A 57,671-nucleotide genomic window follows, 5' to 3' on the forward strand; every position below is an offset into this window, starting at 1 on the left:
CGAGGGGCTGGTGGTTATCTGCTCAATGGCAATAACGAGCGCTTTATGGGTAACTATGATGCTCGCAATGAAAGAGCTACGCGAGATATTGTTTCTCGATCGATCAATTCAGAAATTCGTGCTGGGCGTGCAACTCCAAATGGCGGGGTTTATATTCAAATGAGCCATTTAGGTCCAGAGAATGTCCGCAAACTATTTAAAGGTATGGTTGAGCGTTGTGCTGATAGCGGTTTTGATCTTGCAAATGATTTAGTTGAGGTTGTGCCAACCGCGCACTACATGATGGGTGGTTTAGTTTTTAAGAAAGATTGCAGCACGGATCTTCCTGGACTTTTTGCGGCAGGTGAAGATACGGGAGGTGTACATGGTGCGAATCGTTTAGGCGGCAATGGGGTAGCTAATTCAACTGTGTTCGGTGGTATCGCAGGAGAATCAATGGCGCAATGGGTTGCTTCTCAGCAATTAAGTGAATGCAATATGGATGAAGTGATGGCGAGTATCAACGAGCATGAAGCGCCCTTGAAAAAGACACCTGGCGATATTGAATTCATTCGAGATGCTCTAGCAGAGTGTATGTGGGATGACGTAGGTATCTCAAGAAATCGTGAAAGTTTAATGCGTGCAAGTCAAACCTTAAAAGAGTTGGCTTCACAATTGAAGCAAATGGGTGTCGGCGATATTCAGCGGGAATATAGCAATACTTGGCAAGACTGGATGAATTTACAAAATCTCATTCTAGTAAGCCAGTCAGTAACTGAAGCAGCGATTGCTCGAGAAAATTCACGGGGCGCTCACTATCGTGAGGATTTTCCTGAGCCAGGATCGCTTGAAGACTCGTATTACACGGCCACCTACTTTAAGAACCAAGAGTTGAAGATTGAAAATCGTCCAGTGCAATTTACGATGATTCAGCCTGGGAAAACCATCTTGGTTGAGGCTTAATCATTTTTGATTTAGTAGATCCTATCCATTTTGGATTGGCAACCTTAATTATTTTTGGTGCCTACTTTATATTTGGTATTTCAGGATTTGGCTCATCAATCATTTCAGTGCCATTACTAGTCCAGATGTATCCGTTGAAATCAGTAGTCCCCATGATGGTCATTATTGATATTTGCGGGTCTTTATACGTCGGTAGAAAGTCTTCTCAAGATGCTAATCTCAAAGAGCTTAAATGGCTCTTTCCATTCACTCTACTCGGAATGATTTTGGGAATTGTGTTGCTGATCAAAGCGCCAAGTGAGCCACTACTAATTATTTTGGGTTGTTTTGCTGCTCTCAATGGTGCTCGTGTACTGTGGCAAAGAAATTCAGAAATGCGCGAGCCTATTAATAAGTGGTGGGCTGCACCATTTGGTTTTTTTGGCGGCACCTTCACTGCCTTGTTTGCCACTGGAGGGCCAATCTATGTCTCCTATCTAGGCTTGAGAATCAATGACCCCAGGGCATTACGTGCCACGATGGCATTTGCAATATTGATGTTGACCCTTTTGCGCTTGACTTTGATGTTGGTTACTGGATTGATTCTGAGTTGGCCGGTCATTGGATTAGCAGTCTGCCTTATGCCAGCAACCTTTTTTGGGATTTGGCTAGGAACCCATGTTCATGCAAAGTTAAGTAATGCAGCAATGAGAGTAGCCTATGGATCGATTCTGTTTTTTGCTGGAACGATGCTGCTCATTCGTCAACTCTAATAATAAAAAAAGCGAAGACTTTATCTTCGCTTTTAGGTTGATACAGCGCTTTACTGAGCGCTAATATTTCTACCTTTAATCACTTTTTCCCAAACAACTGATTCTGCTTTGACCTGAGATTCAAATTCTTTCTGGTTATTGACTACCGCAGTGAGTCCATTTAAATCTAAGCTGGCTCGTAATGCCTCAGAGTTCACAGCCTTAACCGTTGCTGCATAAATTTTATCGGTGATGACCTTGGGTGTATTTGCTGGAGCAACGAGTCCAAACCAGCCAGTCGATTCAAAACCAGGAATGCCTGACTCAGCAACAGTAGGAACATCAGGCAATTGTTTGGAGCGTTTTAAGCTGGTCACTGCTAACGGTTTTATTTGACCGGCTTTAGCAAAACCTGTCGCTGCGGTGAGGTTGCCCACCATAAAGTCAATTTGACCTGCTACTAAATCATTGATTGCTGCAGATTCACCTTTATAGGGAACATGAGTTGCCGGAATATTTGCCGAATAAGTGAAGTTCTCAGCTGCCATATGCACCTGACTTCCAATGCCAGCTGAGCCAAAGTTTAAATCTTTTGTTTTTGCATAAGCAATAAACTCGGCGATATTTTTTACAGGAATCTTATTGCTTACAGATAGAAGCATCGGTCCAGTTGCTACATTGGTAATGTATACAAAGTCCTTGGCGTAATTGACGGGTAATTTTTTATAGAGATTGGGATTGACGGTGAGCATACTTCCAGAGGCGAGCATGATGGTGTAACCATCGGCAGGGGATTGCGCTACAAACTCAGCAGCGATATTGCCGCCAGCACCAGGCTTGTTTTCAACAACAACGTTTTGTCCTAAATCTTTAGATAGTTGTTGCGCTAAAAGGCGTCCCAAAATATCAGTAGTACCGCCCGCGGCAAATGGAATGATGAGTTTGATTGGCTTAGTTGGCCAGTTTTGGGCATTTGTAATTGGCGATGCAATAAATAGCAAAGCTCCCGCAATCAACACAATTTTCTTTCCTAGCTTGCTGATATGTTGCTTAATCATGCTTACTTTCTCCGATGGTCATTTGATCCAAATATCTTATCTGCATTTGTATCTAAAAATTCGTACTACCCCTATTTATTAGTTATAAGCTTATGTATTACTAGTGTCGCCCTCAGCGATTGTTTAGTCCAATCATTAGGGTATTGCAGGATATCTAAATCATCTATATGATCTAGATATGTCATCTATTTTGATCTCCGAGTTCATCACAAGTCAAGCCCTAGAAACCCTGCGTTCTCAGCATGAAGTAGCCTATGAGCCAGAGTTATATAAGAACCGCCCAGCTTTGATTGCTGCTTTGCAAAATATTGAGGGTCTTATTGTTCGGAACCTGACCCAAGTTAATGAAGAGATCTTGGCCGGGGCCCCCAAATTAAAGGTGGTAGGTCGACTTGGGGTTGGGCTTGAAAATATTGAATTGCCTGCTTGCGCTAAACGCAATATCAAAGTCATTCCTGCTACAGGTGCAAATGCTGAGTCTGTTGCTGAGTATGTCGTTGGTGCTGCAGTTGCTTTGACTAGGGGATTTATTCCTGCAACGATTTCCAGCTTAAAGGGTGAATGGCCTCGCCCACGTTTCTCTGCTTACCATGAGTTTTTAGGCAAGAACATTGGCATTGCTGGTTTTGGCAGTATCGGTAGAGTAGTAGCAAAAAAAGCGCATGCTTTTGGTTTGCAGTGTCTGGCTTATGACCCAATGCTGTCGGGAAACTCTGTGGAGCTTGATGGATTTTCGGTGCCATTACTTTCGTTAAGTGATTTACTTGGAAAAAGCGATGCGCTGACTTTGCACCTCCCATTTCTTCCAGAAACAAAGAATCTATTTAATGCTGCCACGCTTGATCAAATGAAGCCTGGTGCTTGTCTGATTAATACAGCTCGTGGTGGCATCGTCGATGAGAGGGCGCTGGCAGAGCGCTTGGGCTCTGGACGTTTAGGCGGTGCAGCTATTGATGTGTTTGAGAGTGAGCCAGCCAAAGATTTGAGTCACTTTGCGGGCATTGAGAATCTCATTCTGACTCCGCACGTTGCAGGAGTGACACATGAAAGCAATGAGCGCGTTAGTCAAATGATCGCCGATGAAGTGAATCGGTTTCTAGGAGCTTAAGATGAATTTATCCTATCAAAAGATGGTTGATTTAGCATCATCTGGTTTGCAAGCAGCAGGCATTGGTCAGAAAGCGGCTCATGAAACCGCTCAATTTTTAGCACTTGCTGAGCTCGATGGATTGGCTTCTCATGGATTGGCGCGGGTATCTCAATATGCAGGCCATGCTAAAAATGGTCGGATTGAATTGTCGCCAAAAATTAAAGTCCGCCCATTTAAAACATCTGCTGCATTAGTTGATGCTTGTGATGGGCTAGCATTTCCAGCATTGCGGTTTGCTACGGATTTATCTGTGAATCTCGCATCCAAGACAGGCGTTGGCCTGGTCGCAGTTACTAATAGCCATCACTTTGGAGTTGCCGGACATTTTGCTGAAGCGGCAGCGCGTGCCGGTTACATCTCTTTATTATTTGGTAATACGCCAGCAGCCATGCCGATGGTTGGTGGTAGCAAGGCCTTATTTGGTACCAACCCGCTAGCCGCAGCATTTCCGGTTGCTAATTGCGATCCGATGGTGATTGATATGTCACTCTCTGCTGTCGCTAGAGGTAAGTTGCTGGTTGCAGCAAAAAAGGGCGAGTCTATTCCAGAGGGATGGGCATTAACTGCTGAAGGCAAACCAACTACTGATCCTAACGAGGGTCTCAAAGGATTGATGGTGCCGTTAGGTGGAGATAAAGGCGCTTTGCTTGCCTTGATCGTTGAATTGTTGGTTGTTGGCTTATCGGGAAGTCGTTTTTCCTATGCAGCAGATTCTTTTTTTGATGCCAAGGGAAATCGTCCGCGTATTGGACAACTGTTATTAACGATTGACCCTGGATTGGCAGGTAGCCAAATGTTTGCAAGCAAGATGCAAGAGTTCTTAAAAATCTTGGCATCTGATTCCGGAACCCGCGTTCCTGGTCAAAGACGTTTTAAACAGCGTGCCTCAGGCTTTCAAGAAGGCGTCAACGTTTCTGATGTAGTTATAGAAGAAATTCAGACTGGTATCAGTCAGTCATGGAGTTAGTAGTCAATTAACAGGATTAAAGAGGAGAAGATCATGATCCATTTTGTCGTGCATGAGCCAGGAGATGGCGTAGGTGTGGTAGTAGTTGAAGGCGTAAAAGCTGGAGATAATTTGATTGGCTGGGTTATGGATGGAGATTTAACGCTCAATATGAAGTCTGAGAGCGACATTCCCATTGGCCACAAAATTTCATTAAATGAATTTAAACCCGGCGATACGGTGATGAAGTATGGCGTAGACATCGGCAAGGTTGTTGCTCCCATTAAAAAAGGTGAACACCTCCATGTCCAAAACGTAAAAACGAAGCGCTGGTAATCCAGGCTCTTATTCACCCATTCATTGAGAAAGAAAACAAGATGATTAATTTGAAAGACGCGAGCTTCATGGGTTACCGCCGTGAAAATGGCCGCATGGGAGTTCGTAATCACGTATTAATTCTGCCTTTAGATGATTTGTCCAATGCAGCTTGCGAAGCTGTGGCAAATAACATTAAAGGAACTCAGGCAATTCCTCACTCATACGGTCGTTTGCAATTTGGCGCCGACTTAGATCTACACTTCCGTACCTTGATTGGAACTGGCTGTAATCCAAACGTAGCTGCTGTAGTGGTTATTGGTATTGAGCCGCAGTGGACTAAAGTTGTGGTTGATGGCATCAAGGCTTCTGGTAAGCCAGTAGAGGGTTTCTGGATTGAAGGTAATGGCGATATCGCCACGATCGCTTCAGCCAGCAAAGCTGCTTACAAGATGATGAAACATGCCTCAAAGCAGCAACGGGTTAAGGCACCTTTATCTGAACTGTGGGTATCTACTAAATGTGGTGAGTCTGATACCACCTCTGGTTGCGGCGCAAATCCAACAGTAGGCGATGCTTTTGACAAACTCTATGGCATTGGCTCCACTCTCGTATTTGGTGAAACAACCGAGTTAACAGGTGGCGAGCATTTGGTAGAAGCGCGTTGCCGTACACCAGAAGTAAAGAAAAAGTTCCGTGAAATGTTTGATCGCTATCAGGATGTGATTGAGCGCCATAAGACAAGCGACTTGTCTGACTCACAGCCAACGAAAGGCAATATTGCCGGTGGTTTAACTACGATTGAAGAAAAAGCCTTAGGCAATATTCAGAAAATCGGTAAGAAATGTATCGTCGATAGCGTTTTGGATAAGGGTGAAGAGCCTAAGATCCCAGGCTTGCACTTCATGGATTCCTCTTCGGCTGCTGCTGAGATGGTGACCTTATGTGCTGCTGCTGGATTTGCTGCTCACTTCTTCCCAACAGGGCAGGGTAATGTGATCGGTAATGCAATTCTTCCAGTCATCAAGATTTGCGCTAATCCAAAAACAGTACGCACCATGGGTGAGCACATTGACGTTGATGTGTCTGGACTTTTGCGTCGCGAAGAGAACATGGATCAAGCTGGTGATAAGTTATTAGAGTGTCTCTTGCGCACTGCTGATGGCGAATTGACTGCTTCTGAAATTCTTGGTCACCGTGAGTTCGTATTAACTCGTTTATACGAATCAGCGTAAGTCTTAAAGCATGAAATCCCTGACCGCTTATCAAGAGGTAAAGCAAAAGATCACCGATGATCTGGTCAGGGGTCGTTATCCGATGGGGCAGGCTTTGCCTGCCGAAAAGGATTTATCAAAAGAATTAGACGTATCTATAGGAACCCTGCGCAAAGCGGTAGACGAGTTAGTTGCTGAAGGTATTGTGGTTCGTCGCCAAGGCAGGGGCACCTATGTTGCTGAGCATGATCTCAAGCGTTTGCTCTATTACTTTTTCCACGTTGTAAAACATGATGCCGACAAAAAGGTTAACCCAAGGGTTGATTTGATTTCTTTGGTCAGCGCTGTTGCAAATAAGGAAGAGGCTAGTAAGCTCCAGATTAAAGAAGGTGCAGATGTATGGCGTCTCGTGAATTGCCTTTATCTAGACGATAAATGTGTGATGATTGATCAGATTACACTAGATAAAAAGCGCTTTCAAAAGCTCACACGAACCGATTACATAAATCGCGAAGGTAGCATCTATCAGTTATATCAAATGAAATACGGGCAAACCGTAGTCCGCAGTAGTGAGCGTTTAAGGGCAGGCCTTGCCAGTAAGCAGCATGCAGAATGGCTCGGCTTAAAGCCAGATGCACCAGTCCTGATGATTAGAAGGGTTGCACTTGGGATTCAGGACGAGCCCTTGGAATGGCGAGTCTCAACACTGAACACCAGTCAACATGAATACTTTAGTGAGTTAGTGGTATAGCCCTGCATGTACAGCACTAGTAAGCGTAATTTACCGGGGATATTAATCTGTTTGGTAATAGCTATGTCCACTAGCTTTCTTTCTGAAAATTATGGTGGGCCTCAACTTTTGTATGCTTTGTTGTTGGGTCTTTCGCTCCATTTTCTGTATCTAAATGAGGCGGTAAAACCAGGCATAGACTTTTGCGCAAAGACTGTACTACGCTTAGGTGTAGCATTTTTGGGAATCCGAATTACCTTTGCAGATATTAGTGCGATTGGCATGAATACTGGCTTCATGGTAATTCTGGCTGTTGCATCAACGGTTTGTCTCGGCTTTTTGCTTGCCAAGTTTTTAAAGCTATCTCCAGATTTTGGATTGATAGCCGGTGGATCAGTTGGAATTTGTGGTGCCTCTGCTGCCCTTGCAGTTGCTTCAGTGCTGCCCAAATCAAAAGAAAACGAGCAATTTACTTTACTGGTTGTTGTTGGTGTGACGGTGTTATCAACGATTGCGATGGTGACATATCCTTTTGCATTACAGATGCTCGATATTGGCGCTCTTTCAGCAGGAATTTTTATTGGTGCCACCATTCATGATGTGGCTCAAGTAGTTGCTGCAGGGATGCTGTTTGGTCCTGAGGCGGGGGACGTGGCTACTGTGGTTAAGTTATTTAGAGTGGCTCTACTGCTCCCTGTGGTTTTGGTGATCTCAATTTTCTTTGGTGCGCAGAAAGCCACCAATAATTTAGGGTGGGGTAGCTTACGATTAATTCCCACATTTTTATTGGGTTTTGTTGCACTATCTATTGTGGCCTCAATGCAAATTTTGCCAACTTCGATTACTCATCAAATTGGTGCTTTATCACGTTGGATGTTGGTGATTGCTATTGCTGCAGCGGGATTAAAAACCAATTTCCAAGAACTGGCTCAGCTAGGTTGGCAGCCTGTACTGATGTTGGTGGTTGAAACTCTCTTTATTGCTGCCTTTGGGCTCATCTTTATTTTGTATGCAACCTAGGGTTAAAAGTTATAGCAACTCTGAGTATTTTGGCGGTATGCTTTAAAAAAATAAGCTCATCAGCACCTATCAGGGAGGCAAAGTATTCATGTCCAAGAAGGATGAATTTTCTAAGCGTCGACACTTTTTAAAATCATCAGTCATTGCAGGAGCGAGTGTGGGTAGTGCAATGAGTGTCCATTCTGCTCTTGCTCAAACCACAGAAGGCGGTTTCTTGGAGATTGATCCTTGGACTAAAACCCAGGGGTCAACTTTTGTAAATCCGCCTTATGGTTTGCCTTCAAAATATGAGAAGAATGTTGTGCGACTTCTTCCTTCGCCAGCGCCAACATTTCTCACGGGCTCAAGAACTCCTTTGCAAAGCTTACACGGGATCATTACTCCAAATGGCCTTGTCTTTGAGCGTCATCATGCAGGAGTTCCTGATATCAATCCGGATCTACATAAATTGGTGATTCATGGAATGGTAGATCGTCCGATGGTCTTTACGATGGACGATATCGTTCGTTTTCCTTCTGAATCGAGGATTTATTTTTTAGAATGTTCTGGCAATAGTGCTGCTGAGCTCAAAAAAGCCAGTAATCAAACGGTACAACAAATTCATGGCTTAGTTTCTTGTTGCGAGTGGACTGGCGTTCGCTTATCAACCATTTTGCAAGAATGCGGCATTCAGCCTGGAGCTAAGTGGGCTTTGGCGGAGGGTGCTGATGGTGCTGCGATGACTCGTAGTATTCCAATGAATAAGATGATGGATGATGCTTTATTAGTCTATGCCCAAAATGGTGAGATGTTACGGGCTGAGCAAGGTTATCCTTTGCGATTATTTTTGCCTGGGTATGAGGGCAATATGAGTATTAAGTGGCTACGAAGAATTAAGTTGGGTACTGAGCCTTGGCAAACACGTGAAGAAACCTCTGCTTATACCGACCTGCGATCTGATGGCAAGGCGCTGCAATTTACTTTCGCCATGGAGGTCAAATCTGTTATTACGCAGCCTTCAGGGATGATGAAGCTTAAATCTAAAGGCTTTTATGAAATCTCTGGTTTTGCTTGGTCTGGTAATGGCAAGATTCGACGGGTTGAGGTATCAACGGATAGTGGTAAATCATGGGGTGAGGCAGTGCTGCAGGAACCGGTGATGGACAAATCTTTGGTGCGCTTTCGTTTTCCTTGGATGTGGGATGGAGCACCAGCAACATTGATGAGTCGGGCGGTCAATTCAAGTGGTGAAATGCAACCCACAATGGATGGTGTGATTAAAGCCAAGAGTGTGAACACTTTCTATCACAATAACGCTATACAACCATGGCGTGTTGCTGCTAACGGGGAGATTACGAATGGTCGCTAATAGATGCATCTACTTAAGTCTTCTCGTAGCCTGGATTGGTATTTTATTAGGCTGTACTAGCAGTTACCAAGCGAGCGGACCGATAGGTCTTGGTAAGCCAATTTCTGAAAATCAAATTCGGGCGTGGAATATAGATGTTGGCCCAAGTGGGCTAGGCCTGCCGCCTGGCTCAGGCACTGCCATTGCTGGAGAAAAGTTATATCAGCAACAGTGCGCATCTTGTCACGGTGATCAAGGGCAAGGCGGACCAGCCAATCGCCTTGTGGGCGGAGGTTCTTTAAATACCAATAATCCCATAAAGACAGTAGGAAGTTTTTGGCCTTACTCAACGACTATTTTTGATTATGTCAAAAGAGCCATGCCACATCAAGCACCCCAGTCTTTAAATGATGATCAAGTGTATGCAGCCACAGCTTATATTTTGTTTCTCAACAAGATCATTACAAAAGATCAAGTGATGGATGCCAAGACGCTGCCTTTGGTAAAAATGCCTAATAGAGATGGATTTATTTCAGTAGAACGTTAATTACTTCTCTACGAATGCACGTTCGAAGACGTAGTCACCCATTTGGCCAAGACTTGGTGAGACTTTGAAGCCTTTGGCATCAAGCATCTCTGAGGTTTCTTTGAGCATGGATGGACTGCCACAAATCATTGCGCGATCTACTGCAGGATCAAGTGGTGGCAGACCAATATCTTTGAATAGTTGGCCAGATTCAATTGCAGTCGTGAGGCGACCGGTATGTTTGAATGCTTCACGCGTTACAGTTGGGTAGTAGATGAGTTTCTCACGAATGAGTTCGCCAAGGTACTCGTCTTGAGTGAGTTCATTTTTAATATAGTCACCGTATGCTAGCTCGCTCACTAGACGTACACCATGAATTAAAACAACCTTCTCAAACTTCTCATAAGTTTCTGGATCACGAATAATACTCATGAATGGAGCTAAGCCGGTGCCTGTACTAAATAAGTAGAGATGTTTTCCTGGATTTAAGTCATCCAATACCAGGGTGCCAACAGACTTTTCACTTACCAAGATAGGGTCACCAACTTTTATCTTTTGTAAACGTGATGTCAATGGACCATCTTGAACCTTAATACTTAAGAATTCCAAATGCTCTTCGTAATTAGGGCTTGCAACGCTGTATGCGCGAACAAGTGGCTTGCCTTCAAGCTCAAGACCAATCATTAAGAAGTGACCGCTACGAAAGCGCAAGCCTTTATTGCGAGTAGTAGTAAAGCTAAATAGGGTGTCGTTCCAGTGGTGAACGGTGAGAACGGTTTCTGTGTTGTATGCGGCCATAAATGCTTGTAAATAAAAGACTGAGTTTCAAAGAATGGGTAATTATCACATTCCTGATGGTGTGATTTACGGTAATTGGCGCATAAATAGGACTAAGTCGTGATATCGGTCCAATTTTTGGTAATAAGGATGGCCTTTCGCGACCCGTCCGCTAACAAGCTATGATCCTTTTATGAGTTCAGTACGCTATTTATATATTTCCCTGTTCAGTCTTGGGTTGGTTATCTTTGCAGTCATTTTGCAGCAGTCCGGCTATCAAGGCATCAGCTTTTTACCTTGCCCCTTATGTATTTTGCAAAGAGTCGGTTATTTGGCTATCGCCATTTTTTGTTTTTTGGCTGTGGGTATTGCCCCATTCCGAAAGCTCTTCCATGCCCTAGCTCTTCTATCGGCAGCATATGGTGTTTCAGTGGCTGGGCGACAAGTATGGCTTTTATCTCATCTAGAAACATCCTGTGGGATTGACCCATTGGAAATTTGGATTAATCAGTTTCAGCTTTCAAAAGACATTCCTTGGTTATTTAAGGCCGACGGACTATGCAGTGCAAAACTTCCAGCCATTCTTGGTCTTCAGGTGCCGGAATGGTCTTTATTTTGGTTTTCAGTGCTTTTCTTGGTCTTATTAGTCACACTGTTCAAAAAAAGGACTTAATTTCCGTGTACTAGGTTCTCTATATACCTAAAAGTAGTTAAGGTATGAAAAGTCCATCTTTTACAAATATAAGCCCTGATCATAAGATTTAGATTATTAGAGATTAAGGGGCTTTCATGGCACACACTCAGAACAACTCACAGATCATTGGCAAGACTCCATTGGCTCACTTAAATCGTGCAGCAGATATTCGCAAACAACTAACGCAATCATTATTTGCTGTCGCCCAAGTGATCACTGGGGTTGCCTTGCTTGTTCTAGCGACTCATCTTGCTTTGCAAAGTGAGGCTTATCTTGAGCTCTTAAATCAAAGCGGTCTCAATCAATATCATGCCTTTGCCCTCTTGGTATGTTTTAGTTTCTTTGCAGGAATTTTATTAATTGCTCAACAAGTACTAAAGCATGATGCGCATGAATTTAATGAGATGTCATCTTATTAAAAATACTGCTTCAATAAAAAGGCACCCTAGGGTGCCTTTTTTAATGTCTTCAAATTACTGAAGATGATTTTGTGACTTACTCTTCTTCGCGACGCAGGTGTGGAAAGAGAATGACATCACGAATGTTTGGTACGTCTGTGAGGAGCATGACTAGACGGTCAATACCAATACCGCAACCACCTGTTGGAGGCATGCCGTATTCAAGGGCTCGGATAAAGTCATGATCAAAGTACATCGCTTCTTCGTCACCTGCTTCTTTTTGCTCTACTTGTTTACGAAAGCGATTCGCTTGATCTTCTGCGTCATTGAGCTCAGAAAAACCATTGGCAATTTCACGACCAGTAATAAATAACTCAAAGCGCTCAGTAATACCTGGGCGAGTATCGGATTCTCTGGCTAGTGGGCTGACTTCAATTGGGTAATCAATGATGTAGGTAGGCTCCCAAAGATGCTCTTCAGCAACCAATTCAAACAAGGCCAATTGCAAAGCGCCGATACCAGCATTTTTCAATGTTGGAGAATCAGGATTTTCACCACCTTTTTTCAACTCAGCACGAATGAATGCTGCATCATCTAGTTGAGCAGCCTCGTAGTTCTTGCCAGACTGGCCGCAATACTTGAGGATTGCCTCACTAATTGTTAAGCGTTGGAATGGCTTACTTAAATCAAGCTCACGACCTTGGTGGGTCAAGAGGGCAGTGCCTTGTGCATCCATGGCTGCAGCACGGATCAAGCCTTCTGTGAAATCCATCAACCAGCGGTAATCGGTATAGGCTGCGTAGAACTCCATCATCGTAAATTCTGGATTGTGACGTGGGCTGACGCCTTCATTACGGAAGTTACGGTTAATTTCAAAGACGCGCTCAAAACCACCAACGACTAAACGCTTGAGGTAAAGCTCAGGCGCAATGCGCAAGAACATCTGCATATCGAGTGCATTATGGTGGGTAATAAAAGGCTTTGCCGCTGCACCACCAGGAATTGGGTGGAGCATAGGTGTTTCTACTTCCATGAAGTCGGCATCAAGCATATGGCGACGGAGTGATGCAATCGCATTGCTACGCGCCTTGAAAGTATTGCGGCTTTCTGGGTTGACAATTAAATCCACATAGCGCTGACGATATTTGGTCTCTAGATCTGAGAGGCCGTGAAACTTATCTGGTAGGGGGCGCAGGGATTTGCTGAGTAAGCGCAGGTTGCTGCATTCGACAGAGAGTTCACCCTTATTAGTCTTAAAGAGATTGCCTTCTGCAGAGATAAAGTCACCCATATCCCAGTGTTTAAAGGCGCCATGAGTATCTGCACCTGTGAGCTCATCATTGATGTAGAACTGAATCTGTCCACTACGGTCTTGAATAGTGGCAAAGCTGGCTTTACCCATCACGCGCTTGAGAATCATGCGCCCAGCCACTTTCACATGAATCTTCTTGGCAGCTAGCTCTTCCTTAGTCAGGCTGTCATAGTGAGCATGAAGATCAACTGCTAAATGCGTTGGAACAAAGTCATTCGGAAAGGCAACACCGTTCTCACGCAACTTTGTGAGCTTTTCACGGCGCTCTGCAATGATGTGATTTTCATCAACAGCTTCGGTGGCTGGTAGATTGGTTTTATCGTTCATATTCGTGGGTAATTAAACGCCTTGTTTCAGGCTAGCTTCAATAAAGGCATCAAGATCGCCGTCCAATACTTTTTGAGTATTCGAGATCTCAACGTTAGTTCGTAAATCTTTAATGCGGCTTTGATCCAACACATAAGAGCGGATTTGATGACCCCAGCCTACATCCGTTTTGCTCGCTTCTAGCTTATCTTGCTCAGCGCGGCGCTTTTGCATCTCGTGTTCGTAAAGGCGAGACTTGAGCATGCTCATGGCCTCGGCGCGGTTACGATGCTGACTACGATCGTTCTGACACTGCACCACAATTCCTGTTGGAATGTGGGTTAAGCGTACAGCCGAGTCGGTTTTATTAATGTGCTGACCACCTGCACCAGAGGCACGGTAGGTATCCGTCCGAATATCCGCAGGATTGACATCAATCTCAATCGAATCATCAATTTCAGGGTAGACGTAAATCGAAGCAAATGAAGTGTGACGTCCATTTGAAGAGTCAAACGGAGACTTACGTACTAAACGATGCACGCCAGTCTCGGAGCGAAGGTGTCCGTAGGCATATTCCCCATCCACCTTGATCGTCGCACTCTTGATGCCGGCAACGTCACCATCAGATTCTTCGAGAATTTCGGTTTTATAACCTTTGCGTTCGCAGTACTTGAGATATTGGCGATAGAGCATGCTGGCCCAATCACAAGCTTCGGTACCACCAGCGCCTGCCTGGATATCAATAAAGCAATTGCACGAGTCCATCTCGTTGTGGAACATGCGGCGGAATTCAAGATCATGAATGATCTTGCTGTAACTTTCAACGTCTTGCTCGATTGCTGCAATCGTCTCAAAATCACTTTCTTCTTTAGCCATATCAAATAATTCAATGGCACCAGTGATATTGGTATTTAAATCAGTGAGGGTAGCAACTACGCCGTCGAGTAATTTTTTTTCTTTACCCAGTGCTTGCGCTTTCTTTTGATCATCCCAAATGGTGGGATCTTCCAGAATTGAATTGACTTCAGTAAGGCGACGTGACTTTACTTCGAAGTCAAAGATACCCCCGAAGAGCTTGCTCACGGGTGAGCAGATCGGATAAGGTATTTGAAATAGTGTTTAGTTGTTCAGCTTCCATCCCCTAATTATAAGGGGGTTATTACATCTGTCCCTTGGGTGCTGGCTTAACTACCAGGACTTTCGTCGTGGGCCTCAATCATCAGTTGGATACGGGCTTGACCCTGATAGCGATCGGTCACTAGGCGGTAAGCGAGCTTGGCTGTGGCGGGCAAGCTTTGAGTACGGTTAAACCAAACCGCTGTCAATGGTTTTGCCGTCAACTTGCCTTCTGTTGGGTCAGATCCTAATGGCCGCACCATCAGACGCAGATGCTTCTCTTTCATCAGACTTTGCTGGGTAATTTCAAACTCTCCGTAAAAGACAGGCTGTGGAAATCCTTGGCCCCAGATTTCTTCTGCTAAGAGATCACTAATCTCGGGGGTGAATTCTGAGGGCTGCAGGGCGCCATCATGGGGGTGGCGACGCTCTAGGATTTCATCGTTCAATAAGCTGTTTGCGACTTCCTGAAAGCAGGCATCAAACTTTTCAAAATCATTTTTATGAATCGTCAGACCTGCCGCCATGGCATGTCCACCAAATTTGAGAATTAGTCCAGGCTCACGTTTTGAAACAATATCTAGCGCATCTCTTAAATGAAAGCCACTCAATGACCTTCCAGAGCCACGTAACTCCTCACCAGTATTGCCATCTGGGGCAAACACAATCGCAGGGCGATTAAAACGTTCCTTTAAACGGGAAGCTAAAATGCCGACGACACCTTGGTGCCATTCTGGATTCCATAAACAAATACTCGTGCGTTGTGCCATGGTTCCTGCGAGTTGCTCCTCTGAGAGGTGGGCAAGTGCTGTTTCTTGCATGCCGGTTTCAATCACACGGCGTTCGCGATTGATGCGATCGAGTTCTTGCGCAAGCGTTATAGCCTCATCCGTATTATCAGTCAGCAGCAGGCGAATACCCAGAGTCATGTCCGCTAGACGTCCAGCCGCATTGAGTCTGGGCCCAATCGCAAAACCTAGATCAAAAGTATTGGCCTTGCGAGGATCACGTCCTGCTGCTTGAAACAATGCTTGTATACCTGGCTGGGAGATGCCTGCACAAATACGCTTTAAACCATTTGAAACTAAGACGCGATTATTGCGATCAAGTTGAGCAACATCTGCAACAGTTCCGAGTGCAACGAGATCTAAGAGATTTTCAACTTTAGGTTGAGTCTCATTTGTAAATTTACCGCGCTTACGCAGCTCTGCACGCATTGCTACCAATACATAAAACATAACGCCTACGCCAGCAAGTGCTTTGCTCGGAAAGTTGCAGCCTGGTTGATTGGGGTTCACAATTGCCAAGGCTTTTGGTAATCGATCGCCGGGCAAATGGTGATCAGTCACAATGACTTCCATACCGAGTTCACGGGCGCGATCTACACCCGCTTCGCTCGCAATACCGTTATCAACCGTAATGAGATATTTAGGCTTTGGAGTTTGTCGTGCTGCAAGCTCAACTACTTCAGGCGTTAAGCCGTAACCCATCGTAAAGCGATTGGGTACTAGAAACTGAATTGGTGTATCTACGCCACCTAGCATGCGCAAGCCGCGCAGTCCCACTGCACAAGCCGTGGCACCATCGCAGTCATAATCTGCAACGATGAGCATGGACTCTTTTTTCTCCAGAATATCTGCGAGCAAAGATGCGGTGCTGATGCAATTCTTAAGCTCAGTTGGAGAAAGTAGATTTTTCAATTCCAGCGATAGTTCATCTGGAGATTCCAGACCGCGTGCAGCATATAAACGCGCTAACAGGGGATGCAAACCACTTTGTTGTAACCAAGTAGCGGTGCGCTCAGAAAAAGGACGTTGGGAGAAAAGACTCATGAAGAAATGATTTCTTTCCAGGAGAGAGGTTCTGCTTTTTTCCAAAAGGCCCAAGATTTTTTGTAAAGATCTCTTGCGGTAAAGATGCGCTCCCGTGTTTTGCCATTTAGAAAATCAATGATGAGCAATTCATCCAGATCTTTATCAGTCAATGCCTTGTTTAACTGGGGCCATATAGTCTCTGGCTGTTTTAACCATGCAAACGCTCCAGCCAAGACTTCGTTTCTAACCGAGGTATGGTGGGGAATGCTTAAATACTTCGCTAGACCAGTAAGCAAGGGGTGTTCACCATATATCTGTTTTGACTGCATGATTGCCACAGGTGCTTGAATATCGTTGAGTTTGCCAATACCGCTGATCCATAACGAGTTAATACTGAGTAGACCACGTTGTTCGCGCTCTTCATTGACAGTATCGATATGCCAGAGCATTTGAATCTCATTTTGTAACTTGCGCCAACGTTTTGCGATACCTGCTTCATGCGTATCGCGTGGCATCCACCAGTCAATATTGCGACCATGCGCTTGATCAACGCTATAGCTTGCCAAACTGGCAAATGGACCTGCAGGAATAAACCAGTAATGCTTGTCTTGAAACAAAATGGGGCTCTGAAAATCTTCCTCAATAAAGGGCAGTGCAGTTTTGAGAAGTTGAGAGGATTCAGTTTCAGTCAGATCAATCTGATTTTGGTTCATCAAAATGAGATGGTCCCGTGTAGCGTGCAAATGAATGGGCTGTAGGCAGGCAATTTCTTGATTGGGATTGACTTCCTGAGATGACTGACCCATCAATAAAACGGGTGCAATAGGGACCAAGTCTCCAAGTAAGAAGCGTTCGTGAGGCAAGCCTTTGATTGGCCGATCCTCCTTGCCTTGCTCATCTAAGGCATCCTCCCCCGACAACAACAGGGTAAAGCGCCTTAGATTGCTTTGGGCATTTTGAGGGAAGGTGGTGTCTGAGCTCATTTCCCTGATTTTAGGTGGCATTTAAGTATTCCATCAGTTTGCCTGTGTAATTGTCTAAACTGTAGCTATGTTGAGACTCCCCATCGAGCTAGAAATTGGCTTACGCTATACCCGCTCCAAGCGTCGTAAGACCGTTGGTAAGCGCGATGGCTTCCTATCCTTTATTTCTGGTATTTCTACTGCTGGTATCGCTTTAGGCGTTGCGTCTCTAATTGTGGTGCTGTCAGTGATGAATGGTTTTCAGAAAGAGGTACGTGATCGTATGCTCTCTGTTCTCTCTCATGTAGAAATCACTTCGCCTGAAGGATTGGCAAATTGGGAGCCGTTGGCTTTGAAAGTCGCGACACAGCCTCATGTGGTTGGCGTAGCACCCATGGTCAGTTCACAAGGATTGCTTGCACGAGATAATTCGATGCGGGGTGTTGCTATTCGGGGAATCTCGCCGAGTGAAGAAGGTAAGGTTTCTGATCTGCCAAAACAATTTATTGTTGGCAGTATTGATGACCTCAAGCCGGGTGGCTTTGGGGTTGCTTTAGGTGCGCAGCTCGCCTCTTTGGTTGGTGCTCGCGTAGGCGATCGAATTAATTTGATTGTGCCTGAGAGTGATTTAACGCCTGCTGGAGCAATGCCGCGGATGAGGGCGTTGCAAGTAGTTGGTATTGTGGATAGCGGCCATTATGAATACGATAGCTCTTTAGCCATCATGCACTGGAGAGATGCTGCAGCCTTGTTCCGCTTACGTGATCCATCAGGTCTACGCGTTAAGGTCGATGATATGCAGCGTGCTCCTCAAGTTGCCACTGAGTTGGCTGCTGTAGTTCCTCAAGCTTTATGGGTTACTGATTGGTCACGCTCAAATCGTAATTGGTTTGCAGCAGTTCAAACAGAAAAGAAGATGATGTTCATCATCTTGACTTTAATTATTGCAGTGGCTGCATTTAATTTAGTCTCCACTCTAGTGATGACCGTTAATGAGAAGCAGGCCGATATTGCCATTCTCAGAACGATGGGTGCAAGCCCAGGTTTAATTCAACGAATCTTCTTAGTACAGGGTTTGGCAATTGGTTTGATGGGGTCTTTGGCTGGCGTTGGTCTTGGTTTAATCATCGCGCTCAATATTGATGTGATTGTTCCTGCGATTGAAGCCATTTTCCGCGTACGCTTCTTGCCGCGTGAGGTTTACTTTATTAGCGAACTGCCCTCGGATGTTCGTTTGGGTGATGTAGTGACCGTTGGGTTGATGGCTTTTGGTTTATCGGTATTGGCTACCTTGTACCCTAGTCGTCGTGCTGCTCAAGTGCAACCTGCTGAGGCCTTGAGATATGAATAAGGCTATCAAGCATGTGTTGATTGCTAAAGGCTTGGCTAAGACCTATGGTCAGGGCGCTACAGCAGTAGAGGTCCTTAAATCTGTTGATTTGGATGTGGCACCTTCTGAGAAAGTCGCTATTGTGGGCTCATCAGGTTCTGGCAAAAGCACATTACTGCATTTATTAGGCGGCCTTGATACCCCAAGCGCTGGTTCAGTCTTCTTGAATGATGCCAACATCAATCAATTATCGGTAGCCAAATTAGACCAATTGCGTAATCAAAGCTTGGGCTTTATATACCAATTTCACCATCTCTTAGATGAGTTCAGCGCAGTAGAGAATGTTGCATTGTTATTGCGTATTCGTGGCTTGAGCAATGAAGAGTCGATGGAGCATGCTAGCAAGATGCTCAAAGCTGTAGGCTTAGCTAAGCGTGAATTGCATACCCCAGGTGAGTTATCTGGGGGAGAGCGTCAGCGCGTAGCAGTGGCTAGAGCCTTAGTCGGCAATCCTGCTTGCGTTCTAGCAGATGAGCCTACTGGTAACTTAGATACGGAAACAGCTGATGGAGTATTTGATTTGATGTTAGAGATTGCGCGTGAACAAGGCACTGCCTTTGTGATTGTGACGCATGATCCAGTGCGCGCTAAACGCTGTGATCGTATTTTGCACTTGGAGCGCGGAGTCCTTAAGACATTCTTGCAGTAATAATGGAAGCAATGCATTCCATGTGGATTGATACTCATTGTCACCTAGACGCGCCAGAGTTCTCAAACTCCTTGCCAAACATCATTTCTGCCGCAAAAGAAAAGAACGTTCAGGCTATTTTGCTGCCCGCAGTCAAAGCTGCTGATTGTCAGCATGTTAGAGAACTTGCCTCTCAATATGGGCATGCAATCCCTGGCTTGGTCTATACATTAGGTATTCATCCCCTCTATACCAATCAAGCTCACGAAGAAGATATTGCGCTACTTGAAGAGCAAATTACCCAGTCACTTTCTGATCCAAGGTTTGTAGGTATTGGTGAGATTGGTTTGGATTACTTTGTAGAGGGTCTGGATCCACATAAGCAAGAATATTTCTTTCATGCGCAATTAGACTTAGCTCAGCACTTTAACTTGCCAGTGATTTTGCATGTACGGCGCTCACAAGATGCTATTTTGAAAGCCCTTAGGCGTCGCAAAATCTTCGGAGGGATTGCGCATGCATTCAACGGTAGCTTCCAGCAAGCCGAGCAATTTATAGAGCTTGGTTTCAAATTAGGGTTTGGTGGCGCAGCTACTTACGAGCGCGCATTGCAGATTCGCAGACTCTTGGTTGAGTTGCCTATCGATAGTATCGTTACCGAAACCGATTCTCCTGACATTCCGCCGGCCTGGTTAAAGCAAGAGGGAATTGCATTTAATGAGCCCGCCTTTGTGGTTCGGATAGTGAAAGAGTTAGCTGTAATACGTGGCATTAGTGATTCTGAATTTGCTTCTGCTGTCTGGTGTAATGCTATGCAAGCATTGCCGCGTTGGTTAGCCCTCTGTGCTGGCAATCCCAACTTCACTCTAGCCTCTTAAAACCTTGCGCTTAGCTATTACGGCGTTTATCGCCGGGGGACCGCTCCTTTTCTTTTTTCCGCAAGTGCCATCAGGATGGCCATTTTTTTGTGCTGCTGTAGGCGTGCTGTGTCTATTGTTCTTATATCTGCGACCTCAAGTCAGGTGGTATCAACAGATTTTGATTTGCATCTTGTTGTTTAGTATGGGCTTTGCGTGGAATGCTCACTATGCGGAGAGCCGCTTGGTAAATATTCTTGCTGAGGAGTTGGAGGGTAAAGAATGCAGCATTGAGGGGAGGGTTGCCGCTTTGCCGCAGAGCAGTTCTGCAAGCGCTAAATTCGCTTTTGAGATAGACCATCTATTTTCTGGCAATAGCGAAGTCAGTAACTTTCCTAGGCGGATATATTTAAGTTGGCAACCAGCATGGAGAAGTATCCAAGAAATCCCCGAAATTATTCCAGGACAGCGCTGGAAATTGAAAGTCAAACTAAAGAGACCTTATGGCTCTTTAAACCCTTACACCTTTGATTTTGAGCGCTGGTCCTTTCATCAGGATTTTGGTGCTAGTGGATCTATTAGATCGGGTGAATTGTTAAAAGCAAGTGATATTAGACTGACTGAGTTTGAGCTTCGCATGGAGTTGGCACGTTGGAAATTACGTGAAAAGATCAAATCACTGTTACCAAAGGATGCTCGTTATGGTGGCGTGATGATTGCATTGGTGATGGGTGATCAAAATGCGATTGAGCAGGATGACTGGCGAGTATTTAATGCAACCGGTATAGGTCATCTGATTTCTATCTCAGGATTACATGTCACGATGTTGGCAGGTTTAGGTGCTTCTGCTGCAGGGTGGATATGGAGGCGCCGCGCTCTACCACTCATGATTCCAGTGAGTAAGGTTGCAGCCGCTTCTGGGTTTATCACGGCGTTTATCTATGCTTGGTTAGCTGGCTTTCAGATACCGGCACAAAGAACGATGTATATGGTTGGTGTTGTTGCGTTTGCTTTATGGACTGGTAGAAATCCAAGATCTTTTGATATTTGGTGGTGGGCGCTCGTATTGGTGCTTCTCGTTGATCCGATGGCGCCCTATACACCAGGCTTTTGGCTTTCGTTTGGAGCAGTCGCTGCCATTCTTTATGCCATGAAAGATTCTTCGGGGTTATTGGGTATACCCACTGGGAAAGAGCTAGAGATACATTGGTCAAATCGAGCTTTACAAGCAATGCGCGAAGCATGCCGTGTTCAAGCAGTGGTAACTATCGCTTTACTTCCGTTTACTTTGTATTGGTTTTATCAAGTCTCTGTAGTGTCACCATTGGCTAATGCTTTAGCAATTCCTTTGGTGAGTTACGTTGTTACTCCATTAGCAATCGCAGGCGCATTATTGCCTGACTTTATTGGTCGCTGGCTCTTGCTCCCTGCACATGCATCAATGGAATATCTGGCTCTAGTGCTTGAGTGGATGGCCAATTGGAGTTGGTCTGTGGTTTGGTCTAGTCAGCCGGAGTGGTGGCTCTTGCTGATTTCAGGGGTCGGGATTCTTTATGCAATTCATCCTGGAGAACTCAGGGGTACTTGGTTATACCGGTCATTAGTATTATTACCTTTATTACTACTGTTTATACCAACGGTAAATCTTGGCAATACATCTCTTAAAGCCGGGGAGTTTAGGGCTACCGTATTGGATATTGGACAAGGTACTGCTGTATTGATAGAAACAGCGCATAAGAGATTGCTGTATGACACCGGCCCGATTCAAGGTAAGAGGGATGATGCAGGTCAGCGCGTCATTTTGCCGTATTTACGCGGTAGAGGTATCGATCAAATCGATCGTATGGTTATTAGTCATAGCGATAGTGACCATGTGGGTGGCGCTGCCTCTTTATTGAAACAGATTTCTTTTCAATCAATGATGGGTTCACTGCCGAACAATAACCCACTGCTATTGAATCTTCAGTCTCGAAAAATTCCCAGCATTCCATGTCGTTATGGCCAATATTGGACTTGGGACGAAGTGGAGTTTTTAATTTGGCATCCTCGCGAAGACACTCTTTTTCAAAATCAATACTCAATGAAACCCAATGAGATGAGTTGTGTATTAGAGGTGCGAAATAAAAATGGCTCTTTATGGTTAACGGGAGATGTTGAGAAACAGGGTGAGGCAGAAATTGTTGCTCGCTTGGATCAATTTGCGCTCAATGCAATGGGAGATCGAGAATTTATTTTTATGGCCCCACACCATGGAAGCAAAACATCTTCATCCATTGATTTATTAACGAAATTAAATCCTGATTTTGCTTTTGCCCAAAATGGTTATCGCAATCGTTATGGTCACCCTCACCCCACGGTGACCGCTCGCTATGCAGGTTTAGATATTCCCTTTTATCAAACGCCAAGAACTGGAGCCCAGATTTGGCTTTTTAGAGATCAAGGTAAGTCGAGCTCTAAGGTGATTTTTTGGAGGCAGGAGGTCAAAAGGTTGTGGCATAGGCATTAGATGAGCTTTTCTTTAGTGTGTATGATGTGTATAATTAAAGGAGATGAATGCATAGTAAAAAAGTTATTGAAAAGTTAGTGCGTGACGGTTGGCGTCTGCGGGGAATAAGAGGATCGCATCATGTTTATGTTCATCCCTTGAAGCAAGGTCATATTGTTGTTACACATCCAAGAAAAGATATGCCAACCGGTTTATTAAAGGCAATATTTAAACAAGCAGGCTTAATGGGGGCGGGTGAATGAAATATCCAGTTGCAATTGAGCCGGGCAGTAAGTCAGAGGCATGGGGCGTTATCGTTCCAGATTTGCCGGGCTGTTTTTCTGCTGCTGATAGCGGAATTGACGAGGCTATTGAAAAAGTAAAAGAAGCGATAGAGCTATGGATTGAGGTGGCCTTAGATGAAGGTCAAGAAATACCAAAGCCCAGCTCGTTGAGGGAGCTTCAAAAGCGAAAAGAATTTAAGGGTTATGTCTGGGCAATTGTGGAGATTGATCCCGCTCTACTGTCGGATGATATTGAGAGGATCAACATCACACTACCCAAAAGAGTGTTGGCTAGGTTGGATGCCAAAGCCAAGAGTGCTGGGGAGAATAGATCAGCTTTCATAGCCCACCTTGCATTGATGGCATGAGTTAAAACCAAAAAAGGCTTCCTAGTCGATCGACGAGGAAGCCTTTTTGCTTATTTGGTTGCGGGGGCAGGATTTGAACCTACGACCTTCGGGTTATGAGCCCGACGAGCTGCCAGACTGCTCCACCCCGCGTCTGAAGACATAGATTCTACCATTTTTTGGACCCCTCTGTCGAGGTAAACCTTCAAAAGACGCGTAAATATGCGGTTTTTGCCAGAAATTTGAAATTTAATTGACCCTATATAAGGAGTAACATATTGCCACGCAACATTACCTTAAGGTCGTGAGATGTCAATTAGTAATCCAGAGTTTTCTAGCTCAACGCTTCTGAATCCTGTTCAAGTCAGCGGACCTGGTGGTGAACATAAAAAAAGTCTTGGCGTGATGATGCTCGCAGCAATTGGGGTTGTTTTCGGCGATATCGGTACCAGCCCACTTTACGCACTCAAAGAATGCTTTGATCCAAATCACGGCATCGCTTACACCCCAGAAGCTTTGTTTGGCGTGATCTCAATGATGATCTGGGCCCTGATTTTGGTTGTAACGGTGAAATATGTTTTATTTGTGATGCGAGCCGACAACAAGGGTGAGGGTGGCGTTCTTTCTTTAATGGCATTAGCTCTTCGTTCTTTTGATAGTAAATCAAAGGGCTATTTCTTTTTTATGATCATGGGCATGCTCGGGGCATGCATGCTGTTGGGCGAATCTGTTATCACTCCAGCCATCTCTGTTTTATCAGCGGTTGAAGGTATTGAGATTGCGGCACCTGGGCTACATAAATTCATTATCCCCATATCACTCATTATTTTGGTTGCTCTATTTTTGATTCAGAAATACGGCACTGCTGCAGTCGGAAAATTATTTGGCCCAATTACGCTCGCTTGGTTTATTACGCTCGCGGTCTTAGGTGTTTTGAATATTGGTGATGCTCCAGAAATCATTGCCGCATTTAATCCTTTATATGCCGTTGATTTCATAGCGCTTCACCCTACTACCGCATACATTGTGATGGGTGCTGTAGTGTTGGTGGTGACTGGTGTCGAAGCACTTTATTTAGATATGGGTCATTTTGGGCGTACTCCCGTTCGTTATGCATGGTTAATAGTTGTCTTGCCAAGCTTGCTAATTAACTATTTGGGACAGGGCGCCTTAGTACTTTCGAACCCTGAGGCAATTAAGAATCCCTTTTACTTGATGGTTCCAGAGTGGGCATTGTGGCCAACCGTTGGCTTGGCTACTGCTGCAACTGTGATTGCTTCCCAGGCCGTAATTTCCGGAGCATATTCATTGGTCAGCCAAGCAATTTTATTGGGCTTTATGCCGCGTATGAACATTCTTCACACCTCTGATTCTGAGCAAGGGCAAATTTACATACCGATTATAAATTGGGCTTTGTTGTTTATGGTGGTGGTGACTATTATTGAGTTTAGAGAGTCTGTTAATTTAGCGGCTGCTTATGGAATTTCAGTAACGTCAACAATGCTCATTACAACCATTTTGTTGGCGGTAGTCATGTTCCGAGAGTGGAAGATGAATGTTGTATTGGTGGCCTTCATTGCAACTGCTTTTTTCTTAGTTGATTTTGCTTTCTGGACTGCTAATCTGATTAAGATTAAAGATGGTGGCTGGTACCCATTAGCCCTGGGCTTACTTTGCTTTACCTGCCTAATTACTTGGTACCGCGGTCGTCAAATTTTGCGTAAGCGTGCCGTGGAGGGCGGTATTGAGTTAAGTAGCTTTATCAGCGCTTTACTAGCACACCCACCTCACCGTGTTGAAGGTAATGCAATATTCTTAACTGCTCACGTTGATTATTTACCAGTATCTTTTTTGCATAACCTCAAACATAACCATGTGCTACATGAAAGAGTTTTCTTCTTGAAAGTCAGTATTTGGGATGTACCTTATGTAAGCGACGAGGATCGCATTACCCTTAAAGATTTGGGCGGTAATATATTTGTAGTAAGAGCTATCTATGGATTTAAAGAGACTCCTGATATGGGAAAAATTATTAGCTTGATTGAGGAAAGCTTTAAGATGAAATTCGATATGATGAATACTTCTTTCTTCTTATCGCGAGATACGATCGTTCCCTCTGCTATGCCTGGCATGGCATTGTGGCGTGAGCGTCTATTCTGTTGGATGTATCAAAATGCAGGCCGTCAATCAGACTTCTTTAATATCCCAGCAAATCGCATTGTTGAACTAGGCTCAAAGGTGGAAATTTGAGAAAGAATTTTTCTCAGCGATCCAAAATATTCATTGGGATATTTTTATTACTGAGCTCCATTAGCGGTATTACCTTAGCAACGCCTGCTGAAGAGGCTGAGTTGGCTAAATTGGATAAGATCGAGTCAGAGCTAGAGTTGCAAAGAGACTGGGCTAAGTATCGCTGGGGTAAGGCTTCATCAGATTGCTATCAAAACTATTGGGTGAACTATTGCTTGCGTAGCGCTAGGGCAGAATATCGTAAAGAAATTGATCCCATTAGCGAACAAGAGCGTGCTTTGCATGAAGTACAACGCAATTTACGTAAGAGTATTAAAGATCAGGAAGATCAAAAGCGTGCCGCTGAGCGGGCCTCGCCTGTCAAGGCTGCAGAACGGGTTGATAATCAACGCGAGTTTGAAGATAAGCAAAAAGCTGCGGCTGCAAGAGCGGCCGATCTAGAGCAGCGTCGCAAGGACGCCCCTAAGCGTGCCCAAGAAAATAAAGCTGGCACGCAACTCGATTAACACTGAATTTATTAGCTTCAATTACTAGGAATCTCTTGGCTAAAGTCAAAACGGTTTATATCTGCCAATCTTGTGGCGGTACTTCTGCAAAGTGGCAGGGCCAATGCCCATCTTGTCAGGCGTGGAATACTATGGAAGAGGGCTTGCCCGAGACCACTTCTAACTCACGGTTTCAGGGTTTAGCGCAATCATTACCAAGACAAAAACTCTCTGCAATTACTGCCGAAGATTTGCCACGTTTTAGTACTGGTGTTGAAGAGTTCGATCGCGTATTAGGTGGTGGCCTAGTACCTGGTGGCGTAGTTTTATTGGGTGGCGATCCAGGAATTGGTAAATCAACACTCTTACTGCAAGCTTTGGCTGAGATGAGCTCTGTAGGTATGAATGTGCTTTATAGCAGTGGTGAAGAATCGGCTGCACAAATAGCATTGCGTGCAAAACGCATTACGCTCAATGCGCCACAACTAGAGGTCTTAGCAGAAATTCAGTTAGAAAAACTCATCTCCATCATGGATACTGTCAAGCCACAGGTATTGGTGGTGGACTCTATTCAGACTTTGTATTCTGAGGTGTTAAGTTCAGCGCCAGGTTCCGTCGCCCAAGTGCGTGAGTGCGCTGCCCAACTCACCAGAGCCGCAAAATCCAGTGGGATCTGTGTATTGATGGTGGGTCATGTGACTAAAGATGGCCACTTGGCTGGCCCACGGGTGCTGGAGCACATTGTGGATACGGTATTGTATTTTGAGGGCGATACCCATTCTTCATTTCGTTTAGTGCGCTCGATTAAGAATCGTTTTGGTGCCGTTAACGAGCTTGGTGTATTTGCAATGACTGAAAAAGGTCTACGAGGGGTCACTAACCCGTCAGCAATCTTCTTATCGCAGCACGAGCAAATGGTTCCCGGCGCTTGCGTATTAGTTACTCAAGAGGGCAGTAGACCACTCTTGGTAGAAATTCAGGCATTGGTAGATACAGCACATGTTCCTAACCCACGGCGTCTAGCAGTTGGCTTAGAGCAAGCCCGTTTAGCAATGCTCTTAGCGGTATTGCATCGCCATGCGGGCGTGGCGTGTTTTGATCAAGATGTATTTTTAAATGCTGTTGGCGGCGTCAAGATTTCAGAACCAGCGGCTGACCTGGCAGTGCTGCTAGCAATTCAGTCATCGATTCGTAATCGCGCCTTACCTAAGGAGCTCATTGTCTTTGGTGAGGTAGGATTGGCTGGAGAGATTCGTCCTTGTCCGCGCGGTCAAGAGCGTTTGAAAGAGGCTGCTAAGTTAGGCTTTACAGTGGCCATTATTCCAAAGGCGAATATGCCCAAGACCAAGATCCCGGGCTTAAAAGTAATTCCTGTAGAGCGAATTGATCAAGCGATCGCAGCTGCTGCAGAACTCAGTTAATTTTCAGTAAATCGTTTTATTTTTTAACGCAGATCTTCTGCTTGTATTAAGAGTACTTGCTCTTCGCCAGCGGACACTTCCATCCAAATCACAGGAATTTGTGGGAACGCCTTTTTAAAGTTCTCATACTCATTACCAATTTCAAGCAGAATAGCGCCACGTTCAGAGAGATAATCTGGCGCTTGAGCAATAATCCTGCGAATTAAATCCATGCCGTCATCACCACCCGCAAGGGCCAAGGCTGGTTCAGCTTGATATTCAGCTGGTAGAGCGCTCATTGAAGTGGCATTGACATAAGGTGGGTTGCAAATAATCAGATCAAAGAGGTTGTCTTCATTGGGCTCGGGTAGTGCATCCCAAAGATCGCCATCTAATAATTCCACTTGAGAGCTTAAGCTATGGCGATCCACATTGCGTGCTGCAACAGATAAGGCTGGCATGCTGATATCACAAGCGCTCACATGAATATCAGGACAAGAAAGAGCAAGCAAGATAGCCAAAGAGCCATTGCCAGTGCAAAGATCTAATGCTTTGCCATCGGCCGGTAACCATGGCTCCAATGATCCATCCACAATCAGCTCCGCAATCCATGAACGGGGAACAATACTTTGTTCGCTACAGAAAAATGGCACACCCATTAACCAAGCTTCACCCAAAATGTAGGCTAGTGGTTTACGAGTTGCAATTCTTTGCTCAGCGATAGCGAATGCCATTTGGTATTGATCGCTCGTTAGTGTTCGCTCTAGATGATCTAGTGCTTCTGCAGGACTGAGTTCCAATTGTTTGCTGGTAATCCACAAGGCTTCACTCTGCGCATCGATAGCGCCATGCCCATAATGCAATTTTGCGGCCTCTAGTTTGAGTGCGACTTGATCAATGCACTGATTGACTGTAAAGGCTTGTGAAGGCTCAGGGTCCATGATGGATGAATTGTGTATTAAAAAAGAAAAGCAGTGGGGTGAGATTAAGCTATGAGCTGCTCAAGCGTTTTGCGATAGATATTTTTGAGTGGCTCAACATCATCAATGATGACGCACTCATCGATTTTGTGGCTAGTCGCATTGAGCGGCCCAAATTCCACAACCTCTTTGCAGATCTTGGCGATAAAGCGACCATCGCTAGTACCCCCAGTAGTGGAGAGTTCGGTATCCACTCGTGTCTCGGCTTTAATGGCTTTGCGTAAGGCACCTGCTAAATCGCCATCACCAGTAATGAACGGGCTGCCACCTAATACCCAGTCGATCCCAAAATCAAGACCAGCGTCTTTGAGAATATTTTCAAGACGTTCGCGCAATTGTTCTGGTTTGCTCTCGGTAGAGAAGCGGAAATTAAAATCGATTACCAGCTCACCAGGAATCACATTATTGGCACCAGTGCCCGCATGAACATTCGAAATCTGAAAACTGGTTGGCTGGAAATATTGATTGCCCTTATCCCACTCAGTCTCTACCAATGCTGTAATGGCTGGCGCAGACAAGTGAATTGGATTCGCACCTAAATGAGGGTAGGCAATATGCGCTTGTATACCTTTGATCTTCACTTTGCCGGATAAAGAGCCGCGACGACCATTTTTAATCATGTCACCCAACTGATCAACAGAGGTTGGTTCGCCAATCACGCAGTAATCCAAGCGTTGACCATGTTGTTGTAAACGCTCACACATGATGACAGTGCCATCATTGGCGGGACCCTCTTCATCGCTAGTAATTAAGAAGGCAATGGAACCTTGATGATCAGGATGGGTAGTAACAAATTCTTCTGTGGCAACTACAAATCCAGCTAGAGAGGTTTTCATATCAGCTGCACCACGACCGTAGAGTAAGCCATCACGAATCGTTGGCGTAAATGGGTTGCTGGTCCATTTTTCAAGCGGGCCAGTGGGCACTACATCGGTATGACCAGCAAACATCAGCACTTTGCCTTGATCGCCCGCTTTCCCTTTTTTGATGGCCCAAAGATTGGTGACCTGAAAATTCTCAGGCCCACTAATAACGCTCTCAGTATGAAAGCCAATTGCTTGTAAGCGTTGAGCAATTAAATCCTGGCAGCCACCATCGGCCGGTGTTACGGAATGGCAAGCGATCAGAGCTTCAGTAAGCTCAAGTGTGGCGCTCATAGATTTTTAGTCGCGCAGCAGTTCGTTGATGGCAGTCTTGGCTCTGGTTTGTGCATCCACTTTTTTCACAATGATTGCAGCATACAAACTGTACTTACCGCAAGCAGAAGGCAATGAGCCTGGAACTACTACTGAGCCAGCAGGAACACGACCGTAATGAACTTCACCAGTTTCACGATCATAAATTTTGGTACTTTGACCAATATAGACACCCATGGAGAGAACCGAATTCTCTTCAATGACGACCCCTTCAACTACTTCAGAGCGGGCGCCAATAAAGCAGTTATCTTCAATAATCACTGGGCCAGCTTGAATTGGCTCTAAAACACCGCCAATCCCAACGCCACCAGAAAGGTGAACGTTTTTACCAATTTGAGCGCAAGAACCAACGGTTGCCCAAGTGTCGACCATAGTACCTTCACCAACATAAGCACCAATATTGACATAAGAGGGCATCAAAACAGCATTTTTGCCAATAAAAGAGCCTCGACGAGCCATAGCAGGGGGAACCACGCGGAATCCGCCTGCTGCAAAGTCAGCAGCCGTATAGCCTTCAAATTTGCTAGGAACCTTATCGTAGAACTGAGTGTAACCACCAGCACTCATTGGAACGTTGTCCTCTAGGCGGAAAGAAAGCAGTACTGCTTTCTTAACCCACTGATTTACTTCCCACTTACCGACATCGCGACGCTCGGCGACTCGAATGGTGCCCGCATTGAGGCCTTCCAAGACCGCATTTACAGCGCTCCGGACGCTTCCAGGGGCGCTGTTGGGTGAGAGGTCTGCGCGGTTTTCCCAGGCTTGTTCAATGATGCTTTGTGGTGATTGGCTCATGCTTTTTAGTTAACTATCAGATTGTTAAGGGATTTTGTCCCTGAAGGTAGATCTATCATTATATCGATGGGGCAAAAACGCGTCTAAGTAGCCTTAAGCTTGCTATCATCTTCCCACTTTAGATGTAAATTTTTACCCCTTTTTTGAACCTCTTTTTTCCCTGCAAAGTACGCCGTGCAACTGAAATCTATCAAACTTTCCGGCTTTAAGTCTTTCGTTGACCCAACCCATTTTGAAATGCCTGGCCAATTAATTGGCGTTGTGGGTCCTAACGGTTGCGGAAAGTCGAACATTATCGACGCCGTGCGCTGGGTTTTGGGTGAATCCCGAGCCAGTGAATTACGTGGCGAGTCTATGCAAGACGTTATTTTTAATGGTTCTGGCTTACGTAAACCCTCTGGTCGTGCCAGTGTGGAACTCATTTTTGACAATTCGGAAGGACGCGCTCAAGGGCAGTGGAGTGCTTTTACAGAATTGGGTATTAAACGTGTTTTGACGCGTGACGGCAATTCAAGTTACTACGTCAACAATCAAGTTGTGCGTCGTAAAGATATTCAAGATATTTTCTTGGGTACCGGTATGGGTCCAAGAGGTTACGCCATTATTGGTCAAGGCACGATTAATCGCATCTTGGAGGCAAAACCAGAAGAGTTGCGCGTGTTCTTGGAAGAGGCAGCTGGGGTTTCTAAATACAAAGAGCGTCGTAAAGAAACTGCTTCTCGTTTAGAAGACACTGTCGAAAATTTAACCCGTGTTGAAGATATTTTGCGTGAGCTTGATCAACAACTCACTCGCTTAGAAAAACAAGCAACAGTTGCCGAGCGTCATGCAGAGCTCTCCGCGCAAATGAAATCCCAGCAACAGTTACTCTGGTTTGTGCGTCAGACCGAGGCTGGAAAAGAGCAAGAGCGTCATGCCAATGCTATCCGTGATACCCAAGTGAACTTAGAAGAGCAGACTGCTAAGTTGCGTCATGCTGAGTCTGAGCTGGAAACCATGCGTACTCAACAATACGCATTGCAAGATAAAGTCTCTGAGGCGCAAGGTGAGTTATATCAAACCAACTCTGATGTGAGTCAAGTTGAATCACAGATTCATTATGTGCAAGAAGCGCGCCAACGCTTACAACAACAAACTCAAGATTTGCAAGCACAATTGCAGCGCTGGACCGTACAAGAAACTGATGCCGCTCAAGCGCAACGCACTGCTGAGCATGAACTAAATGAAGCTTCAGAAAAAGAACAAACTCTCTTGGCAGACCTCACTGGCTTACAAGGGCAGATGCCAAGTCGTGAAGAGGCTTATCAAACTGCTGCACGTGATCTCAATAACGCCCGCGAAAGCTTAGCCTCTATTGAACAACGTCTTGCGAGTTTGGGTGAGCGTATTCGTGCCATGTCAGCTCAATCCGATGAGCTCAAAGGGCGTGAAGCCCGCTTAAGAGGTGAGCTTGATGGTATGCGTAGGCCAGATGCAGAAGCTTTGCAAATGGCGATTGATCGTCAAGCTATGGCGCAGCGCAAAGTTGAAGAGTCAAAACAACGCGCAGGTGAAACACAGCAACGCGTGCCTGCTGCAGATGAGGCACGTAATGCTGCCCAACAAAAAATTCAGACAGCCAATCAAGATTTGGCTCAAACTGAGGCTAAGTTAACTGCTTTGACCGCCTTACAAGCCAGCGTGCAAGCGCAAGGCAAGATTGGTCCATGGCTTGAAAGTAAAGGTCTTAAAGAAAGTAAGCGTCTCTGGCAAGAGCTCAAAGTAGAGAGCGGTTGGGAAGCCGCTTTGGAGTCGGTATTGCGTGAGCGTTTGGCTGCAGTGACTGCAAAGAGTGTGCAAGAAACTCTCGCTTTAGCCAATGATGCGCCTCCAAGTCGTTTGGCGATTTTGCTGACAGAAGAAATTAGCCCAGCACATACATCAGCTCCAGCGGATTTCACACCTTTATTAAGTCGTGTGCAAAGTGCTGGTGCCCCAAGGCTTACCTCTGTGTTGCAAGAGTGGTTAGACAATATTTATATTGCCTCCAGTCTCGAAGATGCTTTGCATCGCCGTGAAAAATTACCAGCTGGTGGTGCATTTGTTACTCAGCAAGGCCATTTAGTGAGTCGTGTAAGCGTGCAGTTATATGCAGCAGATTCTGAGCAGGCTGGTATGTTGGCCCGTGCGCAAGAGATGGAAAGTCTTGAGAAACAGTTACGCGCTCAAAAATTGATGCAGAGCGAATTGCAAGGTGAACTAGATCAATGCGTTGCTAACTATCAAGCGGCTCATCAAGCAGCAGAGCAAGCTCGTATCAATGCTGAGCAGGCAGTGCAAGAAGCTCATGGCTTTGAAGTAGAGAGAATGCAGTTAACTCAGGCTGAAGAACAATATAGCCAGCGCGCTGCCCAAATTCAGGATGAATTGGGTGAGTTGCGTCTGCAAGGTGAGCAATTAGGTAATACACAAGAGCAATCTGCGGCAGAGTTAAGTCAAGCAGAAGAATCTAAGCAGGGCCTCCAAGATGCTTTAGCATCTGCTCAAGAAAAATTAGAGGCTGCCACGCAAGAACGTGATCGTTTGCGTGAATCTTTACGCGCAGCAGAAATGTCTGCACAAGAGGCTGCCTTTGCAACTCGCTCACTGCAACAGCGTATAGCAGACTTGCAACGTGATCAAAGTACTGCTCGCACTCAGATCATGGAGATTCAGGATAAGTTTGATCAGGCCACTCAAGAGTTAGTTTCCTTAAGTGACGAAGAAGCGCAAGAAAAATTACAGGGACTCTTGTTAGCTCGTAGCGCGCGTGAAGCGGCTTTGGCAAACGCTCGTACTGAGCAAGATGCTTTATTACATCAATTGCGTGAGGCTGATGAAGCCCGTATGCAGATAGAGCGTAGCTTGCAGCCAATGCGCGATAAGGTGGTGGATTTGCAATTGCGTGAGCAGGCTGCCCGCTTGAACTATGAGCAATTTGCGACTTTGTTGACCGATGCAGAAGCTGACTTAACTGCCTTGGAAGCAAACTTTAGTCCTGACCTAAAGGTGGGTGCCTTGCAGACTGAAGTCAATCGTTTAAATACTGAGATTCAATCATTGGGTCCAGTGAATATGGCTGCGCTTGATGAGTTATCCAGCTCACGTGAGCGTAAGCAGTTTTTAGATGCACAATCTGCTGACTTGAATGAAGCAATGCAGACTCTGACTGATGCGATTGCCAAGATTGATGCAGAGACTCGTGATTTATTGCAAGGCACCTTTGATCAAGTCAATGGTCACTTTGGAAAATTATTCCCAGAACTGTTCGGCGGTGGTCATGCTGAATTGGTGATGACTGGTGAAGAGATTTTGGACGCGGGCGTTCAAGTAATGGCCCAACCTCCAGGCAAGAAAAATAGCAGCATCTACTTGCTCTCCGGTGGTGAAAAGGCTTTGACGGCGATCGCACTGGTTTTCTCTCTTTTCTTGTTGAATCCAGCTCCATTCTGCTTACTTGATGAGGTTGATGCACCGTTAGACGATGCCAATACCCTGCGCTATTCTCAACTGGTCGCCAAAATGTCAGATAAAACACAGTTTTTGTTTATCTCCCACAACAAAATCACCATGGAAATTGCCCATCAGTTGATTGGTGTCACGATGCAAGAGCAAGGCGTATCACGCATTGTTGCCGTGGATATCTCTTCAGCGGTTTCAATGGTAGAGGCTGCTTAAGTGTACGTAGAACAAATCATGACAATGTTGGGCTTGTCTGATTTGCAGTTTGCCTTAGCAGTTATTGGCCTACTGATTTTGATATTGGTAGCCATCCTCAACCTTAAATACTCCCGGGCACGTCGTAAAGCAAGAGAGCAGAGTGAATATGCTCTTGATGATCGCTTTGCACGCGAGCCTAGTTTTGTTCAGGGCTTTGCAGATGCTGACTCAAGTGAGCGTAATGAACCTAGTTTTGCTAGCGCGCTTTTAGCAACGACTTCTACTCCTGAGAAGTTTGCCATCGATCCTCGTATTGACTGCGTCATTACACTACGCTTTGATGAAGGTATCAGCGGGGCAGAGATTCTTGAAGAAATTAATACATGGACAGACTTACAAACGCAATCTGCTGCAAAGTGGATGTGCGAAGGTTTGAATGTTGATCAGGGGTGGGAAGAGTTAAACCCGCAATCTTCATACTCTGAACTCCAATTAGCTATTCAATTAGCAAGTCGCCGAGGTGCTATTGGCGTCTTGGAATTATCTGATTTCTGTTCTCGCGCTCAAGCGCTCGCCGATACCCTGGGTTCCCAAATCGACATGCCTAGCGTCAACTCCATGCTAGAGAGCGCTAAGGAGTTGGATGTGATGGCGGCAGATAGTGATATTCAACTCAGCATCAACGTACTCTTTGATGAAGCTTGCCCTTGGGGTAATTTTGATGCACTGATGCGTCAACGTGGCTTCAAGTTAGCGCGTAACGGCCGTGAATATGAGTTCTATAGTAGTGGGGCATTGATCTTTACCAGCGCAGGTTTAGATCCAAATAAGCCGGTAATGCAATTGACCTTACTCTTAGAAGTTCCTCTGGTTGCGCAAGAAGAGCGCGCCTTTGAAAGAATGTTGGCTGAGGGCGTGGAGATTGCACAAGCTGCTCATGGTCGTTTAGTAGATGACAATGGTATTAATTTGAGCGAAGCAGCTGTGATCAGTATTCGTCAGCATCTTGATGGCCTTTATGCCAATCTTGAGAAATCTGGCATCCCCGCTGGATCTTCCACAGCTAGCAGACTCTTTAGCTAGGACATCACCTTGTCGTCGAATAGTCCGATAAATACAGCGGAGCGTTACGCATTCTTACAGGCTGAGCTTGCCCGCCTAGAGCATGCTTACTATGTTCTAGATAATCCACTATTACCTGATATTGAATATGACCGCCTCTATCGAGAGTTATTGGATATTGAAGCGGCTCATCCAGAGTGGATTACACCAGAGTCCTTATCTCAACGGGTCGGTGGCACTGCCTTAAAAGAGTTTGACTCAGTGACTCATGAAGTACCTATGCTCTCGCTCAATAATGCATTTGAAGAAGCTGAGCTAAGCGCTTTTGATCGTCGTTGTCGTGAAGGCTTGCACGCAGATCATGTTACTTATGCGGGCGAGTTAAAGTTTGATGGTCTAGCCATTTCTCTGCGTTATGAAAATGGCTCTCTAGTCAGAGCCGCTACTCGTGGTGATGGAGCCAGTGGTGAAGACGTTACTGCGAACATCAAAACAATTCGTGCCATCCCTCTGAAATTAACGGGTAAAAGTATTCCACGAGTTTTAGAGGTTCGTGGTGAAGTCTTTATGTACCTTCAAGACTTTCAAAAAATGAATCAACAGGCAGCTGCTAGTGGCGAAAAAGAATTTGCCAACCCTCGCAATGCTGCTGCGGGAAGCTTACGTCAATTAGATTCAAAGATCACCGCAAAAAGACCGCTTTCTTTCTTTGCCTATGGGCTGGGTGCTTTAGAGCCGCAGTCTTGGCTACCAAAAACTCATGAAGAATTACTCAACGCTTATACAGAACTTGGGTTGCCAGTGTGCTCAGAGCGCAGGGTTCTTCATTCAGTTGCGGAGATCTTGGCTTTCTACAATGAGATTGGTGCCAAACGTGATGCATTACCCTATGACATCGACGGCGTTGTCTATAAAGTCAATTCATTTGCAGAGCAGACAAAACTTGGCTTTGTATCTAGAGCTCCACGATTTGCATTAGCTCATAAGTATCCAGCTCAAGAGGCGCTGACTACTGTATTGGGGATCGATGTGCAAGTAGGTCGTACTGGCGCAATTACTCCCGTTGCACGACTGGCTCCAGTTGAGGTGGGTGGCGTTACTGTTACCAATGCTACCTTGCATAACGAGGATGAAGTCAGGCGCAAGGATGTGCGTATTGGGGATACCGTTTCGGTACGAAGAGCAGGTGATGTGATTCCCGAAGTAGTGTCGGTGATCAAAGATCGCCGACCCGCAGATACGAAAGAATTTGTGATGCCAGTTAATTGCCCAGTATGTGATTCCCATATTGAGCGTTTAGCCGATGAAGCAGTGGCACGCTGTAGTGGCGGCTTATTTTGTGGTGCGCAGCGTAAGCAAGCTTTAATTCACTTTGCCCACAGAAGGGCTCTCGATATTGAAGGTTTGGGTGAAAAGATTGTTGATCAATTAGTAGATCAAAATCTCGTGAGAACGCCGGCTGATCTTTATCGCCTCGGTTTCACCGCTTTAGCGAATCTAGAGCGAATGGGTGATAAGTCAGCGGATAATCTCATTCAGGCGATTAATCAATCTAGAAATACCACCTTAGCTAGATTTATCTTCGCCCTCGGTATTCGTCATGTTGGCGAGACCACCGCAAAGGACTTGGCCAATCATTACCAATCGATGCATGCGCTCATGGATGCCAGTATCGAGGATTTATTGACTGTTAAAGATGTGGGTCCTGTGGTTGCAGACTCAATCACCAGCTTTATGCAAGAAGCACATAACCGAGAGGTCATTGAGCAGCTCCTGGCTTCAGGAATGCAGCTTTCTGTCGAGGAAAAAATCATCAGCGCAGCTGTAGCGGGTAAAACATTTGTCCTTACTGGCACCTTCCCAACAATGACCCGCGATGAAGCTAAGGAACTCCTGGAAAAAGCGGGTGCTAAAGTCGCTGGCTCAGTTTCTAAAAAAACTGACTATGTTGTTGCAGGAGAGGATGCAGGCAGCAAGCTTACTAAGGCAGAAGAGTTGGGTGTACTAGTGATTGATGAGTCAACAATGTTGCATTTATTAAAGTAGTTCTATTCTCAGATGAATTCCTTGCATTCTAAATTTCATATCAACTCCGAGGATTGGGCTGGCTTAGAGCCAATCTCTGACCAAGAAAAACAAGTTCGCATTGATTTAGCGACAGCTTATCAATTGGCTTATTTAAAGAATTGGGATGATGGAATCTATACCCATATTTCAGCTTCAGTGCCTGATGAAGATGGTGCTTATTTACTCAATCGATTTGGATTGCGCTTTAATGAAGTGACTCCTCAAAATTTAGTAAAGGTAAACCTGCAGTGCCAGGTATTGACAGGAGAAGGCCCTGTCAATCAGACAGGGTTTGCGATTCATGGTGCAGTACATGCTGCGCGCCCTGATGCAAAGTGTGTATTACATCTTCACGTAGATTCAGTAATTGCCGTATCGGCTCAAGCAAAAGGACTCTTGCCAATTTCGCAGCACGCTTTACGTTTTTATCGTGATGTGGCGTACCACGACTATCAGGGATTGGCATTGTCTGCCAAGGAGCAGGCTACTCTATTAGAAAATTTGGCTGATAAGAAAGCAATCCTTTTGCATAACCACGGCAGCATTGTTTGTGGAGCTTCCATACAGCAAGCATTTTATTTAATGGATGTTCTGGATAAGGCCTGCAAAATTCAGGCGCTATCTAGGTCTGATCAGGATTTTATTTGTCCACCTGCTGAAATCTGCGAATTAACTTATAGACAGCTATGTAGCGATGGGGATGATGAGGGTCGGCTAGAATGGCCTGCATATCAAAGAGCTTTGATGGATAGCTAAAAGGAGAAAACAATGCCATTAATTCAAGTGCAATTATTCGAAGGTCGTAGTGATGATGTAAAGCGGGAATATGCAAAAGCCATCACAGAGGCTGCTGTAAAAATTATGGGTTGCACTGCAGCATCAGTCGATGTGATTTATCAGGATGTAAAAAAATCTGATTGGGCAACAGCAGGAAAACTGTGGAGTGATTCCTAGCTATTAAATAGTCGATATTCCTTCCGGGAATATCTCATATAGCATCTCTTGTATTCACAAGCGAACATAGTTTGCGCAAGATACTTCAAATCATATTTTTAGATTCTGAGGAGGCTGTATGAAAATCTGCGTCATTGGAGGTGGTGGAGCAATTGGTGGTTACTTGGCTGCTAAATTAGCCAGGGCTGGTAATCAAGTAACCGTAGTTGCGCGGGGCGCTACCCTTGCAACAATCCAAAAAAATGGTCTAACACTCTATATGGAGAGCGAGCCTCGTCCTATTGTTGCTCAGGTTAGGGCAGTGGAAAAAATTAGTGATGTCGGCATACCTGATGTCATCATGTTGGCTGTAAAGGCACATCAAATTGAGCCAATCATTGATGATTTGGCAAGCATTGTTGGCCCTGAGACCACATTGATCCCAATGCAAAACGGCATTCCATGGTGGTACTTCCAAAATCTACCAGGCCCATTTGAAAACTTCCCGGTAGAGACGGTCGATGCTGGTGGGCAGATTATGAAAAAGATTCATCCACGAAATGTGATTGGTTGTGTTGTCTATCCAGCCACCTATGCAGAGTCTCCTGGCGTAATCCGTCATGTAGAGGGCAATCGTTTTCCGCTTGGTGAGCTTGATGGATCTCAATCCGAGCGCATCCAAAAAATTTCTCAGATGATGTCAGATGCTGGATTTAAGTCACCTATCTTAGAAGATATCCGCTCAGAGATTTGGTTAAAGCTCTGGGGTAATATGACTTTTAATCCTATCAGTGCGCTCACTCATGAGCATCTTGAGGGCATTTGCAGAAATCCTCTGACTAAGGATTTGGCGCGCAATATGATGCTCGAGGCACAAACTATTGCTGAGAAGTTAGGAGTTATATTCCGGGTGGATGTTGAAAGACGTATTTCTGGAGCAGAAAAAGTTGGTAAACACAAAACCTCAATGCTTCAGGATCTCGAAGCTGGCAATAACTTAGAGATCGATGCACTCCTTGGTTCTGTGATTGAGCTTGGGCGCATTACCAATACTCTGACACCTTGTTTAAGCACTGTATTTGCTTTAACTAAACTTTTAAATACTAAGGTTCAAACCTCACAAGGCAGGTTGGCTCTGCCAGAGCTTGTACTTGAACATTAGTCTTACCAAAGTCCTGCAGTATGTTGTAGTTTGATCCCATCTTGATGATGGGATTTTTTTTATTCAGACTTTCCTGCCGGTAAACCCTTCCACCATTCCCCTTTAAATTGTCCCTGCAGCCAATCAATACATTGGACTACTTTGGTGGGGACATGTTTTGGTGAGGAGAAGACCGCATGAATTTCTTGACTTGGTAGTGTCCAATCCTCCAAGATGGGTCTCAGAACTCCATCCTTCATCGATTGATGCGCTACATAACAGGGGAGTGCAGCCAAACCCATACCTGCTCTAGCTGCTGATAAGACGGAAGAGAGATTGTTAGAGGTAAACGGCCCTTTCACCTCGATAGATTCTGAATGACCTGATTGGTCTGTGAAACTCCAGCGATGGTCGCCTTGCACCGTGGAGTAGATTAAGGCAAGGTGTTTACGGATTTCCTCTGGGGCTTTTGGGATCGAGTGTTTTTCGAGATACTGAGGGGTAGCAACCAATACCCAAGGGTTGGTACCAAGAAATCTCGATCCTAAAGAAGAGTCTGGTAAACGTCGCATCCGAATCGCTAAATCGACACCTTGTTCGACAAGATTGATATATCGATCATCCATACTGAGATTGACTTCAAGCTCTGGATGAAGTGCCATAAATTCGAGAATGGAGGGTGTGAGAACCCGCCGCCCAAAAGCAACCGATGAATTAATCGTTAGCCTGCCCCGAACTTTGGATTGCATCAAGGAGGCCAGGTCATCAGCCTCTTCAATTTCACGGGCTATCAACTTGCATTTCTCGTAATAAATTTTCCCAATCTCAGTGGGGGTGACTCCACGAGTGCTGCGGTGCAGCAGTAATGCCCCTAAGCGCTTCTCCATGGATGCAACAAATTTGGTGGCTGTGGGTTGGGTAATGCCTAAATCTTCAGCAGCCTTACTAAATGAGCCCGTTTCTACGACTCGAATAAAGAGGGATATTCCTTGTACGCGATCCATGACAGGGCTCTCTGGTGGCAATAGATAGGTGATTTTTACACTATTCCACAGTGGAATACTAGATATAGATTTGCTGAGGTTCTCTATTTGCCTGAATTTGGGGATGATTCGTCCATACCCATATGAGGAGATGAATCATGGCAAAAATGAAAGCAGCAATGGCAGCAGTGTTGGTGATGGAAAAAGAGGGCGTTACCCAAGCCTTTGGAGTACCAGGTGCTGCAATTAATCCCCTATACGCCCAAATGCGCGAACGTCAGTCAATTGCCCACGTATTAGCGAGACACGTAGAGGGTGCCTCTCATATGGCAGAGGGCTACACAAGAGCCGCTCCAGGAAATATCGGTGTCTGTATTGGTACATCGGGCCCCGGCGGCACAGATATGATCACCGGCTTGTATTCAGCACAAGCAGATAGCATTCCAATTTTATGTATTACAGGTCAAGCACCACGCGCTAAATTGCATAAAGAAGATTTCCAAGCGGTGGATATTGCTTCAATCGCTAAGCCTTTAACCAAGATGGCAGTTACCGTGCTTGAGCCAGCATTGGTTCCAAGAGTATTCCAACAGGCATTTCACTTAATGCGCTCTGGCCGTCCTGGACCAGTATTGATTGATTTGCCAATTGATGTGCAAATGGCTGAGATCGAGTTTGATATCGATACTTATGAGCCATTGCCTGCCTATAAACCACAGGCAACTCGCAAGCAGATTGAGAGAGCGCTTGAAATGCTCAATGAATCTGAGCGTCCCTTAATTGTGTCTGGTGGTGGCGTGATTAATTCTGATGCTTCAGATCTTTTAGTGCAATTTGCAGAGATCACTGGCATTCCTGTCATTCCAACGCTTATGGGTTGGGGCTCGATCCCTGATAGTCATCCATTGATGGCTGGTATGGTTGGTTTACAAACATCACATCGTTATGGCAATGCCACGATGTTGGCAAGTGATTTTGTTTTAGGCATCGGTAACCGTTGGGCAAATCGCCACACGGGTTCAACCGAGGTGTATTGCAAGGGCCGTAAGTTTATCCACGTCGATATTGAGCCTACTCAGATCGGTCGTATCTTTACTCCTGATTTTGGTATTGTGTCCGATGCAAAAGCTGCGTTAGCCCTGTTTATAGAAGTTGCAACGGAGATGAAGAAAGCTAGCAAGCTGAAAGATCGCACTAAGTGGTCAGCTGAATGCTTGGGTAGAAAAAATTCCATCGACTATCAGCGTAAGACAAACTTTAATGAATCTCCAATGAAGCCGCAGCGCGTGTATCAAGAGATGGTTCAAACGTTTGGCGAAGATGTCACCTATGTCAGTACGATTGGTCTCTCGCAAATTGCTGGCGCTCAATTCTTGAAAGTATTCAAGCCTCGTCATTGGATTAACTGTGGTCAAGCTGGTCCATTGGGCTGGACAGTTCCAGCAGCTCTAGGTGTACGTGCTGCTGATCCAACCCGTAAGATTGTGGCGCTCTCAGGCGACTATGACTTCCAGTTCATGATTGAAGAGTTGGCTGTCGGCGCACAGTTTAAGTTGCCATTCATCCAAATTTTAGTTAACAACAGTTATCTTGGATTAATCCGACAAGCACAACGTGGCTTTGAGATGGATTACTGTGTGCAATTGGCTTTCGATAACGTCAATATTCCGGAAAGCGCTGGCATTGTGAAGGGTTATGGCGTAGATCACGTGAAGGTTGTTGAGGGACTTGGCTGTAAGGCCATCAGAGTAGAGCGTGAAGACCAATTGGCTCCTGCAATTGCTCAAGCCGAGGCATGGATTGCTGAATTTAGAGTACCAGTCGTAGTTGAAGTGATTCTAGAGCGAGTCACTAACATTGCGATGGGGACAGAAATCGATAGCGTTAATGAGTTTGAGCCTGTTGCTAAATCTATTGAAGATGCTCCAGTAGCAGTTCTTCAGTCCTAGTTTGTCATTCAGAAAAGAGAGTATTCAATGCCTCGTTTTGCCGCCAATTTGTCCATGCTCTTTACAGAAGATGCATTCTTAAATCGCTTTGCGCTTGCTCGAGTTGGTGGTTTTAAGGCTGTAGAATTTTTATTTCCTTATACATTTTCTAAGGATGAAATTAAGTCTTGTTTGGATACTTATGCGTTGAAATTGGTTTTGCACAACCTGCCTGCAGGCGATTGGGAGGCTGGCGAGCGAGGTATTGCTTGCCACCCTGATCGCGTTGCAGAGTTTCGTGCTGGGGTAGATAAAGCGATTGAATATGCCACTTTTTTAAATGTTAAGCAGTTAAATTGTTTAGCAGGCAAAGCCCCCGTCGGCGTTGATCCTAAAGTGCTACGTGATACTTTTGTTGGTAACTTAGGCTACGCAGCAGAGCAGTTAAGCAAAGCAAAAATCAATCTCTTAATTGAGCCTATCAATACTTATGATATTCCAGGGTTCTACTTATCAAGAACTCAGCAGGCGATTGAAATCATGGATGAGGTAGGAGCCGATAACTTGTATTTGCAATATGACATCTATCATGCTCAGCGCATGGAGGGTGAGTTAGCAAATACGATTCAAAAATATCTCCCTAGAATTGGGCATATTCAGTTAGCAGACAATCCTGGACGTAATGAGCCTGGTACTGGCGAAATTAACTATGACTTCTTATTCGGCTTCCTGGATAAGATTGGATATAAGGGCTGGATTGGTTGTGAATACAAGCCTCTCAAGAACACTGCTGCAGGCCTTGCATGGATGGAGAAGTATGAGCATTCTCATCATGAGTCTGCTTTTGCCTAAATAGATTCTTAGTTAGCTACTTAGGTAGTTAATCTAAGCCCCTAAAGCCTCAAGTAACTCGGTCTCTAATTGAATCTGTAGCTTTGGATTTTTGCCTAAGTTGGCGGCATCCAGCAGTAATACGTCTTCTACTCGTTCACCAAGGGTATTGATCCGCGCGGTATGAATCGATACTTGATGTTTAGCTAGCACTCTAGAGATGGTGTAGAGCAGTCCAGTCCGATCGCTTGCAGAGAGTGCAAGTGTGTAATAGCGCCCGCGATCATCTGGAGCCATATAAACCCGGGGCTTAATGGGGAAGGTGCGAGATTGTCTAGAGAGGCGACCCATGCTTGGAGTGGGTAAGGGATCTGCATTGCTTAATGCAGCAGTTAGCTCAAACTCTACCAGTTGAATGATGTCGCGGTAGCTACTGCCTTCATCTACCAGAGTGCTACCAGAAATTTGGAAGGTATCTAAAGCGTAACCATGGCGAGTGGTATGAATGCGCGCATCCCAGATAGAGAAACCATGCTTTTCAAAGTACGCGCAGATTCTAGCAAATAGATCTTCTTGATCTTTAATATACACCGCGACTTGCAAACCTTCGCCAATGGGCGACAACCTTGCGCGCACAATGGGCTGATCGTTATTCACCTTGTTATAAAGATGACGCGTTAACCACGCTATATCAGATGAGTCCTGGCGAAGGAAGAAGGCAACATCCAATTGTTTCCATAGTTCTTCATAAGCCTCGTCATTGATGCCATACAGGCGTAATTTAGCTTTAGACTCTTCTTGGTGTTGCGCCAATTCTGAAGAGGCATCTGGCTTGGCTCCACCTAAGACTCTAAGAGTGGCGCGATAGAGATCTTCAAGCAGTTTGCCTTTCCAGGCATTCCAGACTTTAGGGCTGGTGCCACGGACATCAGCTACGGTTAAGAGGTACAAAGCGGTGAGATGACGTTCATCACCTATCTTCTTGGCAAAAGCCCGTACTACATCTGGATCTGTGATGTCTTGCTTTTGAGCTACCTGGCTCATATTGAGATGTTCTGCAACTAACCAGATCAAGAGCTCAGTATCTTTTTTATCAAGACCATGGTCTTTGGTAAACTTACGCATATCGGCTTTGCCAAGTTGCGAATGATCCCCGCCACGTCCTTTGGCAATGTCGTGGAAAAGTGCGGCAATCACTAGTAACCAAGGCTTTTCAAAATGGGCAATTAAGCTGCTACAAAATGGAAACTCATGGGTATGTTCAACAACCATGAAGCGGCGCACATTACGCAACACCATCAAGATGTGCTGATCAACAGTGTAGACATGAAACAAGTCATGCTGCATCTGCCCAACAATTTTTCTGAAGGCAGGCAGGTATCGACCGAGAACGCTACTACGGTTCATTAAGTGGAATGCTCGACTTACACCTTCGGGTTGCTTCAGAATCTCGATAAAGAGGGCTCGATTAATAGGGTTGGCTCGCCACTTAGCATCCATTTTTTGGCGGGCGTTATATAGTGCTCGAAAAATAGTTGCTGAAAGGCTTTTGACGTTAGCTGTTTGCGAAAATACCAGGAAGGTTCGCAAAATTTGTTCAGGATGATTCTGAAACAATTGTGGATCGGTGATATCGAGTACACCTTGCCGCTCAATGAAATACTCATTACCTTCGCCTGGAATAGGGCGAGTGGTTTTAGATTCTTGCGGAAAGAGGAGTGCTTCAATGTTTTGCAAAAGAACATCGTTTAATTGTGTGACGGCTTTAGCAGCCCAGTAGTAACGACGCATAATCGCTTCACTGGCTTGGCGTGAAGAATCGGTTTCAATGCCCATCGATTTCGCCAGTGGTGCCTGTAAGTCAAAAGCAATCACATCTTGGCGACGTCCTGCGAGCAGATGCAAATTGACCCTCAGGGTGTCCAGAAAGCGTTGATTGCGATTCAGTTCTGTTAGCTCGCGCTGGGTGACTAAGCCGGCTTCATTTAAGTCTTTAAAGGTGTTGCCCAATAATGCCGCCTTACTGACCCAAGAGATGACCTGCAGATCACGTAAGCCACCGGGACTCTCTTTACAGTTAGGCTCAAGCGAGTAAGGTGTATTTTGATATTTGTAGTGACGTTGTATTTGCTCTGCTTGTTTAGCTTGAAAGAAGCTCTTTGGATCCATTGCAGATTCATAAGCGGCGGCAAATTCTTTAAAGAGTTGTTTTTTCCCGCAGATCAAGCGCGCTTCAAGAAGTGAAGTGCGAACCGTGATGTCCTGCTCTGACTCTGAAATGCACTCTGCAACGGTTCTTACTGAGGAGGCAATTTCAAGGCCAGTATCCCAACACCTTGCAACAAATTGCTCTACTTTTTTTGATACAGCATCAACCATAGTTGTGTTGGGTGGAAACAATATCAGAATGTCAATATCAGAATAGGGGAAGAGGGCGCCTCTTCCGTATCCGCCAACAGCCACCAGGGTTGCTTCGCTGTTCAAGTCATAGTCATTCCACAAGTGAGCGAGTAGTTGATCAGTCAGTTTGCCCAGTTGTTTAGTGAGTTTACCGGCAGCCTGTGTTTTTTTAAACTCTGTATAAGCAACTTCACGAGCGACACGCAGACCTGCCGCGTCAGTAATTTTATTGACTGTCTGCGACTGAGTCATGTGATTACGCGCTAGCTGTTAAAGGCCTGAATGCAAGACCTTTAACGCAGTCCGGCGGAGGATTGCTGCCCTCTGACCAGGTTAATACCTCAACGCCAGTTTGCGTCACCAAAAGAGTATGTTCCCACTGCGCAGACAAGCTACGATCTTTGGTTTTAACAGTCCACTGATCTGGCATGGTTCTAATTTCACGACGACCTGCGTTGATCATCGGCTCAATGGTGAAAGTCATGCCAGCTTCTAATTTCTCACCAGTGCCCGGGCGACCATAGTGAAGGATTTGCGGGTCTTGATGAAACACTTTGCCGATACCGTGCCCACAGTACTCACGCACAACGGAATAACCTGCTTTTTCAGCATGTGTTTGAATCACGTGACCAATGTCACCGAGTGAAGCACCTGGTTTCACTTGAGCAATGCCCAGCCACATGCATTCAAAAGTAATTTGAGTAAGACGCTTGGCCAGCAGAGAAACTTCACCAACCATAAACATCCGACTGGTGTCACCGTAATAACCATCGGGAGTAATGACGGTGATATCTAAGTTAACCACATCACCAATTTTGAGAACTTTGTCCCCAGGAATGCCATGGCAAATCACATCATTGACCGAGGTGCAAATGGACGCTGGAAATGGTGGGTAACCTGGGGGTTGGTAGTTCAGTGGCGCAGGAATAGTTTTTTGCACGTCCCGCATGTACTCGTGGCAAATGCGATCAAGTTCGCCAGTGGTAACGCCAGCCTTAATATGGCGAGCTACATGATCCAAAACTTCACTCGCTAAGCGACCAGCCTCACGCATCCCAAGGATGTCTTTTTCTGCGGTAAATACACTATTCATTCCTTGATTATCAACGACTTGGACAGTCTTAGCTTACCAATACTGCCTAAAAAATAGGCGGTAACCCAGTTTTTAGGGTATTCAGAGCCAGTTTTATCGCACTGGGTCTTGGGACAGACTTGGCTAAGACTAGCTAGAGCCTTGATATTTAAGCTATAATTTTGGACTCGGGTCTATTTTGGACTTGAAATCGCGAGTTGAGCCCTCCAGGGTGGCGTTTTTTAGCGCAGCTAGGACTCAACTTTAGAACTAACCCTTAGGAGAAGTTATGTCAGTAACAATGCGTCAAATGCTGGAAGCCGGTTGCCATTTTGGTCACCAAACACGCTTCTGGTCCCCAAAGATGGCCCCATTTATTTTCGGTCATCGTAATAAGATCCACATCATCAACTTGGAAAAAACATTGCCAATGTTTCAGGACGCCCTGAAATTTGCAAAACAAGTTGCTGCTAATCGTGGCACGATTTTGTTTGTTGGTACTAAGCGTCAATCACGCGAGATCATTGCTGAAGAAGCTGCTCGTGCTGGTATGCCTTATATCGATAGCCGTTGGTTGGGTGGCACACTCACCAACTTCAAAACAGTTAAAGGTTCCCTCAAGCGTTTGAAGGACATGGAAGTTGCTAAAGAAGCTGGCGACTGGGAAAAGCTTTCCAAGAAAGAAGCTTTGACGAATGACCGTGATCTCGACAAACTACAAAAAGCCCTTGGCGGTATTAAAGATTTGAACGGCGTTCCTGATGCGATTTTCGTAGTGGACGTTGGTTATCACAAGATTGCGATTACTGAAGCGAACAAGCTCGGTATTCCAGTGATCGCTGTGGTGGATACTAACCACTCACCAGAAGGCGTTGATTACATCATCCCTGGTAACGATGACTCAAGCAAAGCTGTAACCCTCTATGCACGTGGTATTGCTGACGCAATCCTCGAAGGCAAAGCGAGCTCTGTTCAAGAAATCTTGACAGCCGTTAAAGAAGGTGAAGAAGAGTTTGTTGAAGAAGGGAAAGCTGAATAATGGCCGCTATTACCGCTGCAATGGTTGGCGAGTTACGCGCCAAGACTGATGCTCCGATGATGGAGTGCAAAAAAGCTTTGACAGAGGCTGATGGTGATATGGCTCGTGCAGAAGAAATTCTGCGTGTAAAGCTGGGTAGCAAAGCTGGTAAGGCAGCTTCTCGCGTTACTGCTGAAGGTATCGTGGCCGTTTCTATCAATGGCACTAACGGTGCTTTGTTAGAGGTGAATTGCGAAACTGACTTCGTTTCTAAGAATGATGACTTCTTGGCATTTGCAAATGACTGCGTCAAGTTGGTTGCTGAAAAGAACCCAGCTGATGTTGCTGCATTGCTCGCACTGCCTTTAAACGGATCTACGGTGGATACGGTGCGCAGCGCATTGATTGGCAAAATTGGCGAGAACATCATGCCACGTCGCTTCAAGCGTTTTACTGGTAGCAATAAGTTGGTTTCTTACCTCCATGGCACCCGCATTGGTGTAGTGGTTGAGTTTGAAGGTGACGACACTGCTGCTAAAGACGTTGCGATGCACGTTGCTGCCATGAAGCCAGTCGCTTTGTCTACGGCTGACGTTCCTGCTGAGTCGATTGCGATTGAGCGTAGCGTCGCGGTTCAAAAGGCTGCTGAATCTGGTAAACCACCTGAAATCGTTGAGAAGATGGTGGAAGGTTCCATTCAGAAGTACCTCAAAGAAGTTTCTTTACTGAATCAGACTTTTGTAAAGAACGATAAGCAAACCGTTGAGCAAATGCTTAAAGCTGCCAACACAAACGTCAAAGGTTTTACGATGTTTGTTGTGGGTGAAGGCATAGAGAAGCGTCAAGACGACTTTGCGGCTGAAGTGGCTGCTCAGGTGGCCGCCGCCTCTAAAGCTACTGCGTAATTAGCCAGCTTGGGGCTTGCCCCAGTAGGTCAGTAATACCCAAAAGGGCATAGAAACTCAGGTTTCTGTGCCCTTTTGTTTGATCTTTCCCAAGCCCTTTATAATTTGGCGGAGATATTAAAAAGTACTTAAAGATCAATAAGCTAAGTATGCAAAGTACTTGGCAAATTACGGAAAATTAAAACATGCCAGGCTACAAACGCGTCCTCCTCAAATTATCTGGTGAAGCCCTGATGGGGGAAGATGCTTTTGGCATCAATCCGATCACTATCGATTCCATGGTTTCTGAAATCGCCCAAGTGGTCAATAGTGGTGTTGAGCTCGCCATCGTCATTGGTGGGGGGAATATTTTCCGCGGCGTTGCTGGCGGCGCTGCTGGTATGGATCGTGCAACTGCTGACTATATGGGCATGTTGGCGACCATGATGAACTCTCTCGCATTACAAGATGCTTTGCGTCAAAAAGGGGTTGAAGCGCGCGTGCAATCCGCCCTGAGAATGGACCAAGTGGTTGAGCCTTACATACGCCCACGTGCCATTCGCGCGATGAGCGAAGGCAAAGTAGTGATCTTTGCAGCCGGTACAGGTAACCCTTTCTTTACAACCGATACTGCCGCCGCCTTGCGTGGCGCTGAAATGGGTGTGGAAGTGATGCTGAAAGCTACTAAGGTGGATGGCATCTATAGCGCCGATCCAGTCAAGGATCCTACTGCGACTCTTTATAAGACCATCACCTTTGATGAGGCATTAATTCAGAACTTACAAGTTATGGATGCTACTGCATTTGCATTGTGTCGTGACCGCAAATTACCAATCAAAGTATTTTCGATCCTCAAGCCAGGCGCATTAATGCGTGTGGTGCAGGGTGAATCTGAAGGTACTTTGGTGCACGTTTAATAGGAGGCCTGATGTCTGCAGCAGAAATTAAAACCAATACCAATCAAAAGATGGAAAAGTCTCTTGAGGCTTTGAAAACGAATTTGGCGAAGATTCGTTCTGGGCGTGCCAATCCAGGAATACTGGAACATATTCAAGTGGAGTATTACGGTAATCCAACACCACTAAGTCAAGTGGCGAGTTTGGGCCTAGCAGATGCTCGCACGATTAATGTTCAGCCATTTGAAAAGACCATGGTTGCTGCCGTGGAGAAGGCAATTCGAGATTCGGATTTGGGTTTGAATCCTGCCTCACAAGGTACTGTGATTCGCGTGCCAATGCCTGCATTGACTGAAGAGCGTCGTCGCGAGCTCACTAAAGTCGTCAAAAGCGAGGGTGAAGATACTAAGATTGCAGTGCGTAACTTACGTCGCGATGCCAATGAACATCTCAAGCGCTTAACCAAAGATAAAGAGATTTCTGAAGATGAAGAGCGTCGTGCCACTGACGAGATTCAGAAGATGACCGATAAAGCAGTCGTAGATATCGACAAGATCATTACTGAAAAAGAAAAAGAGATCATGACGGTTTAAGGCCGGATTGAGTTTGATTCTTTTATGACCCAACACCTCAGTTCTACTCAAGCCATTCCAGAGGTAAGTGCCATTCCTCGCCATGTTGCGATCATCATGGATGGTAATGGGCGTTGGGCGAGTAAACGTATGATGCCTCGAGTGACGGGCCATACTGAAGGCTTAGCTGCGGTTCGAAAAATTGTACAAGAGTGCCGTCGTACCGGCGTAGAGTATTTGACGATATTTGCTTTTAGTTCTGAGAACTGGCGTCGCCCACCAGAAGAGGTGGGTTTCTTAATGAAGCTCTTTCTAAAATCGCTCAAGGCGGAAGTTTCTCGTCTTGCAGAAAATGATATTTGTTTGCGTGTGATTGGCGATCTCAGTCGCTTTGATAAGGCAATTCAGGAAATGGTTCATTTCTCAGCAGAAAAGACTGCTGGATGTAAGGCGCTGACAATTACTGTCGCTGCAAACTATGGCGGACGCTGGGATATCTTGCAGGCGATGAGTCGTTGCTTGGCTGCCAATCCAAATTTGAAGCCGAAAGACGTCAGTGAGGATTTATTACAGCCTCATCTTTCGATGGCTTATGCCCCAGAGCCAGATTTATTTATCCGTACTGGTGGCGAACAACGGATCAGCAATTTTTTATTATGGCAGTTAGCTTATACAGAGTTATATTTCACAGATGTTTTATGGCCAGACTTTGATGAAGCTGAGCTCCATAAGGCGTTTGATTGGTTTAGTCAGCGCGAACGTCGTTTCGGGCGAACCAGCGCTCAGCTTGCATCGCAAGTGATGAGTGATGCAGTTTAATTATCTAAACTACTCCACATGTTAAAAACCCGCGTGATTACTGCCCTTGTTTTACTGGCAGTTCTATTGCCAATCTTATTTTTACTGCCAGCCGTGTATGTTGGCGCATTCTTTTTGGCGACTCTACTCGCTGCTGCTTGGGAGTGGAGTCGTTTGCTTGCGCCTGAAGCAGGGCGGGCAGCCTGGCTTTACGCTCTATTTTGCTTAATGATTATTTTATTTTTGCTAGGGTTGAAAAACGTCGATTGGCAATTTGCTCTATTGCTCTTAGCAGTCTTCTTTTGGTTTTTTATCGCCCCATTGATGCTTGCTAAAGGCATGAATCTCTCTTTGCAAAAGTTGCGTCCTTTTTACGGAGTACTCGGACTCATTTTGCTGCCAGCAACTTGGTTCGCTTTGGTTTTCTTGCGAGAGTTAGGGCTCGTATTTTTGTTAACCACGATTGCTTTAGTGTGGGTGGCAGATATCGGGGCCTACTTTGTTGGTAAGGCGTTTGGAAAACGAAAATTAGCCATCCAAATTAGCCCGGGGAAATCAGTTGAGGGTGCAATAGGCGGTCTGGTTCTCTGTTATGTATACGCATTTTTGTGCGTGTTTTACTTGCCCTTCGAGGCTACTTTATTTGGGGCATGGGCGATACGCTTTGGTTGGGTCGCCATGTTTCTGATGGTGACAGTATTAACAGCCTTCAGTATTTTTGGTGACCTCTTTGAGTCCCAATTAAAGCGTTTGGCTGGCGTGAAAGATAGTAGTCATTTGTTGCCAGGGCATGGTGGGGTATTGGATCGTGTTGATGCATTGATACCTACTATGCCAATTGCAGCTTTATTTGCGGGGCTGGTGTAATGAAGCGACTTATTACCGTTCTGGGCTCTACTGGCTCCATTGGTGTGAATACGTTGGATGTGATTCGGGCGCATCCTGATCGCTTTCAGGTGGCAGCACTTACTGCGGGTAAGCAAGCTGATCGCTTGGCAGAGCAGTGCATTGAATTCAAGCCTGCTATTGCTGTTGTCTCAGAAGCCAGTGATGCTGTGCGCTTAGAAAAATTATTGCTTGAGAACAATATTAAGACTCAAGTATTTTATGGTCCTCAAGCCTTAGTAACAGCGGTAACAGATTCTGGATGTGACACAGTGATGGCTGCCATTGTCGGCGCAGCAGGCTTAGTGCCAACCCTTGCAGCAGCCAAAGCTGGAAAACGTGTTCTGCTTGCAAATAAAGAAGCGCTGGTGATGTCTGGCAATTTGTTTATGCAAGCCATGAAAGATGGAGGCGGAGAATTACTTCCAATTGATAGCGAGCACAATGCCATTTTTCAATGCTTGCCAAATGAATTTACTAAAGCTCCACATTCCAATCATGGCGTGGAAGAATTGTGGCTCACTGCCTCGGGCGGGCCTTTTAGAAATACGCCATTAGATCAATTAGCGAGTATTACTCCAGATCAGGCCTGTGCCCATCCGAATTGGGTTATGGGTAGAAAGATATCTGTGGATTCTGCAACCATGATGAATAAGGGACTTGAAGTCATTGAGGCCTTCTGGTTATTTGGTTTGCCGCTTGGAAAAATTAAGGTCTTGATTCATCCTCAAAGCGTAGTGCATTCAATGGTGCGCTATCGTGATGGTTCGGTATTGGCGCAACTAGGTCAACCGGATATGCGCACCCCCATTGCTTATGGTTTGGCCTGGCCAGAGCGTATTGAGGCTGGCGTAGCGCCCTTAAACTTAACTCAACTGGCTGGTCTCCATTTTTCAGAGCCAGAGCTGGCTCGCTTTCCGTGTCTTGCTTTGGCCTTTGCTGCCGCCAAAGCAGGTGGTACAGCGCCTACAGTACTGAATGCTGCCAATGAAGTTGCTGTCGCTGCATTTTTAGACGCGGGCTTGTATTATCTCCAAATCCCCGCAGTAGTGGAGAAGACCTTGAACGCCATTGCTCTGACTAATGCAGATTCATTGGAGGATATTTTGAGTACGGATGCACAAGCCAGAAAAGTGGCGCGTGAGTTTATTCAAGTTCTACAAAAGTAATTAAGGTGATTAAGGATTTTCTTTGCAAGCATTAATTACCCTTGGTGCATTTTTGCTGACTCTTGGTGTATTGGTGAGCTTTCATGAGTTTGGTCATTTTTTAGCAGCCCGTGCATGCGGCGTAAAAGTCCTGCGCTTTGCAGTCGGTTTCGGAAAACCACTCTTCACTTATCACGCAAAAAACAAAACTGAATGGGTGCTTGCTTCAATACCTTTAGGTGGCTACGTCAAATTATTAGATGGTCGAGATCGTTCTCAAGATATTGCGGTGGAGGATGAGATGCAGGCTTTTGATCAAAAGCCTCTTTGGCAGCGCTCTATGATTGTGGCGGCAGGACCATTTGCAAATTTCTTCTTAGCGGTTGCACTATTTTCCGTCATCTATATTTCTGGTGTGCCACAACTTCCAGCTGTCTTACAAAGCCCCCCAGAAAATTCAGTTGCTGCAAAATTCGGTGTAACTGCGGGAGACAGAGTAACTGGATGGCAGACTCTCGATTCGGGTGCTGCGCCCATTTCTGGGGAATTTGACTCCATTCCAAGTTGGAACGCTTTGCGCTGGAATCTCATGGATGCTCTAACCGGAGAGTCTGGGTTCGCACTGGAGCTGCAGGATTCAGGTGGCAGCCGCTTTATCAAAGCTATTAAGGCTGATGATTTGCCAAAGATCACCCCGGAAGGTGATCCCATGAAAAGTCTGGGCTTAATGCCTCAGGCTACTCCTTTGGCTCAATGGGATGAGCTCAAATTGAACCCCCTTCAAGCCTTGGGATTTGCAAGCCAGCGAGTTTGGTTAATCAGCAAGGTATCTCTCAGGCTTATGGCGGGAATGTTTACCGGTCAAACCTCCATCAAGCAGTTGGGAGGCCCCTTAAGTATTGCTGACATGGCTGGTAAGTCTGCCCAGATTGGCTGGCAACCCTTTTTGGCATTTTTGGCATTAATTAGCATCAGTATTGGGCTCCTCAATTTACTCCCTTTTCCCATGCTTGACGGGGGTCAGCTCCTGTATGATGCATGGGAGTTAGTCGCTGGAAAACGGATTTCGATTTCGATGCAGGAACAGTTCCAAAAAGTGGGCTTTCTGTTGCTGATTTCGTTATCCTTACTGGCTTTTTTTAACGATTTACAACGCTATTTGTCGCCTTGAATTTTCTAACACTATCCCATTCTCTTTTTGGTCGTTTTTTAGCGAGATTGCTACTGATTGTTGCTATTGGTTTTAGCCTCAACGCAGTAGCTGCAGATTCTTTCGTTGTGAAAGATATTCGGGTTGAAGGATTGCAGCGCGTAGAACCTGGCACAGTATTTAGTTATTTATCTGTTCAGGTTGGTGAAACATTTACTGAAGAAAAGGGCGCGGAAGCAATTAAAGCCCTATATAGCACTGGATTTTTTAGAGATGTACAAATTCAGGCTCAGGGCGATGTGCTGATTGTGATTGTTGAGGAGCGCCCAACGATTTCTCGAATTGAATTTACGGGAATGAAAGAGTTTGATCAAGAAATTGTTCGCAAATCTTTAAAGACCGTAGGTGTTGCTGAAGCGCGTTTTTATGATAAAGCTTTAATTGATAAAGCTGAGCAAGAATTAAAGCGACAATATGTGGGCAAAGGCATGTTTGCGGCTGAAGTAGTTGCCACTGTTACTCCTGTTGAGCGTAATCAGGTTGCCGTTTATTTCAATATTGACGAAGGCCCTGTTGCCAAAATCCAAGAGATTAATTTTATTGGTACTGAGGCTTTCAGCGAAAATACTCTAAAAGGTGAAATGCAACTAAAGACGGGTGGATGGCTCTCTTGGTACAGTAAAGATAACCTCTACTCCAAGCAAAAGCTTACCGCTGATTTGGAAACCATACGTTCATATTATTTAAATCGTGGTTACCTTGAGTTTGTGATTGAGTCTACTCAGGTTTCGATTACGCCCGATAAAAAAGGAATTTACTTAACCGTCAGCATTCGCGAGGGTAAGAAATTTACCGTTAAGGACGTTCGTCTGGCTGGCGAGTTGTTGGGTAAAGAGGCTGAGTTTAAACAGTTGATTGTATTAAAGCCGGGCGATACTTTTTCATCTGCTCGTTTAACGGAAAGTACAAAGGCTATCGCGGAAGTGTTAGGGTCGTATGGATATGCGTTTGCAACCATCAATCCGCAACCAGACTTGCGCCGAGAGTTATCAGAGGTCGATCTCACTTTAGTTATAGATCCAGGTCGCCGTATTTATGTTCGCAAAGTAGAAATTTCTGGAAATGCAAAAACTCGCGACATGGTAATCCGCCGCGAGATACGTCAATTCGAAAGCTCTTGGTTTGATAGCGACAAAATTGATTTATCCAAAAAGCGTTTGGGTAGGCTGGGGTATTTTACGGAGACAGATATAACCACTGAAGATGTTCCGGGATCACCTGATCAGGTAGATGTCAATGTGAAGGTCACTGAAAAACCAACTGGTGCAGTAACGATTGGTGCGGGCTTTTCTTCAACTGAAAAACTGATTTTGTCTGCCGGTATTAATCAAGATAATGCATTTGGTACTGGCACCTCTGTAGGCTTGAACATGTCCGTTGGCAAAATTAATCAAAACTTGACTTTGTCAAATTATGATCCTTTCTTTACCGAGGATGGCATTAGTCGTTACACAGATTTGTACTATCGCTCATCTAAGCCTTTGTACTATGTAGGGGATCCTGCTTACCAAATCAAATCTGTTGGCTCCAACATTAAGTTTGGCATACCTTATACAGAAGTGGACCGTGTATTTTTTGGGACTGGTTTAGAGGCGTTTCAAATTCAAACTACTATTAATACACCTACACCTTATCTAAATTATGCAAAAAGCTACGGTATTCCTGCTCCTGGTTACCCGGGAACTTTGACTACGTACAACATACCGCTTACCGTAGGTTGGGCTCGTGATGGGCGCGATAGCGCCTTGATTCCTTCTACTGGCTCTTTGGAACAATTATCTGCGGAGGTTGGCACCCCAGCGGGTAATATGACTTTTTACCGCCTATATGGGCAATATCAAAAGTTCCACTCATTTTCCAAAGGTAATATTATTTCCTTTAATGGAGAGGTGGGTTATGGTGAGGCGTATGGAAATAATCCATTTCCTATTACTAAAAATTACTATGTTGGTGGCATTGGCTCTGTGCGTGGGTATGCTCCTGGTTCTTTGGGTCCCCAGTATTACAATTCAACATATGGTGTTTATCAGCCCACTGGCGGACAGTCAAAGATTGTAAGCAATGTGGAATATACCGTGCCGGTCCCAGGATCTGGGATAGACAAGACACTGAGAGTCTTTACTTTCGTGGATGGCGGTAATGCATATGGGCAAAATATTGATCTGGTCTTAAGATATTCTTATGGTTTAGGTTTATCATGGATATCACCGCTTGGACCACTTAAGTTTAGCTACGGTATCCCTTATAAAACTGTGCCTACAGATAATATACAGCGTTTACAGTTCCAAGTGGGTACAGCGTTTTAATTGTTTAAGGAAAGTTTTATGAAGCTTTATCAATTTTCTAAATGTATTCAAGTTGGCCTAGCCTTTGGAATAATTTTATTTGGAAATCAGCATGCTTATGCACAAGATTCAGGAACTCGAGTTGCCGTTGTGAACTCAGAAAAAGTATTTAATGAGTCTAATCTAGCGAAAGCAATGCAAACTCGTCTGCAAAACGAATTTACTAAGCGTCAGAATGAATTGCGTGATAGCGCACAAAAAATTCAGACGGCTGCTGAAAAGCTTGACCGAGATGGTGCGGTTATGAATGAAGCTGAGCGCGTTCGTCGTCAGCGTGAATTAGCTGACCAAGATCGTGAGTTGCAGCGTAAACAACGTGAATTTACCGAAGATCTCAACCAGCGTACATTTGAAGAGCGTGCAAAAATTGCTGAAAAGGCAAACGCAGTTCTGCGTCAAATTGCCGAGCAAAGAAAATTAGATGTCATTGTTCAGGAAGCAGCTTTTGTAAGTCCAAAAGCTGATATCACCGATGATGTCATCAAGGCTTTAAATAGCCAGAAGTAAGTTTTATGCCTACCGCCATTGAGCTGGCCGATCAGTTTCAAGCAAGCTTGGTGGGGGAGGCCTCCAGCGAATTTATCGGCCTCGCTCCACTAGAGTTCGCCCAAAAAAATCAAATATCGTTTCTGTCAAACTCGCTCTATCGACAACAGGCTTCTGATAGTAGAGCCGGTGCTCTCATTGTTAGTAAAGCAGATTTAGATTTTCTAAATGCAAATCCTGGCGAAAATACTTCACAGCGTGCGTACTTTGTTTCTAAGAACCCCTACGCCACCTTTGCTAGGATGGCTCAATTTTTTGCAAAACAAAGTTCGCCGACTTATATTCCAGGCATTCACCCAAGTGCGGCGATGGATCCAGAAGCCCATATTCCAAGCTCGTGCCATATTGGCCCTTTTGTGAAAATTGAGGCTGGCGTAAAACTGGGAGAACGTGTTTCTATCTTGGGCAATACAACGATTTCTAGAAATAGTGTCATCGATAGCGATACTCTGATTTACCCGTCTGTATCGATTTATCAAGGCACTCAAATTGGGGAGCGTTGCATTATTCATAGCGGTGCCGTGATTGGTGCTGATGGTTTTGGATTTGCGCCCGACTTCTCTGCTGCTGGTGGAGAGTGGGTCAAAATTCCCCAAATAGGTAAGGTAGTGATTGGTGATGATGTTGAAATTGGCGCCTCTACTACGATTGATCGCGGCGCGATGAGCGATACCGTGATTGGTTCGGGTACCAAGATTGATAACCAAGTGCAGATTGCGCATAACGTTGTTGTGGGCAGTTGTTGTGTTATTGCTGGTTGTGCTGCTATCTCCGGCAGTACAAAAATAGGTAATTTCTGTATCATCGGAGGGGCAGCGAATTTTGCTGGTCACCTCACT

Annotated in this window: 52 protein-coding genes and 1 tRNA gene (2 of these 53 cut by a window edge); 40 read left to right on the forward strand and 13 right to left on the reverse strand. The window is 45.3% G+C overall.

Annotated features, from left to right (window positions below; genetic code table 11):
• Together ICN21_RS09455 and ICN21_RS09460 are read left to right on the forward strand one after the other, a co-directional pair.
• On the forward strand, window positions 1-942 hold the 3' portion of the coding sequence (locus ICN21_RS09455) for an L-aspartate oxidase (RefSeq protein ID WP_216178227.1). Its footprint begins 780 nt before the window's first position; 942 of the gene's 1,722 nt are visible here — the last part of the coding sequence; the start codon falls outside the window, past its left edge; the stop codon is at window positions 940-942.
• Window positions 943-977: 35 nt separating this feature from the next.
• Window positions 978-1,694, forward strand: coding sequence for a sulfite exporter TauE/SafE family protein (locus tag ICN21_RS09460; RefSeq protein WP_216178228.1), 717 nt, complete (start codon window positions 978-980; stop codon window positions 1,692-1,694).
• Window positions 1,695-1,744: 50 nt separating this feature from the next.
• On the opposite strand, the gene ICN21_RS09465 is transcribed toward ICN21_RS09460, so the two are convergent.
• Complete coding sequence (locus ICN21_RS09465) at window positions 1,745-2,731, reverse strand: tripartite tricarboxylate transporter substrate binding protein (protein WP_216178229.1); 987 nt, start codon at window positions 2,729-2,731, stop codon at window positions 1,745-1,747.
• A gap of 178 nt (window positions 2,732-2,909) precedes the next feature.
• Between ICN21_RS09465 and ICN21_RS09470 the strand changes: the two genes are divergently transcribed.
• The 8 genes from ICN21_RS09470 (at window position 2,910) to ICN21_RS09505 (ending at window position 9,980) form a co-directional block, all read left to right on the forward strand.
• Entirely contained in the window at window positions 2,910-3,839 is a 930-nt protein-coding gene (locus ICN21_RS09470) for a hydroxyacid dehydrogenase (RefSeq protein WP_216178230.1), read from the forward strand.
• A 1-nt stretch (window position 3,840) separates the two neighbouring features.
• A complete protein-coding gene (locus tag ICN21_RS09475; RefSeq protein ID WP_216178231.1) occupies window positions 3,841-4,848 on the forward strand; it encodes an Ldh family oxidoreductase in 1,008 nt (335 codons plus the stop codon).
• Between the two features lie 33 nt (window positions 4,849-4,881).
• Entirely contained in the window at window positions 4,882-5,163 is a 282-nt protein-coding gene (locus tag ICN21_RS09480) for an SAF domain-containing protein (protein WP_216861683.1), read from the forward strand.
• Between the two features lie 41 nt (window positions 5,164-5,204).
• A complete protein-coding gene (locus ICN21_RS09485) occupies window positions 5,205-6,377 on the forward strand; it encodes a UxaA family hydrolase (protein ID WP_216860804.1) in 1,173 nt (390 codons plus the stop codon).
• A 10-nt stretch (window positions 6,378-6,387) separates the two neighbouring features.
• Entirely contained in the window at window positions 6,388-7,107 is a 720-nt protein-coding gene (locus ICN21_RS09490) for a GntR family transcriptional regulator (RefSeq protein ID WP_215319797.1), read from the forward strand.
• A 6-nt stretch (window positions 7,108-7,113) separates the two neighbouring features.
• On the forward strand, window positions 7,114-8,106 hold the full coding sequence (locus ICN21_RS09495; RefSeq protein WP_216178232.1) for a YeiH family protein: 993 nt from the start codon (window positions 7,114-7,116) through the stop codon (window positions 8,104-8,106).
• An 88-nt stretch (window positions 8,107-8,194) separates the two neighbouring features.
• Complete coding sequence (soxC, locus tag ICN21_RS09500) at window positions 8,195-9,454, forward strand: sulfite dehydrogenase (protein WP_216178233.1); 1,260 nt, start codon at window positions 8,195-8,197, stop codon at window positions 9,452-9,454.
• Window positions 9,444-9,980, forward strand: a complete 537-nt coding sequence (locus ICN21_RS09505; protein ID WP_215296493.1) for a c-type cytochrome — start codon at window positions 9,444-9,446, stop codon at window positions 9,978-9,980. Before soxC ends, ICN21_RS09505 begins: the two co-directional genes overlap by 11 nt.
• Here the strand turns inward: ICN21_RS09505 and ICN21_RS09510 are convergent, their stop codons facing one another.
• Window positions 9,981-10,757 carry a ferredoxin--NADP reductase gene (locus tag ICN21_RS09510; protein WP_216124351.1) on the reverse strand — a complete coding sequence of 259 codons (777 nt, stop codon included), beginning with the start codon at window positions 10,755-10,757 and terminating at the stop codon, window positions 9,981-9,983.
• Window positions 10,758-10,929: 172 nt separating this feature from the next.
• On the opposite strand from ICN21_RS09510, the gene ICN21_RS09515 reads away from it, so the two are divergent.
• Window positions 10,930-11,409: a disulfide bond formation protein B gene (locus tag ICN21_RS09515; protein WP_216178234.1), complete on the forward strand. Its 480-nt coding sequence runs from the start codon at window positions 10,930-10,932 to the stop codon at window positions 11,407-11,409.
• Between the two features lie 116 nt (window positions 11,410-11,525).
• Complete coding sequence (locus ICN21_RS09520; protein ID WP_216178235.1) at window positions 11,526-11,849, forward strand: hypothetical protein; 324 nt, start codon at window positions 11,526-11,528, stop codon at window positions 11,847-11,849.
• 76 nt (window positions 11,850-11,925) lie between these two features.
• Here the strand turns inward: ICN21_RS09520 and lysS are convergent, their stop codons facing one another.
• The 4 genes from lysS to ICN21_RS09540 form a co-directional block, all read right to left on the reverse strand.
• The gene (gene lysS, locus ICN21_RS09525; RefSeq protein WP_216178236.1) at window positions 11,926-13,467 is read right to left on the reverse strand and encodes a lysine--tRNA ligase; all 1,542 of its coding nucleotides are present in this window, start codon (window positions 13,465-13,467) and stop codon (window positions 11,926-11,928) included.
• A 12-nt stretch (window positions 13,468-13,479) separates the two neighbouring features.
• A protein-coding gene (gene prfB, locus ICN21_RS09530; RefSeq protein WP_215319805.1) for a peptide chain release factor 2 occupies window positions 13,480-14,584 on the reverse strand; the annotation gives its coding sequence in 2 pieces (ribosomal slippage) (window positions 13,480-14,511 and window positions 14,513-14,584; 1,104 coding nt in all).
• A 46-nt stretch (window positions 14,585-14,630) separates the two neighbouring features.
• On the reverse strand, window positions 14,631-16,394 hold the full coding sequence (recJ, locus tag ICN21_RS09535) for a single-stranded-DNA-specific exonuclease RecJ (RefSeq protein WP_216178237.1): 1,764 nt from the start codon (window positions 16,392-16,394) through the stop codon (window positions 14,631-14,633).
• Window positions 16,391-17,359 carry a hypothetical protein gene (locus ICN21_RS09540; protein ID WP_255534286.1) on the reverse strand — a complete coding sequence of 323 codons (969 nt, stop codon included), beginning with the start codon at window positions 17,357-17,359 and terminating at the stop codon, window positions 16,391-16,393. Before ICN21_RS09540 ends, recJ begins: the two co-directional genes overlap by 4 nt.
• Before the next feature lie 67 nt (window positions 17,360-17,426).
• On the opposite strand from ICN21_RS09540, the gene ICN21_RS09545 reads away from it, so the two are divergent.
• From ICN21_RS09545 to ICN21_RS09570, 6 genes are read left to right on the forward strand one after another with little or no spacing between them, the layout of a single operon-like run.
• Window positions 17,427-18,689 (forward strand): lipoprotein-releasing ABC transporter permease subunit, encoded by a 1,263-nt coding sequence (locus ICN21_RS09545; protein WP_216178239.1) that lies wholly within the window; start codon window positions 17,427-17,429, stop codon window positions 18,687-18,689.
• Complete coding sequence (locus ICN21_RS09550) at window positions 18,682-19,377, forward strand: ABC transporter ATP-binding protein (RefSeq protein WP_216178240.1); 696 nt, start codon at window positions 18,682-18,684, stop codon at window positions 19,375-19,377. Before ICN21_RS09545 ends, ICN21_RS09550 begins: the two co-directional genes overlap by 8 nt.
• Before the next feature lie 20 nt (window positions 19,378-19,397).
• A complete protein-coding gene (locus ICN21_RS09555; RefSeq protein ID WP_216178286.1) occupies window positions 19,398-20,234 on the forward strand; it encodes a TatD family hydrolase in 837 nt (278 codons plus the stop codon).
• Between the two features lie 4 nt (window positions 20,235-20,238).
• Entirely contained in the window at window positions 20,239-22,719 is a 2,481-nt protein-coding gene (locus tag ICN21_RS09560; protein WP_216861684.1) for a DNA internalization-related competence protein ComEC/Rec2, read from the forward strand.
• A 47-nt stretch (window positions 22,720-22,766) separates the two neighbouring features.
• Complete coding sequence (locus ICN21_RS09565; RefSeq protein ID WP_216178241.1) at window positions 22,767-22,961, forward strand: type II toxin-antitoxin system HicA family toxin; 195 nt, start codon at window positions 22,767-22,769, stop codon at window positions 22,959-22,961.
• Window positions 22,958-23,350: a type II toxin-antitoxin system HicB family antitoxin gene (locus ICN21_RS09570; RefSeq protein ID WP_215296504.1), complete on the forward strand. Its 393-nt coding sequence runs from the start codon at window positions 22,958-22,960 to the stop codon at window positions 23,348-23,350. Before ICN21_RS09565 ends, ICN21_RS09570 begins: the two co-directional genes overlap by 4 nt.
• A 55-nt stretch (window positions 23,351-23,405) precedes the next feature.
• On the opposite strand, the gene ICN21_RS09575 is transcribed toward ICN21_RS09570, so the two are convergent.
• Window positions 23,406-23,482 (reverse strand) — tRNA-Met (locus tag ICN21_RS09575).
• A 156-nt stretch (window positions 23,483-23,638) separates the two neighbouring features.
• Here ICN21_RS09575 and ICN21_RS09580 point away from each other — a divergent pair.
• From ICN21_RS09580 to radA, 3 genes are read left to right on the forward strand one after another with little or no spacing between them, the layout of a single operon-like run.
• Window positions 23,639-25,579: a potassium transporter Kup gene (locus ICN21_RS09580; RefSeq protein ID WP_216178242.1), complete on the forward strand. Its 1,941-nt coding sequence runs from the start codon at window positions 23,639-23,641 to the stop codon at window positions 25,577-25,579.
• Window positions 25,576-26,085, forward strand: coding sequence for a hypothetical protein (locus ICN21_RS09585; protein ID WP_215296508.1), 510 nt, complete (start codon window positions 25,576-25,578; stop codon window positions 26,083-26,085). Before ICN21_RS09580 ends, ICN21_RS09585 begins: the two co-directional genes overlap by 4 nt.
• Before the next feature lie 35 nt (window positions 26,086-26,120).
• Complete coding sequence (gene radA / locus ICN21_RS09590) at window positions 26,121-27,485, forward strand: DNA repair protein RadA (RefSeq protein ID WP_215296509.1); 1,365 nt, start codon at window positions 26,121-26,123, stop codon at window positions 27,483-27,485.
• Between the two features lie 23 nt (window positions 27,486-27,508).
• On the opposite strand, the gene prmB is transcribed toward radA, so the two are convergent.
• Genes prmB through dapD form a run of 3 tightly spaced genes read right to left on the reverse strand, consistent with a single transcriptional unit; the run spans window position 27,509 to window position 30,435 of the window.
• Complete coding sequence (gene prmB, locus ICN21_RS09595) at window positions 27,509-28,405, reverse strand: 50S ribosomal protein L3 N(5)-glutamine methyltransferase (RefSeq protein ID WP_216178243.1); 897 nt, start codon at window positions 28,403-28,405, stop codon at window positions 27,509-27,511.
• Window positions 28,406-28,449: 44 nt separating this feature from the next.
• On the reverse strand, window positions 28,450-29,601 hold the full coding sequence (gene dapE / locus ICN21_RS09600) for a succinyl-diaminopimelate desuccinylase (RefSeq protein ID WP_216178244.1): 1,152 nt from the start codon (window positions 29,599-29,601) through the stop codon (window positions 28,450-28,452).
• A 6-nt stretch (window positions 29,602-29,607) separates the two neighbouring features.
• A complete protein-coding gene (dapD, locus tag ICN21_RS09605) occupies window positions 29,608-30,435 on the reverse strand; it encodes a 2,3,4,5-tetrahydropyridine-2,6-dicarboxylate N-succinyltransferase (protein WP_215296512.1) in 828 nt (275 codons plus the stop codon).
• A 174-nt stretch (window positions 30,436-30,609) separates the two neighbouring features.
• Here dapD and smc point away from each other — a divergent pair, with 174 nt between their 5' ends.
• The 6 genes from smc (at window position 30,610) to ICN21_RS09635 (ending at window position 39,337) form a co-directional block, all read left to right on the forward strand.
• Entirely contained in the window at window positions 30,610-34,131 is a 3,522-nt protein-coding gene (smc, locus tag ICN21_RS09610; protein ID WP_216178245.1) for a chromosome segregation protein SMC, read from the forward strand.
• Window positions 34,132-35,196: a cell division protein ZipA C-terminal FtsZ-binding domain-containing protein gene (locus ICN21_RS09615; RefSeq protein WP_370624085.1), complete on the forward strand. Its 1,065-nt coding sequence runs from the start codon at window positions 34,132-34,134 to the stop codon at window positions 35,194-35,196.
• A gap of 9 nt (window positions 35,197-35,205) precedes the next feature.
• On the forward strand, window positions 35,206-37,221 hold the full coding sequence (gene ligA / locus ICN21_RS09620; protein ID WP_216178246.1) for an NAD-dependent DNA ligase LigA: 2,016 nt from the start codon (window positions 35,206-35,208) through the stop codon (window positions 37,219-37,221).
• 12 nt (window positions 37,222-37,233) lie between these two features.
• Entirely contained in the window at window positions 37,234-37,998 is a 765-nt protein-coding gene (locus ICN21_RS09625; RefSeq protein WP_216178247.1) for a class II aldolase/adducin family protein, read from the forward strand.
• A gap of 12 nt (window positions 37,999-38,010) precedes the next feature.
• Window positions 38,011-38,196, forward strand: coding sequence for a 4-oxalocrotonate tautomerase (locus ICN21_RS09630; protein WP_215296516.1), 186 nt, complete (start codon window positions 38,011-38,013; stop codon window positions 38,194-38,196).
• Window positions 38,197-38,314: 118 nt separating this feature from the next.
• On the forward strand, window positions 38,315-39,337 hold the full coding sequence (locus ICN21_RS09635; RefSeq protein ID WP_216124314.1) for a 2-dehydropantoate 2-reductase: 1,023 nt from the start codon (window positions 38,315-38,317) through the stop codon (window positions 39,335-39,337).
• Window positions 39,338-39,396: 59 nt separating this feature from the next.
• Here ICN21_RS09635 and ICN21_RS09640 read toward each other — a convergent pair whose 3' ends face one another.
• Complete coding sequence (locus ICN21_RS09640; RefSeq protein ID WP_215296518.1) at window positions 39,397-40,320, reverse strand: LysR family transcriptional regulator; 924 nt, start codon at window positions 40,318-40,320, stop codon at window positions 39,397-39,399.
• A gap of 137 nt (window positions 40,321-40,457) precedes the next feature.
• On the opposite strand from ICN21_RS09640, the gene gcl reads away from it, so the two are divergent.
• Both gcl and hyi read left to right on the forward strand, forming a co-directional pair.
• Window positions 40,458-42,248 (forward strand): glyoxylate carboligase, encoded by a 1,791-nt coding sequence (gene gcl / locus ICN21_RS09645; protein ID WP_216178248.1) that lies wholly within the window; start codon window positions 40,458-40,460, stop codon window positions 42,246-42,248.
• A 27-nt stretch (window positions 42,249-42,275) separates the two neighbouring features.
• Window positions 42,276-43,079 carry a hydroxypyruvate isomerase gene (hyi, locus tag ICN21_RS09650; protein WP_216178249.1) on the forward strand — a complete coding sequence of 268 codons (804 nt, stop codon included), beginning with the start codon at window positions 42,276-42,278 and terminating at the stop codon, window positions 43,077-43,079.
• A gap of 33 nt (window positions 43,080-43,112) precedes the next feature.
• Here the strand turns inward: hyi and ICN21_RS09655 are convergent, their stop codons facing one another.
• Both ICN21_RS09655 and map read right to left on the reverse strand, forming a co-directional pair.
• Entirely contained in the window at window positions 43,113-45,710 is a 2,598-nt protein-coding gene (locus ICN21_RS09655; RefSeq protein WP_216178250.1) for a [protein-PII] uridylyltransferase, read from the reverse strand.
• Window positions 45,711-45,714: 4 nt separating this feature from the next.
• Window positions 45,715-46,551: a type I methionyl aminopeptidase gene (map, locus tag ICN21_RS09660; RefSeq protein WP_216178251.1), complete on the reverse strand. Its 837-nt coding sequence runs from the start codon at window positions 46,549-46,551 to the stop codon at window positions 45,715-45,717.
• 268 nt (window positions 46,552-46,819) lie between these two features.
• Between map and rpsB the strand changes: the two genes are divergently transcribed.
• The 11 genes from rpsB to lpxD form a co-directional block, all read left to right on the forward strand.
• Window positions 46,820-47,569 (forward strand): 30S ribosomal protein S2, encoded by a 750-nt coding sequence (gene rpsB / locus ICN21_RS09665; RefSeq protein WP_216178252.1) that lies wholly within the window; start codon window positions 46,820-46,822, stop codon window positions 47,567-47,569.
• Window positions 47,569-48,453, forward strand: a complete 885-nt coding sequence (gene tsf, locus ICN21_RS09670; protein WP_215296526.1) for a translation elongation factor Ts — start codon at window positions 47,569-47,571, stop codon at window positions 48,451-48,453. The genes rpsB and tsf overlap by 1 nt, the downstream gene beginning before the upstream one ends.
• 185 nt (window positions 48,454-48,638) lie before the next feature.
• Window positions 48,639-49,349, forward strand: a complete 711-nt coding sequence (gene pyrH, locus ICN21_RS09675; RefSeq protein ID WP_216178253.1) for a UMP kinase — start codon at window positions 48,639-48,641, stop codon at window positions 49,347-49,349.
• Between the two features lie 11 nt (window positions 49,350-49,360).
• A complete protein-coding gene (gene frr, locus ICN21_RS09680; protein WP_215296528.1) occupies window positions 49,361-49,921 on the forward strand; it encodes a ribosome recycling factor in 561 nt (186 codons plus the stop codon).
• 24 nt (window positions 49,922-49,945) lie between these two features.
• The gene (uppS, locus tag ICN21_RS09685; RefSeq protein WP_216178254.1) at window positions 49,946-50,719 is read left to right on the forward strand and encodes a polyprenyl diphosphate synthase; all 774 of its coding nucleotides are present in this window, start codon (window positions 49,946-49,948) and stop codon (window positions 50,717-50,719) included.
• A gap of 18 nt (window positions 50,720-50,737) precedes the next feature.
• A complete protein-coding gene (locus tag ICN21_RS09690; RefSeq protein WP_216178255.1) occupies window positions 50,738-51,565 on the forward strand; it encodes a phosphatidate cytidylyltransferase in 828 nt (275 codons plus the stop codon).
• Window positions 51,565-52,752, forward strand: coding sequence for a 1-deoxy-D-xylulose-5-phosphate reductoisomerase (gene ispC / locus ICN21_RS09695; protein WP_216178256.1), 1,188 nt, complete (start codon window positions 51,565-51,567; stop codon window positions 52,750-52,752). The genes ICN21_RS09690 and ispC overlap by 1 nt, the downstream gene beginning before the upstream one ends.
• Window positions 52,753-52,774: 22 nt before the next feature.
• On the forward strand, window positions 52,775-53,902 hold the full coding sequence (locus ICN21_RS09700; protein WP_216178257.1) for an RIP metalloprotease: 1,128 nt from the start codon (window positions 52,775-52,777) through the stop codon (window positions 53,900-53,902).
• Complete coding sequence (gene bamA / locus ICN21_RS09705) at window positions 53,899-56,247, forward strand: outer membrane protein assembly factor BamA (protein ID WP_216178258.1); 2,349 nt, start codon at window positions 53,899-53,901, stop codon at window positions 56,245-56,247. The genes ICN21_RS09700 and bamA overlap by 4 nt, the downstream gene beginning before the upstream one ends.
• Window positions 56,248-56,265: 18 nt before the next feature.
• Complete coding sequence (locus ICN21_RS09710; RefSeq protein ID WP_216178259.1) at window positions 56,266-56,793, forward strand: OmpH family outer membrane protein; 528 nt, start codon at window positions 56,266-56,268, stop codon at window positions 56,791-56,793.
• Between the two features lie 5 nt (window positions 56,794-56,798).
• Window positions 56,799-57,671 carry the 5' portion of a UDP-3-O-(3-hydroxymyristoyl)glucosamine N-acyltransferase gene (gene lpxD, locus ICN21_RS09715; protein WP_216178260.1) on the forward strand. 195 nt of this gene lie beyond the right edge of the window, so only the first 873 of its 1,068 coding nucleotides appear in the window; its start codon is at window positions 56,799-56,801; its stop codon lies beyond the right edge, outside the window.

The organism is Polynucleobacter sp. AP-Feld-500C-C5 (assembly GCF_018882265.1).
GTDB lineage: Bacteria > Pseudomonadota > Gammaproteobacteria > Burkholderiales > Burkholderiaceae > Polynucleobacter.

Coding starts and splice junctions, on each gene's coding strand:
- ICN21_RS09465 (WP_216178229.1), bottom strand. CDS start 2,731: ATGATTAAGCAACATATCAGCAAGCTAGGAAAGAAAATTGTGTTGATT.
- ICN21_RS09470 (WP_216178230.1), top strand. CDS start 2,910: ATGTCATCTATTTTGATCTCCGAGTTCATCACAAGTCAAGCCCTAGAA.
- ICN21_RS09475 (WP_216178231.1), top strand. CDS start 3,841: ATGAATTTATCCTATCAAAAGATGGTTGATTTAGCATCATCTGGTTTG.
- ICN21_RS09480 (WP_216861683.1), top strand. CDS start 4,882: ATGATCCATTTTGTCGTGCATGAGCCAGGAGATGGCGTAGGTGTGGTA.
- ICN21_RS09485 (WP_216860804.1), top strand. CDS start 5,205: ATGATTAATTTGAAAGACGCGAGCTTCATGGGTTACCGCCGTGAAAAT.
- ICN21_RS09490 (WP_215319797.1), top strand. CDS start 6,388: ATGAAATCCCTGACCGCTTATCAAGAGGTAAAGCAAAAGATCACCGAT.
- ICN21_RS09495 (WP_216178232.1), top strand. CDS start 7,114: ATGTACAGCACTAGTAAGCGTAATTTACCGGGGATATTAATCTGTTTG.
- soxC (WP_216178233.1), top strand. CDS start 8,195: ATGTCCAAGAAGGATGAATTTTCTAAGCGTCGACACTTTTTAAAATCA.
- ICN21_RS09505 (WP_215296493.1), top strand. CDS start 9,444: ATGGTCGCTAATAGATGCATCTACTTAAGTCTTCTCGTAGCCTGGATT.
- ICN21_RS09510 (WP_216124351.1), bottom strand. CDS start 10,757: ATGGCCGCATACAACACAGAAACCGTTCTCACCGTTCACCACTGGAAC.
- ICN21_RS09515 (WP_216178234.1), top strand. CDS start 10,930: ATGAGTTCAGTACGCTATTTATATATTTCCCTGTTCAGTCTTGGGTTG.
- ICN21_RS09520 (WP_216178235.1), top strand. CDS start 11,526: ATGGCACACACTCAGAACAACTCACAGATCATTGGCAAGACTCCATTG.
- lysS (WP_216178236.1), bottom strand. CDS start 13,467: ATGAACGATAAAACCAATCTACCAGCCACCGAAGCTGTTGATGAAAAT.
- recJ (WP_216178237.1), bottom strand. CDS start 16,394: ATGAGTCTTTTCTCCCAACGTCCTTTTTCTGAGCGCACCGCTACTTGG.
- ICN21_RS09540 (WP_255534286.1), bottom strand. CDS start 17,359: ATGAGCTCAGACACCACCTTCCCTCAAAATGCCCAAAGCAATCTAAGG.
- ICN21_RS09545 (WP_216178239.1), top strand. CDS start 17,427: ATGTTGAGACTCCCCATCGAGCTAGAAATTGGCTTACGCTATACCCGC.
- ICN21_RS09550 (WP_216178240.1), top strand. CDS start 18,682: ATGAATAAGGCTATCAAGCATGTGTTGATTGCTAAAGGCTTGGCTAAG.
- ICN21_RS09555 (WP_216178286.1), top strand. CDS start 19,398: ATGTGGATTGATACTCATTGTCACCTAGACGCGCCAGAGTTCTCAAAC.
- ICN21_RS09565 (WP_216178241.1), top strand. CDS start 22,767: ATGCATAGTAAAAAAGTTATTGAAAAGTTAGTGCGTGACGGTTGGCGT.
- ICN21_RS09570 (WP_215296504.1), top strand. CDS start 22,958: ATGAAATATCCAGTTGCAATTGAGCCGGGCAGTAAGTCAGAGGCATGG.
- ICN21_RS09580 (WP_216178242.1), top strand. CDS start 23,639: ATGTCAATTAGTAATCCAGAGTTTTCTAGCTCAACGCTTCTGAATCCT.
- prmB (WP_216178243.1), bottom strand. CDS start 28,405: ATGGACCCTGAGCCTTCACAAGCCTTTACAGTCAATCAGTGCATTGAT.
- dapE (WP_216178244.1), bottom strand. CDS start 29,601: ATGAGCGCCACACTTGAGCTTACTGAAGCTCTGATCGCTTGCCATTCC.
- dapD (WP_215296512.1), bottom strand. CDS start 30,435: ATGAGCCAATCACCACAAAGCATCATTGAACAAGCCTGGGAAAACCGC.
- ICN21_RS09625 (WP_216178247.1), top strand. CDS start 37,234: ATGAATTCCTTGCATTCTAAATTTCATATCAACTCCGAGGATTGGGCT.
- ICN21_RS09630 (WP_215296516.1), top strand. CDS start 38,011: ATGCCATTAATTCAAGTGCAATTATTCGAAGGTCGTAGTGATGATGTA.
- ICN21_RS09635 (WP_216124314.1), top strand. CDS start 38,315: ATGAAAATCTGCGTCATTGGAGGTGGTGGAGCAATTGGTGGTTACTTG.
- ICN21_RS09640 (WP_215296518.1), bottom strand. CDS start 40,320: ATGGATCGCGTACAAGGAATATCCCTCTTTATTCGAGTCGTAGAAACG.
- gcl (WP_216178248.1), top strand. CDS start 40,458: ATGGCAAAAATGAAAGCAGCAATGGCAGCAGTGTTGGTGATGGAAAAA.
- hyi (WP_216178249.1), top strand. CDS start 42,276: ATGCCTCGTTTTGCCGCCAATTTGTCCATGCTCTTTACAGAAGATGCA.
- ICN21_RS09655 (WP_216178250.1), bottom strand. CDS start 45,710: ATGACTCAGTCGCAGACAGTCAATAAAATTACTGACGCGGCAGGTCTG.
- map (WP_216178251.1), bottom strand. CDS start 46,551: ATGAATAGTGTATTTACCGCAGAAAAAGACATCCTTGGGATGCGTGAG.
- rpsB (WP_216178252.1), top strand. CDS start 46,820: ATGTCAGTAACAATGCGTCAAATGCTGGAAGCCGGTTGCCATTTTGGT.
- tsf (WP_215296526.1), top strand. CDS start 47,569: ATGGCCGCTATTACCGCTGCAATGGTTGGCGAGTTACGCGCCAAGACT.
- pyrH (WP_216178253.1), top strand. CDS start 48,639: ATGCCAGGCTACAAACGCGTCCTCCTCAAATTATCTGGTGAAGCCCTG.
- frr (WP_215296528.1), top strand. CDS start 49,361: ATGTCTGCAGCAGAAATTAAAACCAATACCAATCAAAAGATGGAAAAG.
- uppS (WP_216178254.1), top strand. CDS start 49,946: ATGACCCAACACCTCAGTTCTACTCAAGCCATTCCAGAGGTAAGTGCC.
- ICN21_RS09690 (WP_216178255.1), top strand. CDS start 50,738: ATGTTAAAAACCCGCGTGATTACTGCCCTTGTTTTACTGGCAGTTCTA.
- ispC (WP_216178256.1), top strand. CDS start 51,565: ATGAAGCGACTTATTACCGTTCTGGGCTCTACTGGCTCCATTGGTGTG.
- ICN21_RS09710 (WP_216178259.1), top strand. CDS start 56,266: ATGAAGCTTTATCAATTTTCTAAATGTATTCAAGTTGGCCTAGCCTTT.